The 56166-nt window shown below is 48.7% G+C and carries 44 protein-coding genes (1 of these 44 running past the window's edge); 21 read left to right on the top strand and 23 right to left on the bottom strand.

The window, feature by feature from the left end; genetic code table 11:
* The first annotated feature begins 31 nt into the window (after positions 1-31).
* The 4 genes from C8E01_RS14990 to purL all read left to right on the top strand — a co-directional run bounded on the left by C8E01_RS14990 (position 32) and on the right by purL (position 7120).
* Positions 32-613: a hypothetical protein gene (locus C8E01_RS14990; protein WP_116544265.1), complete on the top strand. Its 582-nt coding sequence runs from the start codon at positions 32-34 to the stop codon at positions 611-613.
* 164 nt (positions 614-777) lie between these two features.
* Entirely contained in the window at positions 778-2508 is a 1731-nt protein-coding gene (locus tag C8E01_RS14985; RefSeq protein ID WP_116544264.1) for an alpha/beta fold hydrolase, read from the top strand.
* Positions 2509-2675: 167 nt separating this feature from the next.
* Positions 2676-3146 carry a YehS family protein gene (locus tag C8E01_RS14980; protein ID WP_116544263.1) on the top strand — a complete coding sequence of 157 codons (471 nt, stop codon included), beginning with the start codon at positions 2676-2678 and terminating at the stop codon, positions 3144-3146.
* A gap of 293 nt (positions 3147-3439) precedes the next feature.
* A complete protein-coding gene (gene purL / locus C8E01_RS14975) occupies positions 3440-7120 on the top strand; it encodes a phosphoribosylformylglycinamidine synthase (RefSeq protein WP_116544262.1) in 3681 nt (1226 codons plus the stop codon).
* Positions 7121-7523: 403 nt separating this feature from the next.
* Here the strand turns inward: purL and C8E01_RS14970 are convergent, their stop codons facing one another.
* The 9 genes from C8E01_RS14970 to C8E01_RS21710 form a co-directional block, all read right to left on the bottom strand.
* A complete protein-coding gene (locus tag C8E01_RS14970; protein WP_116544261.1) occupies positions 7524-8198 on the bottom strand; it encodes a LytR/AlgR family response regulator transcription factor in 675 nt (224 codons plus the stop codon).
* A 197-nt stretch (positions 8199-8395) separates the two neighbouring features.
* On the bottom strand, positions 8396-9457 hold the full coding sequence (locus C8E01_RS14965; protein ID WP_116544260.1) for a serine hydrolase domain-containing protein: 1062 nt from the start codon (positions 9455-9457) through the stop codon (positions 8396-8398).
* Between the two features lie 298 nt (positions 9458-9755).
* Positions 9756-11273, bottom strand: a complete 1518-nt coding sequence (locus tag C8E01_RS14960; protein ID WP_116544259.1) for a sensor histidine kinase — start codon at positions 11271-11273, stop codon at positions 9756-9758.
* A gap of 75 nt (positions 11274-11348) precedes the next feature.
* Positions 11349-11597, bottom strand: coding sequence for a hypothetical protein (locus C8E01_RS14955; protein ID WP_116544258.1), 249 nt, complete (start codon positions 11595-11597; stop codon positions 11349-11351).
* A 290-nt stretch (positions 11598-11887) separates the two neighbouring features.
* Positions 11888-12754, bottom strand: coding sequence for an EF-hand domain-containing protein (locus C8E01_RS14950; RefSeq protein WP_116544257.1), 867 nt, complete (start codon positions 12752-12754; stop codon positions 11888-11890).
* Between the two features lie 421 nt (positions 12755-13175).
* A complete protein-coding gene (locus C8E01_RS14945) occupies positions 13176-14090 on the bottom strand; it encodes a pirin family protein (RefSeq protein WP_116544256.1) in 915 nt (304 codons plus the stop codon).
* Between the two features lie 79 nt (positions 14091-14169).
* Positions 14170-16116 carry a PAS domain-containing sensor histidine kinase gene (locus C8E01_RS14940; RefSeq protein ID WP_116544255.1) on the bottom strand — a complete coding sequence of 649 codons (1947 nt, stop codon included), beginning with the start codon at positions 16114-16116 and terminating at the stop codon, positions 14170-14172.
* A gap of 129 nt (positions 16117-16245) precedes the next feature.
* Positions 16246-16800 carry a serine acetyltransferase gene (locus C8E01_RS14935; protein WP_116544254.1) on the bottom strand — a complete coding sequence of 185 codons (555 nt, stop codon included), beginning with the start codon at positions 16798-16800 and terminating at the stop codon, positions 16246-16248.
* A gap of 76 nt (positions 16801-16876) precedes the next feature.
* Positions 16877-17053 carry a hypothetical protein gene (locus C8E01_RS21710; RefSeq protein WP_165820662.1) on the bottom strand — a complete coding sequence of 59 codons (177 nt, stop codon included), beginning with the start codon at positions 17051-17053 and terminating at the stop codon, positions 16877-16879.
* Between the two features lie 163 nt (positions 17054-17216).
* Here C8E01_RS21710 and C8E01_RS14930 point away from each other — a divergent pair, with 163 nt between their 5' ends.
* From C8E01_RS14930 to C8E01_RS14910, 5 genes are all read left to right on the top strand, one after another.
* Positions 17217-18329: an SDR family oxidoreductase gene (locus C8E01_RS14930; protein WP_116544253.1), complete on the top strand. Its 1113-nt coding sequence runs from the start codon at positions 17217-17219 to the stop codon at positions 18327-18329.
* Between the two features lie 486 nt (positions 18330-18815).
* Positions 18816-19289, top strand: coding sequence for a COG2426 family protein (locus tag C8E01_RS14925; RefSeq protein WP_116544252.1), 474 nt, complete (start codon positions 18816-18818; stop codon positions 19287-19289).
* A 118-nt stretch (positions 19290-19407) separates the two neighbouring features.
* Positions 19408-20532 carry an MBL fold metallo-hydrolase gene (locus C8E01_RS14920; protein WP_116544251.1) on the top strand — a complete coding sequence of 375 codons (1125 nt, stop codon included), beginning with the start codon at positions 19408-19410 and terminating at the stop codon, positions 20530-20532.
* 83 nt (positions 20533-20615) lie between these two features.
* A complete protein-coding gene (locus C8E01_RS14915; RefSeq protein ID WP_116544250.1) occupies positions 20616-22427 on the top strand; it encodes an AMP-dependent synthetase/ligase in 1812 nt (603 codons plus the stop codon).
* Positions 22428-22712: 285 nt separating this feature from the next.
* Positions 22713-23135 (top strand): hypothetical protein, encoded by a 423-nt coding sequence (locus C8E01_RS14910; RefSeq protein WP_116544249.1) that lies wholly within the window; start codon positions 22713-22715, stop codon positions 23133-23135.
* Positions 23136-23166: 31 nt separating this feature from the next.
* Here C8E01_RS14910 and C8E01_RS14905 read toward each other — a convergent pair whose 3' ends face one another.
* Positions 23167-23457: an isoamylase early set domain-containing protein gene (locus C8E01_RS14905; protein ID WP_116544248.1), complete on the bottom strand. Its 291-nt coding sequence runs from the start codon at positions 23455-23457 to the stop codon at positions 23167-23169.
* Between the two features lie 462 nt (positions 23458-23919).
* Here C8E01_RS14905 and C8E01_RS14900 point away from each other — a divergent pair, with 462 nt between their 5' ends.
* From C8E01_RS14900 to C8E01_RS14890, 3 genes are all read left to right on the top strand, one after another.
* The gene (locus C8E01_RS14900) at positions 23920-25395 is read left to right on the top strand and encodes an alanine/glycine:cation symporter family protein (RefSeq protein WP_116544247.1); all 1476 of its coding nucleotides are present in this window, start codon (positions 23920-23922) and stop codon (positions 25393-25395) included.
* A 1009-nt stretch (positions 25396-26404) separates the two neighbouring features.
* The gene (locus C8E01_RS14895) at positions 26405-28486 is read left to right on the top strand and encodes a sensor histidine kinase (protein ID WP_243409597.1); all 2082 of its coding nucleotides are present in this window, start codon (positions 26405-26407) and stop codon (positions 28484-28486) included.
* Between the two features lie 48 nt (positions 28487-28534).
* Positions 28535-29182 (top strand): Pycsar system effector family protein, encoded by a 648-nt coding sequence (locus C8E01_RS14890; RefSeq protein ID WP_116544246.1) that lies wholly within the window; start codon positions 28535-28537, stop codon positions 29180-29182.
* Positions 29183-29214: 32 nt separating this feature from the next.
* Here the strand turns inward: C8E01_RS14890 and C8E01_RS14885 are convergent, their stop codons facing one another.
* The 7 genes from C8E01_RS14885 to C8E01_RS14855 form a co-directional block, all read right to left on the bottom strand.
* A complete protein-coding gene (locus tag C8E01_RS14885; RefSeq protein ID WP_116544245.1) occupies positions 29215-30261 on the bottom strand; it encodes an adenylate/guanylate cyclase domain-containing response regulator in 1047 nt (348 codons plus the stop codon).
* 127 nt (positions 30262-30388) lie between these two features.
* Positions 30389-30850 carry a Crp/Fnr family transcriptional regulator gene (locus C8E01_RS14880; protein ID WP_116544244.1) on the bottom strand — a complete coding sequence of 154 codons (462 nt, stop codon included), beginning with the start codon at positions 30848-30850 and terminating at the stop codon, positions 30389-30391.
* Between the two features lie 5 nt (positions 30851-30855).
* Complete coding sequence (locus C8E01_RS14875) at positions 30856-33585, bottom strand: NTP/NDP exchange transporter (RefSeq protein ID WP_133242776.1); 2730 nt, start codon at positions 33583-33585, stop codon at positions 30856-30858.
* 144 nt (positions 33586-33729) lie between these two features.
* Entirely contained in the window at positions 33730-36168 is a 2439-nt protein-coding gene (hrpB, locus tag C8E01_RS14870; RefSeq protein ID WP_116544242.1) for an ATP-dependent helicase HrpB, read from the bottom strand.
* Between the two features lie 112 nt (positions 36169-36280).
* On the bottom strand, positions 36281-36907 hold the full coding sequence (locus tag C8E01_RS14865; RefSeq protein WP_165820661.1) for a hypothetical protein: 627 nt from the start codon (positions 36905-36907) through the stop codon (positions 36281-36283).
* 140 nt (positions 36908-37047) lie between these two features.
* Positions 37048-38040: a MarR family transcriptional regulator gene (locus C8E01_RS14860; protein ID WP_116544240.1), complete on the bottom strand. Its 993-nt coding sequence runs from the start codon at positions 38038-38040 to the stop codon at positions 37048-37050.
* A gap of 162 nt (positions 38041-38202) precedes the next feature.
* Positions 38203-40488 (bottom strand): PKD domain-containing protein, encoded by a 2286-nt coding sequence (locus C8E01_RS14855; RefSeq protein ID WP_116544239.1) that lies wholly within the window; start codon positions 40486-40488, stop codon positions 38203-38205.
* A 215-nt stretch (positions 40489-40703) separates the two neighbouring features.
* Between C8E01_RS14855 and C8E01_RS14850 the strand changes: the two genes are divergently transcribed.
* From C8E01_RS14850 to C8E01_RS14830, 5 genes are all read left to right on the top strand, one after another.
* Positions 40704-41753 carry a helix-turn-helix domain-containing protein gene (locus tag C8E01_RS14850; protein WP_116544238.1) on the top strand — a complete coding sequence of 350 codons (1050 nt, stop codon included), beginning with the start codon at positions 40704-40706 and terminating at the stop codon, positions 41751-41753.
* Between the two features lie 108 nt (positions 41754-41861).
* On the top strand, positions 41862-42740 hold the full coding sequence (locus C8E01_RS14845; protein WP_116544237.1) for an extracellular catalytic domain type 1 short-chain-length polyhydroxyalkanoate depolymerase: 879 nt from the start codon (positions 41862-41864) through the stop codon (positions 42738-42740).
* A gap of 662 nt (positions 42741-43402) precedes the next feature.
* Positions 43403-46852 carry an RNA-binding domain-containing protein gene (locus tag C8E01_RS14840; RefSeq protein WP_165820660.1) on the top strand — a complete coding sequence of 1150 codons (3450 nt, stop codon included), beginning with the start codon at positions 43403-43405 and terminating at the stop codon, positions 46850-46852.
* 137 nt (positions 46853-46989) lie between these two features.
* Positions 46990-47331, top strand: a complete 342-nt coding sequence (locus C8E01_RS14835; protein ID WP_116544235.1) for an ASCH domain-containing protein — start codon at positions 46990-46992, stop codon at positions 47329-47331.
* A 300-nt stretch (positions 47332-47631) separates the two neighbouring features.
* Complete coding sequence (locus C8E01_RS14830; protein ID WP_116544234.1) at positions 47632-48429, top strand: tRNA pseudouridine synthase A; 798 nt, start codon at positions 47632-47634, stop codon at positions 48427-48429.
* A 2-nt stretch (positions 48430-48431) separates the two neighbouring features.
* On the opposite strand, the gene C8E01_RS14825 is transcribed toward C8E01_RS14830, so the two are convergent.
* From C8E01_RS14825 to C8E01_RS14815, 3 genes are all read right to left on the bottom strand, one after another.
* Positions 48432-49520, bottom strand: coding sequence for a DUF3616 domain-containing protein (locus C8E01_RS14825; protein WP_116544233.1), 1089 nt, complete (start codon positions 49518-49520; stop codon positions 48432-48434).
* Between the two features lie 211 nt (positions 49521-49731).
* Positions 49732-50241, bottom strand: coding sequence for an SRPBCC family protein (locus tag C8E01_RS14820; RefSeq protein ID WP_116544232.1), 510 nt, complete (start codon positions 50239-50241; stop codon positions 49732-49734).
* Entirely contained in the window at positions 50238-50558 is a 321-nt protein-coding gene (locus C8E01_RS14815; protein WP_116544231.1) for an ArsR/SmtB family transcription factor, read from the bottom strand. Before C8E01_RS14815 ends, C8E01_RS14820 begins: the two co-directional genes overlap by 4 nt.
* Positions 50559-51066: 508 nt before the next feature.
* Between C8E01_RS14815 and C8E01_RS14810 the strand changes: the two genes are divergently transcribed.
* Positions 51067-51393: a hypothetical protein gene (locus tag C8E01_RS14810; RefSeq protein ID WP_116544230.1), complete on the top strand. Its 327-nt coding sequence runs from the start codon at positions 51067-51069 to the stop codon at positions 51391-51393.
* Between the two features lie 137 nt (positions 51394-51530).
* On the opposite strand, the gene C8E01_RS14805 is transcribed toward C8E01_RS14810, so the two are convergent.
* On the bottom strand, positions 51531-52064 hold the full coding sequence (locus tag C8E01_RS14805) for a hypothetical protein (RefSeq protein WP_116544229.1): 534 nt from the start codon (positions 52062-52064) through the stop codon (positions 51531-51533).
* 429 nt (positions 52065-52493) lie between these two features.
* On the opposite strand from C8E01_RS14805, the gene C8E01_RS14800 reads away from it, so the two are divergent.
* A complete protein-coding gene (locus tag C8E01_RS14800; protein WP_116544228.1) occupies positions 52494-53516 on the top strand; it encodes a proline iminopeptidase-family hydrolase in 1023 nt (340 codons plus the stop codon).
* Positions 53517-53603: 87 nt separating this feature from the next.
* Complete coding sequence (locus tag C8E01_RS14795) at positions 53604-54737, top strand: sensor histidine kinase (protein WP_116544227.1); 1134 nt, start codon at positions 53604-53606, stop codon at positions 54735-54737.
* Between the two features lie 85 nt (positions 54738-54822).
* Here the strand turns inward: C8E01_RS14795 and C8E01_RS14790 are convergent, their stop codons facing one another.
* On the bottom strand, positions 54823-55308 hold the full coding sequence (locus C8E01_RS14790) for a DUF6644 family protein (protein WP_116544226.1): 486 nt from the start codon (positions 55306-55308) through the stop codon (positions 54823-54825).
* A gap of 2 nt (positions 55309-55310) precedes the next feature.
* On the bottom strand, positions 55311-55664 hold the full coding sequence (locus tag C8E01_RS14785) for a DUF6152 family protein (protein WP_116544225.1): 354 nt from the start codon (positions 55662-55664) through the stop codon (positions 55311-55313).
* Positions 55665-55897: 233 nt separating this feature from the next.
* Here C8E01_RS14785 and C8E01_RS14780 point away from each other — a divergent pair, with 233 nt between their 5' ends.
* Positions 55898-56166, top strand: the beginning of a protein-coding gene (locus C8E01_RS14780; protein ID WP_243409596.1) for a bestrophin-like domain. 523 nt of this gene lie beyond the right edge of the window; only the first 269 of its 792 coding nucleotides appear in the window; its start codon is at positions 55898-55900; the stop codon falls past the right edge of the window.

The raw sequence follows: 56166 nt of genomic DNA, 5'->3' as shown, positions 1-56166 counted from the left end.
CAGGCGCAAATAAGAAAAGACCTCGCTTCTGGTGAAGTATATCTTCAAATCGCTATCTTTAGCTAAGAAACGTGCAGAGGTTTTTAGACAAACTGCCGTTAGTGCCAAGAGTATGAAAGAAAAAAGTTTTGACCAAGTACACTTTCTGTGCAGCATTATAGAGCAATTTCCAGACAATTGTGTTGCGGAGTTACAGTGCAACTGGACATCAATCACCTATAGTGACAAAGAAATAGCAGAAATAAAAAAGTATACTATTAACTCAATCCAAGACTGCAAAACGGACAGGCAGGCAGAAGTTTTCAAATCTTCCCTATTTGACAGTTATAAGTATCAAAAACCACAGTTTGGGAAATTTACTGTTTGGAACGGCGGACTTAATTTGCTGATTACGGATAGGAATAAAAATGCAATCATTGGAAATCTGAAAGAATTCTTTGACAACAGAGACATATGTCATTGTCAAATTTATACGCTGGAGAATCAAATTGCAGAATGCTATGACACGTTTAATCACAGCAAACTTGACAGTGAAATATTCTCGTTCACGGAAGAAGAAAAACAAAAGTTCGGTGATAACGACATCGACATTTATTTTGACAAATTTGACTAAAAACACCAAGCACTAACAAGTTTCATAATTTAGGTTCGGCTATGCCTCCCCACATTATGCACGAGCCGTTGTGCCTCATGCTAACTCATATTCAGAAGCTGCTTGTATAAAATTCAGTACCTCTTAAAGTTCATAGGCTTTTTATCACACTCTTGACCCAATTAATGAAAACATTCAAACTGTTCCTGCATTTTATTTTATTTCTAGCTTATACTTCGGCAGCTTCTCAAAACCTGACCTTAAAAGGAGAGGTTGTTTACAGGTTTCAGAATGAGCCTGTGCCGTACGCCACTGTAGGAATAAAGGGAAAAAGCCTGGGTACTGTTGCCGATGAAAATGGGAGGTTTAGCTTTACTATTCCAGCTACTGCTGTTTCTGATGAGGAGGAGGTAATTGTCTCCTGCGTTGGCTACAAAAGTGTTGGAACTACCGTTGCAGCTTTTAGGCAAGGGCATCAGCTAATTAGCCTGCCACCAGCTCAGATAAAGTTAAACGAAGTAACGGTGAAGGCACGAAAGGTCAAGACGAAGACCTTTGGCAGGACGGGAAACTCCACGATGATGGTGTCCAACATGTATACAGAAAACAACCTCGTGTCCGATGAGCTTGCCAAAGAGCAAGGCACAATTCTAAACCTGGATGAGGAGGTTCTCCTTAGGGATTTCAACATGTACGTTGTGTTCAACAGGTTCAAATACGTCAGGTTCCGCTTAAATTTATACAGCGTAAAAGACGGTTTACCTGACCAGTCGTTATTGAAGGAAGATATACGGTTTGATGTCACGGAGAAGAAGGGTTGGGTGAAGGTGGACCTCAGTAAGTACCACATTTTTCTGGAAGGGCAGGACAAAGTGGCGGTCACCATTCAATGGCTGAAAAGTGAGGCCATTGAGGGCAACAGAAAATCTTTTGCCATTTCTGCTGTTCCCATTCCTACTCATTCCATACTCTTCCGCGACAAAAGCCAGGACCAGTGGAAAGAGGTGAGCCCTGGCTACCTGAGCTTTTACCTCAAAGCTGACTCTTATAAAGGAAAGAATAAAAACACCCAATCAGAAAATCCCCCAGCAGAGGACTATTTGCTGCCTGACAGCTTAAAATACCTTAGGTACATCGCCATGCAGACGCCTAATAATCTGCAAAGCAAATATAGTTATGGAGATAGCTTAGAGGTCGGGAACTATGTAAACGCGAACAGTGCGAAACTATACTATGAGAGTTATGGCCAAGGAGAGCCGCTCCTGCTGCTCCACGGGAATGGGCAATCTATTTCCGCTTTTTCTCAGCAGATAGCATCTCTGTCAAAGTACTTTAAAGTAATTGCCGTGGACACCCGCGTCCACGGAAGAAGCAGTGATAAAGACTTGGAAGAGCTTACCTATGACCTATTTGCGTCAGACATGAAGCAGTTGCTGGACTCCTTGAGTCTGAAGCAAGTAAACGTGCTAGGGTGGAGCGACGGCGGAAACACGGCTCTAAAGATGGCTTTAAACCACCCTGAATACGTGAAGAAGATCGCCATCATGGGAGCAAATCTTTTTCCAGATAAAACAGCTATAGAAAGCGGGCTTTTAGACTTGTTCAACAAGCAGCTTGAGGAATTGGAGGGGAAGGTGGACGAGCAATCACTAAACCGGTCAAGACTTCTGAGACTGCTGCTATATGAACCGCAGATGAGCTTTGAAGATATGAGCGCTGTCCGTGTTCCAGTGTTGGTGATGGCAGGGGAGCATGACGTAATTCTGGAGTCACACACCAAGGCAATAGCTGAAAGTATCAAAGGGGCAAAATTGATTATCTTTAAAGACGCCTCCCATTATGCTCCGCAGGAAATATCGATTGAGTTTAATAAAGCTGCCATAGAGTTTTTTGCCCCTCAAGATAGCAACTTGTAAAGTTGTACCTTGAATCAGAGTAGCTGAATCAAAAAGTGTTAATTCGCATTCAAAATAAAGCACGAAAGCACAACAAAGTGCAGCCTTTACCCTTTCTCCGCTACGGTCATCTGCTGCACGAGTAAAGCTAAGGCGGTATTTATAAAGAAATCATTCAAAGTATAAACATGAACAACAACGATATTTTACGCCGGCTCCGCTATACATTTGATTTTAATGACTCTAAACTGATGGAGCTTTTTAAGTCTGGGGGAGAAGAGGTAACCCGCGCACAAATCATCGAGTTGATGAGAAAGGAAGATGAGCCCGGGTTTAAGGAAATGAGCGACCTGCACCTGGCAGCTTTTCTCAATGGTTTTATAACCGAGAAACGCGGCAAAAAGGAAGGCGAGCAACCTAAGCCCGAAAATAAACTGAATAACAACATCATACTTCGTAAGCTCAAAATTGCCCTGAACCTGATAGACGAAGACATCCTCGATATTCTGGAACTGGTAAATTTCCGGTTAAGCAGGCACGAACTCAGCGCCTTTTTTCGCAAACCCGACCACCAGCATTACCGCCCGCTTCAAGACCAGATTCTGCGCAACTTCCTACACGGCTTGCAACTAAAGCACCAACCCGAATCAGGTAAATAAGATAGTTTTAAACTCGCAAAATGCACAAAACTTAGTAGAAGCCAAACCCTGTTCTCCCCTACTCTTCTCAAAAAATTATCCTTAATTTGGCCGAAAATTGGCTTACAGAGAAAATTACATCTAATTGAGCGGCATTCAGGATGCTCTTCTCACCATACAATTTACCCGGTTAGTGCATACCCACAATCAGCACCAGCCAGACAATTACAATAGAAATGCCGCTAATCTTGGCCCTTTCCTTCCCAATTATCTAAATTTGAACCGTATCTTTGCGTATAGAAAAATAACTAAGCATGCTTCACTTCTTTTTTAGTCAGCCCGATACAGTTTACGCCGTGCAATCCGAGCGGGAACTAAGCGCTACAGACATTCAAAAACTGGAATGGTTATTCGGCAACGCCACTCTAAAGCAGGAAACTGTGCTGAGTGGCTTTTTTGTTGGCCCCCGTGCCGCCATGATCACCCCATGGAGTACCAATGCGGTAGAGATCACGCAGAACATGGGCATCGAAGGCATTATCCGCATCGAAGAGTTTAAAACAGTGGCGGAAGATTTCACGGATTTCGACCCGATGCTTTCCCAAAGGTATAAGAGCCTGAATCAGGAGATCTACACCATCAACATCCAGCCTGAACCTGTGCAGCCTGTGGAGGATATTGCTGCCTATAACAAGCAGGAAGGTCTGTCGCTGAGCGAAGAAGAAGTAGAGTACCTGAATAAGCTCTCTGAAAGAGTAGGCAGGCCGCTGACTGATTCTGAAGTGTTCGGTTTCTCGCAGGTTAACTCCGAGCACTGCCGCCATAAGATCTTCAATGGCAAGTTTGTAATCGATGGCGAAGAGAAAGAGAGTTCGCTCTTCAAACTTATCCGCAAAACATCTGAGACACACCCGAACGATATTGTTTCGGCTTATAAAGACAATGTGGCCTTTGTTAAAGGGCCGGTAGTGCAGCAGTTTGCCCCAAAACGTGCCGATATACCTGACTATTACCAGATAAGCGACTTCGAATCGGTTATTTCCATTAAAGCTGAAACGCATAACTTCCCGACTACGGTAGAGCCCTTTAACGGTGCTGCAACCGGCTCGGGCGGTGAGATTCGCGACCGATTGGCTGGTGGCCAGGGATCCCTTCCCCTTGCCGGCACCGCGGTATACATGACAGCCTTGTCACGTCTCGAAAAAGACCGCCCCTGGGAGCAGGCCACGCAGGAACGCCAGTGGTTGTACCAAACGCCGATGGATATCCTGATCAAAGCCTCGAACGGTGCCACGGATTTTGGCAATAAGTTTGGACAGCCCTTGATCACAGGTTCGGTGCTGACCTTTGAGCACGACGAGAAAGCGGATCAGATCGAAGCGCCACGTAAACTGGGCTACGACAAAGTGATCATGCTGGCTGGTGGCGTGGGCTACGGCAAAGCCAGCCAGGCACAGAAAGGGCATCCGAAAACTGGCGACAAGATCGTGATTTTGGGTGGTGAGAACTACCGCATCGGTATGGGCGGTGCTGCCGTTTCCTCTGCCGACACCGGCGAGCACGGCACAGGTATAGAACTCAACGCGATCCAGCGCTCTAACCCCGAAATGCAGAAACGCGCTGCCAACGCCATCCGTGGCTTGGTAGAGAGCGAGCACAACCCGATCGTTTCGATTCACGACCACGGCGCAGGCGGCCACTTAAACTGTCTTTCAGAGTTGGTAGAAGAAACTGGCGGTAAAATAGACCTGGACAAACTGCCTGTAGGCGACCCCACCCTATCGGCCAAAGAAATCATCGGCAACGAATCGCAGGAACGCATGGGCCTGGTGATCGGTGAAGCAGACATCGCTACCCTGCAAAAGATAGCCGACCGCGAACGCGCTCCCATGTATACCGTGGGTGACGTGACCGGCGACCAACGCTTCACGTTCCAGTCGTCGTCTACCGGCGAAAAACCGATGGACCTGGAGCTGAGCGACATGTTCGGCAGCTCGCCGAAAGTGGTGATGAACGACAAGACTGTTGACAGAGCTTACCAGCCGGTAACGTATGACCAAAGCCAACTGCATACCTACCTCGAGCAGGTATTGCAACTGGAAGCTGTTGCCTGCAAAGACTGGCTCACCAACAAAGTAGACCGCTGCGTGGGCGGCCGTGTGGCCAAACAGCAGTGTGCTGGTCCGCTGCAATTGCCGCTCAACAACTGCGGTGTGATGGCGCTGGACTTCCAGGGCAAAGAGGGAGTTGCCACTTCGGTAGGCCACGCCCCTATCTCCGCCCTGATCGACCCGGCTGCAGGCAGCCGCAATGCCATTGGCGAATCCCTCTCCAACATCGTGTGGGCTCCCATGAAAGATGGCCTGCAAAGCGTATCGCTTTCTGCCAACTGGATGTGGGCGTCGAAAAACGAAGGAGAAGACGCCCGCCTGTATAAAGCCGTAGAGGCCTGCTCAGAGTTTGCGATTGCCCTGGGCATCAACATCCCGACGGGTAAGGATTCGCTTTCGATGAAGCAGAAGTACAAGGATGAAGATGTGATTGCACCGGGCACGGTGATCATCTCGGCAGCCGGAAATTGCAGCAATGTACGCCAGGTAGTAGAGCCTGTTTTGCAACGCGAGGGCGGCAATATCTATTACATCAACCTGTCAAACGACGCCTTTAAGCTGGGCGGTTCTTCTTTCGCACAGGTCCTGAATAAGATCGGCAACGAAACGCCGGATATTACCGATGCAACGCTATTTAAGAACGCGTTCAACACACTGCAGCAGTTGATCAAAAACGGTAAGATAGCCGCAGGCCATGATATTGGCAGTGGCGGCCTGATCACAACCCTACTGGAGATGTGCTTTGCCGACAACAACCTGGGTGCTTCTATTGACCTTACGTCTTTGGGTGAAGCCGACAGCATCAAAGTGCTGTTTGCTGAAAACATCGGCGTAGTGTTCCAGGCATCAGAAGAAGTAGAAGCAACCCTGAAAGCCAGCAATGTTCCGTTCCATAAAATAGGCACTGGCACAAGCGGCGCAACGCTTGAGTTAAAGAATGGAGCCGATGCCTATACCTTCGACATCGCCCAGTTGCGGGATACCTGGTTCAAGACCTCTTACCTGCTGGACATCAGGCAAAGCGGTGCGAAAAGCGCTCAAGAGCGTTTCGACAACTACAAGAAGCACGAGCTGACCTATACCTTCCCGGCAAACTTCGACGGCAAAAAACCGGCGATTGACAGCGCCAAGCCACGAATCAAGGCGGCGATTATCCGGGAGAAAGGCAGTAATTCGGAGCGTGAAATGGCCAACGCCATGTACCTGGCCGGCTTCGACGTGAAAGACGTGCACATGACCGATCTGATCTCGGGAAGAGAGACACTCGAAGATATCCGCTTTATCGGTGCTGTTGGTGGCTTCTCCAACTCCGACGTACTGGGTTCGGCCAAAGGATGGGCCGGAGCTTTTATGTACAACGAGAAAGCGAAGAATGCCATCGAGAACTTCTTCAAGCGCGAAGACACCCTTTCGGTAGGTATATGCAACGGCTGTCAGCTATTCGTGGAGCTTGGCTTCATCACGATGGGTCATGACCAGAAAGCGCGCATGCTGCACAACGTGAGCCAGAAACACGAAAGTATCTTTACGTCCCTGACCATCCAGGAAAACAAATCGGTGATGTTATCAAGCCTGGCCGGTTCCACGCTGGGAGTTTGGGTATCGCATGGCGAAGGGCGCTTTAGTTTGCCGCACACCGAGGACAAGTACCAGATCGTTTCGAAGTACGCCTACGAAACCTACCCGGCCTGTCCGAACGGCTCAGACTACAACACCGCCATGATCTGCGATGAAACAGGTCGCCATTTGGTGATGATGCCGCACATCGAGCGTTCGCTTCTGCAGTGGCAGTGGGCGCATTACCCGAAAGGCCGTCACGACGAGGTATCGCCTTGGATGGAAGCCTTCGTGAATGCCAGAAAATGGCTGGAAGCGAACCAGTAGGTATACGCTTTAGATAAATTGAAAAAGGCGCTCCGGTTAATTCCTGAGCGCCTTTTTTATGTCGTTAGCTTGTCATCGGCTTTGCTGATACTATTATACCTCCCAGTTGTTCTGTGAAAAAGAGGGACTCTCAAATATTGGCAGAGTTTACTATCGAAAAACTATCCCCTTGAGGGGATTAGAGGGGTGTTTCACTCAAGGGGAGGGCCATTTCATTATACTTTTTGTCATCCTGTAAGGATCTTGGTAACAGATAGCATCAGCTTAATCTCCCTCCCACCAAGTTTCTTAACAGAATGACAGAGGGATTAGGCATATTTCCCTGAAACTGTAAACACCCCTCTGCGCTCCCCTCAAGGGGAGAATCTCCTGGAATAAAACTGCACCGCCTTAGGTATAGAAATCAAATCCCCTGCAGCTGCTGCATGTAAGAAGCTCCCACCGGCACTTCATTTCCTTTGATGCATACCTGGTGGCGCTCTATTTTGTCGATCTGCTTTTTGGCCACGATGTAGGAACGGTGTACCCGCACAAAGCTGTCTGCAGGCAGTTGCTCGCTCAGTTCCTGTATCGTCATGCGCGAGAGCAGCTTCTTGCCTTCCAGCACGAAGGTGACGTAATTGCCCGCCGCCTCCAGGTATAGGATCTCGTCGTAGTGTACCTTTACCTGCTCGTAGCCGGTTTTGAGGAAGAGATAATCCTTCGCCGGAGCCGTTGTGCCGCGCAGTTGCAACAGTTCCTGGGCTTTGTTGCAGGCCTTCACAAACCTGGGCAGCGAAAAGGGTTTCAAAAGGTAGTCCACCGCATCCAGCTCAAAGCTCGTCACGGCATGTTCAGAATAGGCGGTTGTGAAGATCACCATGGGCTTTTTCGGCAGGCTGGTCACAAACTCCAACCCGGAAATATCGGGCATTTTGATGTCCAGGAGCAGCAGGTCGACCGGTTCGTTTTGCAGGAACTCCAGGGCCTTGAAGGCATCCGTAAAGCAGCCCACCAGCTCCAGGTAAGGTACTTTGGCAGCGTGCGCGCGCACCACTTCCAGGGCCATCGGTTCGTCGTCTATTGCTATTGCGCGCATATCTGTTTTTTTAGTGCAGACCTGTTTGAGGGTATTTTATTTTACTTATTCTTTTGATAAAAAGCACTGCGAAAGCCAATAAATAAATCGCCATCCTATGACAAGCTTTTATCCAGATTTGATCAGCAGTACCTTGCAGCTGTGGAGCCAGGAGCAGACCTGTCGTACCACGTTTCTTCTGTTCTACTCTTCAACCCTTAATTTACAGATTCCAATTTTGGCAAAGCGTATTCCTTGTTTAATAAAATATGAAAGATCCCCATCACAATTTCTTTGTAAGCATAATCAACCCCATTAAAGGTGTATGCAAAAGTCAAGTCTTGTTGAGGCATATAAACCAGAAGGGATTTAAATGCGTCCATACCTCCCATGTGGCCAATCATTTTTTCCTCCTGTAAAATAGGAATAGGGTACATTCCAATCCCAGGTTCTTTCTTCATTATCGCAAGGGAATTTTCAGTTACTAACTTTCCATCAAAAAGACCGTTCATAAACTTGTTGAGATCTTCTGGAGTTGAAATTATCCCTGCCGCTCCACGGGGAATGCTTAAGTCAATATGAATGGGTTTTTCCCACACGCCATCTTTCTTTTCGTAGGAAATTGACACGAATTTTTTAGGGTTATTTTCCCCGTAATAAGTATTTTTTAGCTTAAGGGGTTTGAGGATCCGCCTTTCCAGAATTTTACCGAAATCCATATTTTCAATATCTTCAAGAATGAATGATAGTATGATATAATTCGTATTGGAATAGTCTCTTTTATCCCCAGGAGCGAATACACTGCCGTTTTCTTTGATTTTGTTCAACAACTCGTCCTTACTCCTTTTTTCTACCATCCACTCGTTAAAATTTGGAGTTTTTATAATATCAAAAAGACCACTTTTGTGCTGCAGGAGTTGCTGTATGGTTGTTTCATCTGCGTTCGGCAATTCGGGGTAAAAGGCAGCCAGCTTGGTCTCTAAAGATAATTTGCCTTCTTCAACTAGCTGCATGACAAGCGTAGCAGTGAACATTTTGGAAACAGATCCAGTCCTGTATTTCGTGTGAGCCGTTGCTTTTATTTTTTTATCTACATCGGCATAGCCAATTGATTTTTGATACACACTTTCACCCTTATGATAGACCGATAGACTGCCCATCGCTTTGTCATACTTTTCTAAGAAGAAAAATAAGCTGTCCATTTTTTTTGTCTCGAACACCTGCGCAGATAAGCTTGTGGCGACAAATAGAAAACCGCAAAAGAATACTAGTATTTTCATGATGCTGATGTTTTGATGGCTGATTGCTAAAGAACCTGTTTAGAGTTTCTTATTTTTACTAATTTCTCTGTTAAACAAGACAGAGAAAGCATACACGTGCAGATTGAGCCAATGCCTGTCCCTGTTTCAAACCTGATGAGCTATGCTTTAAATCTATCCTCCCATGTATTTGCATGTACACAAGCTTTACTTATAACCACCAGAGAACTAGAGACCTGGCAAAATATCTTTGCAAACAGTTTTGCTACACTAATTCTTTGCACTAAACAGCATCTGTAGCAAAAAACAACCTCAGTGCCTACAATTGCAGTGTGAGGTGCACGAAAAACTCTTCCGGCGTATCGCGGATGATCAGTTCGTGCCGCTCCGGGTACAGGAGATTGAGTCGCTGTCTCACGTTGATCAGACCTATACCTGAGGCGTCTTTCTCCGGGTCCTGCTCTGACTTCTTCTGCTTGCTGTTATACACGTCAAAAAAGATCTTATTCTGCTCGCTGTGCAGACTTATCCGGATCCAGGACCTATGCTTGAGACTGATGCCGTGCTTGAAGGCATTTTCAATGAAAGGGATCAGCAGCATGGGCGCAATGTAAAGGTCTCCTACTACATCGTCAATCTTGGTCTCGATCGAGATGTTGGGTGAGGCCGAGGTGCGCAGCAGCTGCAGGTCAATGTAGTTGCGCATGTACTCGATCTCACGCGAGAGCAGGATTTTCTGCTGGTGGTTTTCGTGGAGCATAAAGCGCATCATGTCGCCCAGCATCTGTATACCTTGCGCAGTACGTTCGCTGTTTTCCTGCAGGGCTGTGCCATATAACGTATTCAAAGCATTGAACAGGAAATGCGGGTTGATCTGGGAGCGCAGAAAATCGAGATTGGCAGTGGAGCTGCCCAGTTCTTTCTTGAGCACAAACATTTCTTCCTTACCGGCCAGTTGGCGTTTGAAGATCAGCCAGGTTATAGGGCCGGTTACCAGAAATTGGAACAGGGAGTTTACAAAGCTGATTTCGAGCGCGCTTTCTTCACTGTGCAGGGCAACCATCAGTAGCAGGAAAACAGGCACATACGCCAATGCCTGTATCAGCAGCACCCGGGCCTGGTAAGCCAGGAATTTTCGCTTCGACTTGCGGGCTGCTGGTATCAGGTAATGCAGCGATACAAAATACAGGACTATCGCATTGAGAGAAATTATCGCCCACAAGGCGGTCTCATTATCGCCGATGTTGAACACCACCATCATGAACACACTTACCAGCCAGACTATCGCCACCGTTATCAGCTCCTGGGTTACAAGGCGGTACCGGGACTGAATGGCTGCGGCATTGTCGAGGAGATAGTGCGCCACATACTTGATGAAGGTATAGAAGCTGAACACCAGCAACAACCACAGGGTGTTTTGAAAACTGCCCTGGAAAATATCTTCCCAAAACGCCTCTGCCGAGTAGTACATGAAAAGCTGGTGGCCTTTGTAATAGGTATCGGTGATACCCGTCAGGAGACCAACCGCTACAAAGGTGAGCACCAGCAACAACACGTTCCACCACAAGGCCTCTTTGCGCATTAGGCGCGGCACTACTTTAAAGTTGAGCAGCAGAAACGCCAGGTAGATACAGGTATAGCGCACGAGCTGGGGCCAGAAAAAATGCTCGTAGTAGTTGTACACTACACCGGCCTGCATAAACTCATACTCATTCGGACTGTATTCGATGAAAAGCGAAAACAGTGAGGAAACAAAGATGGCCGTAGCCGCCCAGAACTCTATTTTAGCTGTCTGGATGGGCTTTACAACATGGTGATTGAGTGTTATATCATTCATAAAACAATGATAAATGAAAGGGTTGAGTATAAACAATAAATGTGATGAATGCGGCTGATTTTGTGACGGGTATCGTTAAAACAGGGTATCGAGCATAAAATGCAGCAGTTGCACTGACTCCCGCGACAAATCAATGTCTTCGAATAGGGTCTGACTCTCGCTCTTTTCCTGCAACGCGGCCAGTGGCTGCAACAAGGCATGCCCCATTCGCCCGTTTGCAACCAGCAAGCCAATCAGAAAGAGTAGTATCATCAGGCAGGCTTCTTTCAAGGCCTGTACCCAACCCGTATAGGTTTTGGGAATGTTCCGGATCGATAGTTCCATTGGTTCAGCTTCTCTTATCCCGTTTATACCTGCCCAATTGCTTGTCAGGCCTTTAATAGGTATAAGATTAAGAAACTGAAAACAGGGCTTCAACTAAATGTGATGAAACACCGGAAAGATGTGCTAAACAAAAAAAGCCACTCCAACTGTACAGGAGTGGTTTGATTCAGACAAGTAATTTGAACTTATACCTTTTACTATATTCTAATCTGAGGAAGACAAACGATAAGGACTGCGTTGACTGCCCTATTTAGGTATAGATTTTAGGTATAACTTAGTTGAAAAACATATCAAAGTGTCAGATAGGTATAAAACATATCGTCGTATTCTTCTCTACTCAGCCAGCTATTCCTGTTTCTGTCCCATCTGTCAAAAATGCCAATAATAAACTCATCCTCTCTTACCAGATTGTCATTGTTTAAGTCCCACTTTTTAAACAGCTCCAGTCTGACTAATCCTTTATGGAACTCATCATAATCTAACTCACCATTAGTATTCTCATCCCATCCAGCCCAGGCCTGCTTCTCAAACCTAAAGTCCTGCATAAACTTATCCCACTCATTTTCATTAATATAGCTACTCATATTGACCATCATATAGATGCCCATACTAAACTGTCTTTCATCAAACTCAACTCCGTTTGTAAAATCAAGCCCAAACCAACCCCAGTCGATATGATGGTAGAAGCTACCCTCTTCAAAAGCTTTGGCAAACTCTGATATGTTTATATCACGTGTCTGTACCCTAAGGGTGACAGAGTCTTTTGCGATATTATTTTGTCTGTCCTTCACCTCCAGTACCAGTGTGTACGTACCCGGCTCTGTGCCTTTTAGATAAAAATCTGATCCGTATTCCATAAATTTAACCGGATCGTATAGCAGAATTGGAGTCAGGACTTCACGTCGATTTCCATCAGCGTCGACTAAAAAACCACGTGCGCTCTGCAAGCCTACATTATCCCACAACCTGGCACTCACGTTAACCAGACTTATGACTACATACATGTTATTCACACCTGGAGATAAAAGCTGCACTTTCGGGCTTTCAGTATCAGGCAAGTTATTATTCAACTTGGGCGTTGGTGTATCATCGCTGTTGCCACAGGATACCAATGCGAATAGAATAAAGCAGAAAGTGAGTTTAAAGATAATATCCATAGTAGTGATATATAATAGGAACAGAATAACAGGAATGACAGTACAAAATCCGCCCAGTTAGATGGCTGTATTGATTTTATGCAGAGGGCAGAACGACAGGAGATCCAATTATTCTGTGAGTAAGAAGGGAACTGCGGTCAGGTCAGGTATCCGGTGAGGATATGAATGTTGAGATTCTCAAAATTGAGTAGCCGTACTAGTTAAAACAGACCTGTACTGATGGCAAACGGGTTAGCCTGTTGTAGACTGGTTGGCGTTTATCTTATGCAGTTGCACAAAGGTCTGCTGCACACTTGGTTATATACGTATTTGGCTAATTTACAGTGTATTATATACTAACTAGGCAAACCTAAATTTAAGCGAATGCGCTGATATAAACCTTGAATCAGGCTTGAGAAGAGGTAAATTCGGGAAATAATTTTTACGACAATGCCTGCGGAGCCGGGCCACCTGCGGGTTTGGAGCGGTCTGCCGGAAGTGGCACGAACTCCAGGTTGTCGGTTGGAGGCAGCAGAATGCGCCCTTCTTTCCAGTCGGCTTTCGCCTGCTCTATTCTGTCCTTGCGCGACGACACAAAATTCCACCAGATGTAGCGCTCACCAAGCGGCTCACCGCCCAGCAGCATCAGCGTAGCAGGTTCTTTTGCCAGAATAAGCGGATCCGCGCCTTTGCTAAACACCAGCATCTGCCCAACGGTATAGGTCTTGTGTGCGACCTCGATGCTGCCTTTCGCCACATAGATTCCGCGCTCTGCATGCTCTTTGGGCAAACCAAAGCGGGCACCCTTTTCCAGCACTACATGCAAATAAAACAGGGGTGAGTGGGTTTTCACGTCGTTCCGCAAGCCATAGGCATCCCCAGCGATCAGGCGCATCCATACACCGGTCTCTGTAAAAATGGGGAGTTGTGCGGGCTTGTAGTTCTCAAAAGCTGGGGCTGCCTCTTCGTCCTTCTCGGGAAGTGCTACCCAGGTCTGTATCATTTCCAGTTCGCCGCCGGCCAGGGTGGCGGGGTCTTCGAAGCGCTCGGAATGTGCAATACCGCTGCCGGCCGTCATCCAGTTTACCTCGCCCGGCCGGATGATTTGCTCCACGCCCAGGCTGTCGCGGTGGGTCACCTGCCCGCCAAACAGATAGCTGACGGTGGACAGGCCGATGTGTGGGTGCGGCAGTACGTCCATGTTGTGGGAAAGCGGTGGCTGCACGTCTACAGGACCGGCGTGGTCCATGAAGATAAAGGGGCCTACCATGCGGCGGAGCCGAAAGGGCAGAATGCGCCGCACATCCATTCCGGGAGCGAGCGAGGCTTTACGGGCTTCAATGACAATATCCAGCATATCAGAAAGATAAATATTTTTATACCTAAACGTTTATTCCCTGAAAAGAGGCAATGCTATACCTGATTCTCCCGCTGTGCTAGACTTTGTTCTGATGGAAGCGCACCATGAACCTGGAGCCAGCACCTTCCTCACTTTCAACTGCAATGCTGTCACCGGAGTTGTCGAGTATACGCTTCACCAGGTATAGCCCTATACCTGACCCTTCTACATGATCGTGCGCCCGCTTAAACAAAGTGAAGATTTTACCAGTCTGACCGGGCGAAAGCCCCAGGCCATTGTCCTGCACAGCGAGCTCGTATACCCCACCTTCGAGGATAGTCGTGCTGATTCTGACCACCGGTTTACGATTGGGGTCCGCGTACTTGATGGCATTGGATACCAGATTGAACAGAATGCTCCGAAGGTTTTTGCGGGAATAGCGCAGCGTGCTAAACGCCATACTGGTGCACTCCACCACCGCGCCGGTGTGTTCTATGTAAGGCTGCAAGCTGATCTTGATGTCCTCCAGCATGTCCTGAATCTGCACGTCCTCAGGGGACTCCTGCTCGTGCTTCAGTTTGGTGACATCCGATAAATCAGCGATCACGTTTTTGAGTTTCCCGAGAGCGCCCCCCATATAGCTTAAAAGTACTTCATGCTGGGGCAGGCTGTCTCCCAAGTCTTCCTTCAGCGCCTCCAGCAAACCTTCGAGGTTCGTGATCGGTGCCTTCAGGTCGTGGGAGGCGGCGTATACAAAATTGTCAAGCTCATTGTTGATCTTGATCAGCTCCCTGTTCTTGTGCATCAGCTCCTCGTTCCGCCTGCGCTCTGTCAGGTCGCGGGTCACTTTGGAATAGCCCAGCAGGCGTTTTTTGCTGTTGTAGATCGGCGTGATCACTACGTTGGCCCAAAAGGCGGTGCCGTCTTTGCGAATGCGCCAGCCTTCGTCTTCGAAGCGGCCCATCTCCTGCGCTTTTCTGAGTTCGTACTGCGGAAAACCTTTTGCGATGGACTCCCGGTTGTAGAACGTAGAGAAGTGGCGCCCGATGATATCTTTGGGCTTATAGCCTTTAATGCGCTCGGCGCCCTCGTTCCAGCTCATCACGATTCCCTCCGGATTCAACATCAGGATGGCGTAGTCCTTCACGCTGTCAATCATGAGGCGGCTTTTCTCTTCGCTTTCCCGCAGTTCCTCATTCATCAGAAAAAGCTGCTGCTCCATTTTCAGTTTATCCGTGAGGTCGCGCGTGATCTTCGAAAAGCCGATCAGCTCCTCCTTGGTGTTGTAAATGGCGGTGATCACCGTGTTGGCCCAGAAGGCGGACCCGTCTTTCCGATAGCGCCAGCCATTGTCCTCAAACCGGCCATGTTCTTTGGCCTGCCTGAGTTCATAATCCGGGAAGCCCTCTGCGATCAGCTCCTGGCTGTAGAACCTGGAAAAGTACTTTCCGATGATCTCGTGCGCCTCGTAGCCATTCATGCGGTGGGCACCGTTATTCCAGGTGGCCACGTTGCCTGCCGGGTCCAGCATAAAGATAGCGTAGTCGGTTACGCCTTCTATGAGCAGCCTGAAGCGCTCTTCGCTCTCCTTCAGCTCCTCAAAAGCACGGTACAGGTCATCTTCGGCCTTTTTGCGCTCTGACAGGTCGCGGGTTATTTTAGAGAAAGCGATCAGCTGCTGGTCTTTGTCATACACGGGCGCGATGACCACATTGGCCCAGAACACAGAGCCGTCCTTTTTTACGCGCCAGCCCTCCTCCTCGTACTTACCCTCAGCAATTGCTTTGGTCAGTTCTTGTGACGGGTGGTTATCAGCAAGATCCTGTTGGGTATAGAAGATCGAAAAATGCTTCCCGATGATCTCATCAGCCGCATAGCCTTTGATCTGTTCGGCACCGGTGTTCCAGGTGATAATGTACCCCTCGGTGTTGAGCAGGAAAATTGCATAATCTGTGATACTGTCAATCAGAATCCGGTACTGCTCTTCGCCGCTGGTATCTATACCTGCTGCGGCGGCAGTAACTGGTTTTAAGTTTATGTCCATTCAAAAAAGCTGCTTAGGTAAGGTGAGTAAGGAGAGTGTTCAGCCTTTGATGTATAAAAATTGAGGGTATCGGGCCAATATAGGCAAAAATATTAAGTAAAGTCAATTGATCGGACCGAAGCGGTTAGTCTATACCTCCTGCGGCTCCAGGCTATTACGCACTTCACTTGGCATCGTAGGTTGGTCAAGCCGCCTGATGACACGGGCCGGATTGCCAACTGCCACGCAGTTGTCGGGTATGTCTTTTACCACGACAGAACCCGCCCCGATGCGCACGTTGTTCCCGACGCGCACCTCCCCAATGATGCACACATTGGAACCCAACTCCACGTTGTTACCGATGATGGGGGAACCGGTGTAACTGCCGTCCTCACGGCGAATGTTACCCAAGGTGGTGGAATGGCGGAAGAAACAATTTTCTCCGATCACGGAACAGCCGTTAATGACCAGCGCCTGGCCGTGGCCCAGAAAGAAATTCTTACCCACCGTGGTCCAGTGTGGCAACTCGATCCCCATAAACCACTCTACCAGTATTTTGTAGAACATCAGGTAAGGCAGCCAGATAATGCGGAAAATAGTGTTAAGGCGGGCAGGGTAGGCGATTCGGAACATCAGCATGACAAGGCGACCTTTCAGGTTACCTTTATTGGCGTTCCAATCCTGAAAAATGTATGAGAGAAACATAGGCTAGTATATATGGATGTTTTCGCATACGCTGTGTTGCGGCCTGGCGTTGCAGGTTTATCCCTGTAGCTGCGCCTTAGTCCTTTTTCTGCTGCATAACGCCGTAAAGCACAGGACTAAAGAACCGCAGATTTTCCAAAATGCAGGCCATGTTGTAAAACTTCTCCGGGTCAATCTCAGGCTCCTCCGCCATGGTGGCCAGCAGCACATCCAGGGTATAGGTAAAGGTGGCGTCAAACTCTTCTTCGGTCATTTTAAGGGCTATCTTGTGGTACGCTATACCTGTAACAAACTCAGCGGCAATTCATTTCAAAAGGCAGCGATTTTTGTGCTAACCGGAGCGCGCGCCAACAAGCGCCGCCTGAGGCCGTACCTTATGAAGGTAGCATTTATTACTGATATAACAATTTACAACTATGACGATCAAACTTAAACCATTGAAAGACCAGGTAATCGTGATTACCGGGGCATCGAGCGGTATCGGACTGGCCACGGCCTTTGCAGCCGCCGAAAAAGGCGCACGCCTCGTGCTGGCTGCCCGCAACGAGCAGGCCCTGCGGGAAATAGCCCAGGAAATAAACGATAAGGGTGGACAGGCCATCGCCGTCGGCGCTGATGTGGGCCGACAGCAGGACGTACAGCGCATCGCTGACGCAGCCCTCTCCCATTTCGGCGGCTTCGACACCTGGGTGAACGATGCCGGCGTATCTATTTACGGCCGCCTGCTGGAGGTGAGCGACGAAGACAACCGCCGCCTCTTCGACACCAACTTCTGGGGTCTGGTGTACGGCTCTCAGATGGCGGCCATGCACCTGCGCAACCGGGGTGGTGCCATCATCAACCTGGGCAGTGTGCTCTCCGACACTGCCATACCCATGCAGGGAATGTACAGCGCCACCAAGCATGCCGTGAAGGGTTTTACAGACGCCCTGCGCATAGAACTGGAAGAAGAAGGGGCGCCTGTATCGGTCACCCTGATCAAGCCGGCCGCGATCAACACGCCCTACCCTGACCATGCTAAAAACTACACCAACCGCAAGCTGACACTTCCGCCTCCGGTATACGAGCCGGAAGAAGTTGCCAATGCCATTCTGTACGCCGCCACACACCAGAAACGCGACATCATGGTAGGCGGTGGAGGCAAGCTCATGAGCCTGACCAACAAACTGGCACCGGGGCTGATGGACCTTTCCAGCGAAAAACTAATGACTGACCAGCAGTTGCTGGACGAACCGGCGCAGCACCGGGAAGGCACCCTGCACCAGCCAGGAGAGGGTGGCCGCATACACGGTCGCATCAAAGACACGATGCCGACCAGCATGTACACCCGCGCTGTTACAAATCCGCTGGTGGCAGGTGCTGTTGTTGCTGCCGCAGGTGCCGCCGCCCTGGCGCTGATGGGCAAAAAGCGGACAAGCACCAATGGCGATCGGTACAAGCCAACGAATACCAAGCCGGAGATGGTGGAAGTCGTGGAGATCGTGGAGGAAGTACACGTAACCCCACTCCCTCCACAACGCCCCCTCTAAGGCACAATCCCCCGAACTTACACATACTGTGTAGAATTCCGAGCAAATGAATTAAAACAGGTGCAAAGGCTAGAACTTTTGCACCTGTTCTTGTTTTATAGGTAGGAGGTTAATTTTAACAAATTCATAAAATTAAAAAAGTACAATTCAAACAAATATTAAGGCTGAACCTACCCACTTGTCGGCTACCCGTGACCTGTACTATAATACTGTTTTAATGATCATAAAGCTAAATCTCACCCACTAACGGGCCACATCCACCCAATATCATAGTTATAATTAGCAAATCACTATATCAAAAAACTACTAAATCACGTTGAATTATATTGAAAGCCACACTGTTAGCAGTACGGTGAATGGACAGCCCGGCAAAGTGCCTGCTGAATTAATTTCAGTTGCAGTGTTCTGTAATGATGTATAACCACCGATTTTGCCGTTATATTTGCAGACTTTTGAGTAGTAGCTTAGCTTATTTTTAATACCTATATGTTTGAAACGCTTCTTTATACCTTTCTTTTGAGCATCTCCCCTTTCGGTGAAGCGCGGGCAGGCATACCATACGCCATTTTAAATAATGTGCACTTTATTCTGGCCTTTCTGGTCGGCACTGTGGCCAATACGCTAGTGTTCCCACTTTTCATGTGGATGATCGATACCTTCAGCCAGAAGTTCTGGCCGTTCAGAGCCTACAAAAGAGGGGTAGTGTTTTTATCGAAGCGCGCCAAGAAACTAGCCGGTGACAATGTGCAAAAACACGGTTTCTGGGGACTGATGGTGTTCGTAATGATCCCGCTGCCCGGAACAGGCGCTTACATGGGTACCATTGCCGCTAACATCTTTAAGATCGAGCGAAGAAAGGCTTTCCTGGCCATCAGCATTGGCGTTGTGATTTCTTCTGTCTTTATGGCGCTGGCAACGCACTTCGGTCACATGGGCGTTACGCAGCTTTCTTCTAATTAATACATTCTTGTGTCTATACGCACAAGCCCTGTTTGCAAGGCCTCTCTGGCCAAAAGCAAACAGGGCTTTTTGCTTTCGCCTGATCCTCACTGAAGAAAAGAATGCGTAATTTTGGTCTATGACGCTCAAAAAATTTACGTCCTACTTTTTACTTTCTCTTCTGTTGCTACTGGGTGTCGCCGGTTGCAGCTTCATGCACCTCTCGCCCCAGTTTGGCGGGGAGGCCAAAGGCGAACGGTTAAAACTTATACAGGCTTCACCCAACTACGAAGATGGCATCTTCCACAACCCGGTGCCTACTAACATGGAAATCAGCTTTGGTGGCTATGTCAAGATGATCAACTCCCGCCTTTTCGACAAAACAGAAAACCAGTCACCGGACTGGCCTATACCTGTTGAGAAAATAGATCCGACCCAGCTCGCTTCGGCGCAGGACACGGCCACAGTGCTCACCTGGTTCGGCCACTCCACCTTTCTGATCGAGCTGGACGGCATGCGCCTGCTCGTAGACCCCATGCTGGGCGACAGGGCCTCTCCGCTTAGCTTCCTGGGTCCGAAACGCTTTACCGACGAACTGCCCATCACCGTTGAAGACCTGCCTTTTATTGATGCGGTGCTCATCTCGCACGACCACTACGACCACCTCGATTATGGGTCCATCAAAAAGCTGGCTGCAAAGACCGGTCACTTTTACGTGTCCCTCGGCGTGGGCGCGCACCTGGAGCGCTGGGACATTCCGGCCGAAAAGATCACGGAGCTGGACTGGTGGGACGAGGCGGAGCTGGCAGGTATAAAGTTTGTCGCCACACCAGCCCGGCACTTCTCCGGTCGCGGCATCTCCGACCGCATGAAGACCCTCTGGACTTCCTGGGTGATACAGGGCAAAACCGAGAAGATCTTTTTCAGCGGCGACACGGGCTATTTCGACGGCTTCAAGGAAATAGGCAACCGCTATGGCCCCTTCGACATTACCCTGCTGGAATGCGGGCAGTACAACGAACTCTGGCAGAGCATCCACATGATGCCGGAGGAAACCGTGCAGGCGCACCTCGACCTGAAAGGAAAATTGATGATGCCGATCCACTGGGGCGCCTTTGCCCTGGCCCTGCACTCCTGGACCGACCCGATCGAGCGTGTCACCAAAAAAGCAAAGGAAATGAACGTACCCATGACTACACCCCGCATCGGCGAACCTGTCATCCTGAAGCGGCAGTTTCCACAGTCCAATTGGTGGGAGCAGTAGCAGGTATAGCCCTTTCGGCAACACGGGAGGCCCCGACACAGTAAGGGTGTATAGGTATAGATTTAAGGCAATAATTCGTGAACATGAACGAAGAAACAGCACAGGCGGCGAAGCCCAAACGCCTGTTTGATTGCATCGACTGGCAGCTGAAGAACTTTCCGCTGGAAGACATGCTGGCCGCCAAGGAAGACGGTACGTGGATCAGGTATAGCACCCGCGATGTGCAGGACAAGGTGAACCGCATCAGCGCCTCCCTGCTCGGCCTCGGTATCACAAAAGGCAATGGCTCCGCCGAGGGCCGGGACAAGATAGCGATCATCAGTCCCAACTGCCCCGAGTGGATGCTGGTGGACATGGCCATTCAGCAGATCGGCGCTATCTCGGTGCCCATCTACCCAACGATCAGCAACAGCGAACTGGAGTTTGTGCTGCAGGACGCCGCTGTGAAACTGGCCTTTGTGGGCAACGAAGTACTCTACCGTAAAATACTGGGTATGCAGGATGCGCTTCCAGCCCTGGAGACCGTCTATACCTTCAAACAGGTCGAGGATGCCCCTCACTGGAAGGAACTGTTGGCGGAGCCTTCTCCTTATACCCTGCAACAGATCGAGCTGCTGCGCGATGCCGTGGGCGAGCACGAACTGGCCACCATCCTCTATACCTCCGGCACCACCGGCACGCCCAAAGGCGTGATGCTCTCGCACTATAACATGCTGAGCAATACCTTCGACAGTGCGCTCATCATACAGGAAGTGGGAGTCTTTCGCAAAAAGGCCATTAGTTTTCTGCCGCTTAACCATGCCTTCGAGCGCATGGCCACTTATTGCTACTTCTACTGCGGCGTTTCTATTTACTATGCCGAAGGGATGGAAACCATTGCCGCCAACCTGCGTGAGGTGAAGCCTACTATCTTTACGACTGTGCCGCGCCTGCTCGAGAAAGTGTACGAAGGCATTGTGGCCAAGGGCTCCGAGCTGACAGGCAACAAAAAGAAAATCTTTTTCTGGGCGCTGGAACTGGCTGAGCGCTTTGAGATCAACAAACCCATGCCGCTGGCTTACCGGCTGCAACTTGCCCTGGCAGACCGGCTGGTGTTCAGCAAGTGGCGCCAGGCGCTGGGTGGCGAAGTAAAGTCGATCATAACGGGGGCGGCCGCTTGCCAGGTACGGCTGCTGCGCATTTTCACGGCAGCCGGCATCGTCATACAGGAAGGCTACGGCCTGACCGAGGCCTCCCCGATCATCAGTGGCAACCGCTACTCCGAAGAGAACCGCATGTTCGGCACCGTGGGTCCACTGCTCAAAAGCGTGGAGGTGAAGATCGCTGAAGACGGCGAGATCCTTTGCAAAGGCCCGAACGTGATGATGGGCTATTACCGCCGACCGGACCTGACCGCAGAGGTGATCGATGCAGACGGCTGGCTGCATACCGGCGACATCGGCACCCTGATCGACGGCAAATTCCTGAAGATAACCGACCGCAAGAAGGAGCTCTTCAAAACCAGTGGTGGCAAGTACGTAGCCCCACAGCCGATCGAAAACAAGATGGTGGAAAGCAGCTGGATCGAACAGATCATGGTGGTGGGCGAAACGCAGAAGTTCGTGGGTGCCCTTATTGTGCCCGCCTTCAACAAGCTGCGCGAGTGGTACGACACACAAGGCAAATCCTACCCGGGTAACCTGGCTGTGCTGGAAGACCAGGAGGTCTGGACGCTGATCAAACAGGCGGTGAACCAGTACAACAAGGAGTTCAACCCGGTAGAACAGGTGAAGAAATTCGCGCTTTTACCGGGCGAGTGGTCCATCGAAAACGGGGAACTCACCCCTACCCTCAAACTCAAGCGCCGCGTCATCCTCGAAAGGTATAAGGACCTGGTAAGCTCGCTGTATGTCTAGCCCCGCTTCGAGCTACATAAAAGAAGGCCCGCTTTGTCTCCAGGCAAAAGAATTTTAGCAGAGGATAATGGGCCTCATGAACATAAGGGACTTAAATGAATCCAGTCTCTTTTACCAGAAAGAAAGCCCGATCTATCGTCTGCTGACGGCAATTTCGCTGACGTCCCGTGTATTGTGTGCAGGTTCACCCGGCACTGGCGCCAGGGCTGTTGTACCCACCCATGTATAGGTAGTATCGGGGCGCTGCTGGAAAACCATCTGCATTTTTGACTAGTATGTATAGGTATGAATGATGCTGAAGAAACGCTGGAAGAAACCGGCACCGTGTTGCCTGATCCTAAAACCCTCGTACCGACTACGCTGAACAAAGCGAACGTTTTGTTTATCGGCCCTGTGGAGGATGGCTATTTTAAGCCGGCGCCTGATCACAAGGAGAGCCCGCCCCGCTGGGAGCCGGGTCAGTACAGCCTAGCAGCAGGCAAGTGGCCCTCGCCCAACCTCACCGCCGACCTGCTGGACCTGACGCCCTACAACGGACAGGCCATCCTGGTCATCGCTTCTGACTGGAACCAGGAAGTGATCAGCGAAGCGCGCATATTCGGCGTGCTGGACAAAGTTGCCTGCGATGTGTTACAGAAGTTTGCCTACGGGCACATGCAGGACAAAGAGGAGGAAATAGCCTCTTACATCTCAGGTATAAGCAATTAAGAATTTAACTGCAGTGGCAGGAGATTACGGACTATAGTACCAGTAAGGTGTTGGTGCCACCGTACTCGTTTGGAGCCTCTCCATCGGCATCCGGATCGTTGCGCCATTCAGTGCCGTTTACCAGGTACTTGAACTCGTGCTGGGTATGGCGCGGGAGCGTCTGCACACACTCAAACACCCCGTCCTTTTTCTTTTTCATCTGCACCGGGGTTTCCCAATCGCCATGCAGCCCCCGTATCTCCACCCGTTCTGCATCCGTCAGGCTCATCGTAAATTTCACTTTGCACTGGTCTTTGGTTTTCATGTAGGTCTTCTGAATCATCTCTTTGTGTTTTAATTTCTGTCGCTTGTAGGTAGGTATTTTTTAAGAAGCACTAGCAGTATCCTTTACTCTTATACCAGTATTTTTGTTAGTTTTTCCAAGCACTAATACGACAAAAGCAAGAGCGGATGTTTTACCATCACTTCTGATTTTCTAATCCTCGCAGGCGTAATTTTAACCTGATTGAAAGTTTTAGCATCCGGTATAGCGGAGGCTTTGAGGGTAACAATCCGCTTTGCTTTTATGGGTTTAATCAGGTGAGGGGTGCTCAGTGTAAGGAATTCATTCCACACTCACATTCAGCTATTTCTGTTCAAACCCTCCTACGCCACAGAGAATAACGCGGGATAAATCCATGATTTATTAAATTTTCTGTTTAATTTAAACTGCTCAAAACCTCTGGTTCTGTAAAAACAGGTTATTAAACTTTACTTTTCAAGATTTTCCCCCTCTCCTCTGCCCATGGAAAACATTATCAGTTCGGTGAACGACATCGTCTGGAGCAACGCACTTATCGCACTTTGCCTTGGGGCAGGTGTATACTTCTCCTTCGCTACCAAATTTCTACAAGTACGTTATCTCCGCGAAATGCTGCGCCTGCTCTTCAAGGGGCAGTCCTCCCACCAGGGCATCAGTTCCTTTCAGGCTTTTACAGTAGCCATTGCCGGACGCGTAGGCACCGGTAACATCGCCGGTGTAGCCACCGCCATTGCGATGGGCGGACCAGGTGCCGTCTTCTGGATGTGGGTGATCGCCTTCCTGGGCAGTTCTTCTGCCTTTATAGAGGCAACGCTGGGCCAGATATACAAGCAGGTAAAAGATGGCCAGTACCGAGGCGGCCCGGCCTACTACATCGAAAAAGGACTTGGCGTGAAATGGTATGCTGTGCTGTTTGCTGTCGCTACCATTATCAGTATGGCCCTGTTTCTGCCGGGGGTGCAGAGCAACAGCATCGCATCCGGGGTAAGCAATGCCTTTCAGATACCGGTGGCTTATACGGGCGGTGCCGTTACCCTGCTGCTTGCTCTTATCATTATTGGTGGTGTCAAGCGCATCGGCAACGTGGCGCAGATTGTCGTACCGTTTATGGCGGGTGCTTATATCCTGATGGCAATGGTGATCATTTTGATGAACATTACGGAGGTTCCGGCCATATTCGGCCTCATCTTCAGTTCCGCCTTTAACCTGGAGCCTGCTTTTGCCGGGGTGTTTGGCATGGCCATCGCGTGGGGCGTAAAGCGCGGCATCTACTCGAACGAAGCAGGCCAGGGCACGGCACCACATGCCGCCGCCGCTGCCGAAGTGAGCCATCCTGCCAAGCAAGGCCTGGTGCAGGCCTTCTCTGTCTACGTCGATACACTTTTCGTTTGTTCTGCCACAGCCTTTATGATCCTGTTTACGGGGCAGTACAATGTGGCAAACCCGGAAGGGGGCTTTCTGGTGGAGAACCTGCCGGGTGTGCCCTACGGGCCGGAGTATACGCAGCTGGCTGTTAGCACGCACTTCCCTGCCCTGGGTAGCGGCTTTGTTGCTATTTCGCTGTTCTTCTTCGCCTTTACTACCATCATGGCGTACTACTACATTGCCGAAACTAACCTAAGCTACCTAAATACTAAAAACAGGAAATGGATGCTTTGGGCGCTGCGCTTCCTGATCCTCGCCGCCACTTTCTACGGCTCCGTCAAGACGGCAGAATCGGCCTGGACGCTGGGCGATATCGGTGTGGGCATCATGGCATGGCTGAACGTCATTGCTATTTTCCTGCTACGCAAGCCTGCCTTACGTACCCTGCAAGATTACCTGGCGCAGCGCAAAGCCGGCCTCGACCCAACCTTTGATCCTGAAAAACTAGGTATAAAGAATGCCGGAGACTGGAACAAAGCGATAGGTGCTGACCAGAAGGAGGAGTTAGATCAAAGAGAACTGGAAACAGTTTAGTTACACATATAGGAGTTATAAAAACAAAAGAGACGCAGCAATAGCGTCTCTTTTGTTTTTATAGGGTAAGTTGTTTTAAGGGCTTTCGGATTCAGGATAGTATCATTCCTGATTACACCCCTGAGAATTTCGTTTCTAGCCCACTAAGACAGGAGCGTTTAATTCCAGGGAAATAGGCTCAAACCCACTGTTATCCTGGAAGGCTCTTGGTAGAAACAGAGGGCCCTACCCCCGGAGGTTAAGCAGTTGCTATAACACACCCCTGCACCCCTCTCTTTATAGAGGACCCTGCCCCCAGAGGGGTATTCCCCCTAACCCTCTATGTCGGGAACTATCCCCTTGAGGACAAGTGAGGACGAGAGTTCGAAACTTGCGAACGAAGCTCTCTAGGGGTTTAAATACAGAGCTGAAAAGCCAGTGTATGATCAACTCTCAGTTTCCTCGCAGATGTAAACACCCCTCTACGCTCCCCTCAAGGGGAGAATTTTCTAGAACTTAAGGACCCTACCTTGGGGCTAGTGGTTCTCCCTACCAAGATTTTTTCAGGATGACAAAAAAGAGAATACCTCTCTGCCGACCTTCTGGACCTTACCTTCCTAACCATCTAATCTTTCTGAAACTTTGGTTTACTTTTATCCTCCTATTATGACGCCTAATTTTGAACTTTATAAATATCCAATTAACTCTTGTCAAGATAAATCGTTAAACAGTGTTGGACCCGACCCTAAGATTGGAAGCAAATAACAAACATACCCCACCGGTTCATCCTGTTTGTACTTGCCTGCTCTAAATTACTCTGGCAAGTGAAGGTCTTATCAGTTGTTCGATAGAGAAATGGCAGTAGTAACAATGCACAGCCTATACAAAATTCAGCCTCAGATTTTCGATTAAAGCAAAACTTAAACGATAAGTAGCGATGAAAATCCTCTTCTGTTTTCTGCTGATTACTTATTGTATACCATACACATGCTTTTCTCAAGCCACAGATCACACGATTCATGTAAAGGTATTGCCTCACAAGGAAGATCTTCTGCTAAATAAAGGCTGGAAGTTTCAGGTCGGCGATAATCCGGAGTGGGCCAATCCTGCCTTCAATGACCAGCATTGGCAAACCATTGACCCCACCCTTGATATTGTAAACTCATTGCCTCAACTCCCGAAGTCAGGTATAGCCTGGTTTCGTCTGCACCTGTCTCTGGATCCGGCTGTACGGGAACAGCAACTGGCCCTGCTGATTCAGCAATCGGGAGCCTCAGAAGTCTACCTGAACGGTCACCTGATTCATCGCTTTGGCACTGTGAGCGCAAATCCGGATGAGGTAGAAGCGTACGACCCGATGTGGCAACCCGTTTTGGCCCCATTTACAGACGAAGCCCGCCAGGTTTTAGCCATTCGCTACGCACTGGAGCCCAACTTGTCCTATACCACGATGTTCGAATCCACTAATCCTGCGCTCAGAATTGGCATTAATAACCTGAACACAGCTATTGAAAAACATGAGCGCTACTTTGGCCGCCTTTTAATTTTCTGGACATTTATGGTTGGGGCAAGTACACTGCTCATCTTTCTACATACCGCCTTCTATGTATTCTATCCACAGCAAAAGGCAAACCTCTCATTTGCCTTGTTTTCCTTTTTCTTTTTAGCCCAGAATATAATCAGAATCTGGACTTTTATAAACGGACATGACATTGCTTCCCGATTTTCGCTCTACAATACCTGCTTCTCCTTGCTGCTGGTAGCCGACCTCTTTTTGCTCATAGCCATTTATCAGTTATCCAACCAAAAGCGAGACATCCTCTTCTATGTCCTGCTGGTTATGGTAGGGGTAAGCATATTCTTTATTATTCCGCAATATGGTTGGGGCTGGATTGCAGGAGGAGCCTTAATGGAGGTACTGATCAAGCTAAACATACTCCGTGTTGCGCTCCGGTCTGCTAAAAGAGGTAAAAGAGTCGCCCGGATTATTGCCTGGGGAGCCGTGGTATGCCTGGTGTTTTTTGTGTTCTTCCTGTCCTTAGGGGTGTTCACGCATGAGTTCCTGATCGGAGTTACTCCTTTCAGGTCTGTACTCTATGTCATATCTGTTTTAAGTATACCCATTGCCACCTCCATTTATCTTGGGCTTGATTTTGCCTTCATTAACAGCACCCTCAACCGGAAACTGTTGGAAGTGGAGGAACTATCGGAGAAGACGGTGGCCCAGGAAAAAGAAAAACAACAGATCCTGGCCTCTCAAAACGAAACCCTGGAGCGGCAGGTAGAGGAAAGAACCGCTGCCCTGAAAGAGTCGCTGGAGGAACTGAGTACTACGCAGAACCAACTCATCCAGAAAGAGAAGATGGCCTCGCTGGGTGAGCTTACGGCCGGCATTGCACATGAAATTCAGAACCCGCTGAACTTCGTCAACAACTTTTCGGGCGTTTCAGAAGAGTTGTGCGCTGAATTGAAAGAGGAGTTAAAAGCTGGCAATACCACAGAGGCGCTTCCCCTGCTGGACGACTTACAGCAGAACCTTCACAAAATACACCACCATGGCCATCGCGCTGAATCCGTTGTAAAAGGTATGCTGCAGCACTCCCGCTCCGCCACCGGCGAAAAACAGCTGACCGACATCAACGCCCTGGCCGATGAATTCCTGCGCCTTTCCTACCACGGACTCCGGGCCAAAGACAAGAGTTTCAATGCCAGCCTGGTGACAGATTTTGACGCACAGCTGGAAAAGATCGAGGTGGTTCCGCAGGAACTGGGCCGGGTGCTCCTTAACTTGTTCAACAACGCCTTTTATGCAACGCAACAGAAGAAAATCCGCTTAAAAGGTCAGTTCAAACCAGAAGTAAAGCTTAGTACACGACAGCAGGACGGGAAAGTCGAAATAAAGGTAAGGGATAACGGAAGCGGCATACCGGCAGGTATCCGAAGCAAAATATTCCAGCCCTTCTTCACGACTAAACCGGCCGGGCAAGGCACAGGCTTAGGCCTGTCCCTAAGCTATGATATCATCACCAAAGGCCATGGAGGCGATTTGCTGGTAGACACAAAGGAAGATGACTTTACAGAATTCACTATTTGCTTGCCTGTTAAGCACTAAACGGCTGTCACAGCTCTTGTGCAGGTATGGCTTAAAATTTTGTAGCATATGATAGAGACTGACCAGGAGCTTTTGAAGAGAAGAATGGAGGAGCTGACGCATGAAAACGAGTCGCTCAAAGCGCTTTTAGCTGCAGGAAACAGCAAGCCTAAAAAAGGCCTTCCTGAAAAAAAGGATAAGAAATTCATCAAAGGAGTCGAGACGATGTTCAGGACCACCTTAGCAGGTCACCTGCAGCTAAGCGCCATCGCTGACAACAAGGCCCACCTGATGATTTCAATCAATGCCATTATCGCTTCAATCATGATCTCGTCTTTTGTCAGAAACTTCACGGACATACCGCATCTGCTGATCCCTTCTATCCTGCTGACAATCGTATGCCTGGTCACCACTATTTTTGCCGTGCTCTCTACACGGCCTAACATTACTTCATCAGCGCCACAGACAGGCAAAACAGACTTACTTTTCTTCGGAGACTATACCTACTTATCACCAGAGACATACCGTGAAAGTATGCGGGAAACCATGCAAGATCCTGAAAAATTGTACAACAGCATGATTGACAATATCTACTTGCAGGGGAAGGTACTATCTAAAAAATACCGCCTGCTGAAGCTGTCTTATACCGTTTTTGTGGTTGGCCTGGGACTTGTACTACTTAGCTATGCGCTTGCCTGGATCTTTTTCAAACCCTGAAGCAAACCTTGTATCATACCTGAACCAGTACCTTATTCAATCACTTCATACGTCATCACCGGGTTGGCCTTGTTCTTCAGCCGGACCTCCCCTATCGGTTTACAGGAGAACGACTCTTTTATCTTCTCATAAGCCTTATCGGTAATAACGATCTGCCCGGGCTGGGCCACAGATTGCAGTCGTTGGGCCACGTTAACGGCATCACCGATGACGGTATAGTCCAGCCTGCGAAGCGAGGCAGAGCCAATGTTACCCGAAATCATCTCGCCTGTATTGATGCCGATGGATATTTCGGGTTTAAATACAACATCCCCGGATAGTTTTGCCTCAAATGAACTGAGCTTGCTGCGAACAGCCAGGGCGGCTTCCACGCATCTGTCCAGGTGGTAATTCCCCTGAAAAACCGCAATCACGGCATCTCCCAGAAACTTGTCTACATGGCCGTCCTGTTCTATGATCTCGGCTACCATCAGGTCGAAGAGGCGGTTGAGCAGGTTCACCACCTCGTTGGCAGAGACATGCTCTGCAAAGGCTGTAAACCCGCAGATATCGATGAACATGGCGGTGGCTTCTACCGTCTCGTTTTTGAGCAGGCTGTGCTCAAACTCTGCATGGGTCATAAAGCTCAGCACCGACTCATCCACGTACATTTTCAGGATGTTGTTTTCCTTGATGGCCTGCAGTGTGTTGCGCATTTGCCTGACGTGGTCTATCGTTTTGTTCACGGTCAATTCCAGGTCCTCAAAGTCTACGGGCTTGCAGACAAAGTCATAGGCTCCCCGGTTCATGGCGGTGCGTATGTTTTCCATGTCCCCGTAAGCCGACACGATAACGGCCTTAATGATCGGGTTGGCTTCCGGTAGTTTGGTGAGCAAGGTGAGCCCGTCCATCTCGGGCATGTTGATGTCGGTCAGGACAATGTCCAGGTCAGGATTCTCCGCTAATTTCAGCAGCGCCTCTTTTCCATTCTGGGCAAAAACGAACTCGTAGGTGCTGTCCCGTATTTCTTTCCTGAACTTCTGCTTGATCAGAAGCTCCATGTCCGTCTCATCATCCACCACCAGTATTTTTGCCATCAGATTCAGCTTTTAAGTTTGTCCTTGCAGCTTAGGCGTCACCCATATACCTTACCTCATTCTTTGTACGTTCCTGTCACATCATGGCCTCCGGTTTGCTCAAAAACTTCCCTGCTTTGCCAAATTAAACTTAGCGTAGCGTTGGCTGGCTCTCGGAAGCGGGTATCTGAAATCCGACGCTTTTGTCGTCCATGATGCGCAGTCGCCGGCAAATCGTGTTCAGAATTCCCCTCAAAACTTCTGTGCTGTTCATCATGATCTCATAAAACGGTTCCTGGTCCAGTTTGAGCAGGATGGCCTCGTCGACAGTAGTGGCGCTGGCCGATCGTTTCTCAGCGTCCAGAACAGAAAGCTCGCCAACGATATCGTACTCCTCCAACAGGGCCAGCTCCGTATGGCCGTCGTGTATACGCACCCTTCCCTTGAAAATAAAGTACATGCATTTCCCGATATCCCCCTTTGAGAATATCCGGAAATCGGGTTCCAGGTAAATTTCTTCCAGTATTCCTGCCAGTTCCACCAGTTCCTGCTCCGGTATGTTCCGGAATATTTCGGAAGACTTCAACATCAGCACCTTCTCTATCAGCAGCATATCTTTCAGGCCTGGGGTAAGATGGACAAAACATAGCTTCTGGTTTCGCGGAAAAGGTAGTCCTCGTTTCCGTTTCGTTTGTCCAGAATCTGAATCGGAAAGCCCCCCTTCTGCAGCCGCGGAATCAGGTAGCAGGCGACGGAGCGGGTCCATGAATTGCAGCGGGCCACGTTATCAAGCAGTATCTCCTGTATGATGTCGCTTGTCGTGAGCTGCCCGGCCTTTTCCCTGTATACCTGGGGGTGGTCTGCTTCCTGCGCAAATTCAATAAGGGTATCGAGGCTGGAAAAGTACTTTTGAGGTATAAGCAATTCCAGCATTTCTACCGCATTTGAAAACATATGATCATAGCCCAGTTTATAGAGCTCAATCACTCTTTCTATACGCTTTCGGTGGTAAACGAGCGAAAGGCCTTTGAGTATACTTTGCAGATCCTGGTTAATTTCTGAGCAAAGCGCCTGCTGCAGGAGCCGGGCAGACGGATCAGGTATAAGCTGCAGGTAATAGCTTCTTTTCAGCAGGTTCTGGTCTATTTTTCTGGCAAACCAGGCTTCCAGTAGCTGTTTGGTTTGGCTGCCAGGTATAGCTTTTTTCTCCCAGAGTGCTTCCACAATCAGATCTGTTTTGTCGGGGTAGCGCTTCAGTGCCGCTTCCAGAAATAAAGTAGCATACTTCTCCTGTGTTTTCCCGGCTGCTTTGATTAACACGTTTACCAAGGATTCCGAAAGGTCACCTGGCTGAACAAATTCCTCTCGGTAAGCATCATCCCCAAAAAAAGTAAGCGCCTTTTGTAAGGTGCGGTAGGCTTTTCGCTTCTCAGCCACTTCAACAGCCGCCTTGAAAAGCGCAAAGTACTTCAGCTTGCCAGCCACCAAAATGGCTCTGTTGTATACTTCCGGTGACTCGTCCTGCAGCAACAACTCTACCAGGTGCTCATACCCCCTTTTCTGTACTTCTGATATGATGTCCAGCGCCAGGAGTTTCTCCTCAACTGAGCCCACAGCCATATCCTCCAACTCCCGTTCAATGGCAGGATTGACTTCTCCGAACCGGCTCAGAAAGCCCACCATCGCCTCTTTGCGGCACTCCGGTCCCAGGTGCTGCATATCATGCAAAGTACCATTGCTGTTCTCGAGATAACACAGTGCTTTGATGAGTATAGGCCTCAGTGCAGGATTGGTCAGGGGACCCAGTTGCTCCCGAAGCAAGGGCAGGGCTCCAGACATTCTGTTAGCCATTATCCTGGAGATCACATATTCCTTTACTTCCAAAAAATCACTTTTCAGCTGCCTGAGGAGCAATTGATAAATGCCGGGATAGCCCGAGCGCTCCAGCAGATTCAGGGAGTGGATCACCTCCAACGGTTTCAGGCTTTTGGTTTTCTGAACCAGCAGTTTTCTGACCAGCGCATCATTCAGAAACAGCTCTGTTCCTGTAAAATAACCCTTCTGCAGCGCTTTGGTCAATGCCCGCAAGTAGGCCTTTCGGATCAGGTACGTACTGCCAGCCCAGAAGATGAGCAGGACAACGAGTATTTCAGCCACAGTGGTGATGGTAAGTGTACCATACCGTTGCAGGTATAGGCTCAGGCCTGCGCCTACCACCAGCAAGCCAACCGGAAGCATGTACCACTTCACTGCATGGCCTTTCAGGCGGCTGTGGGGAGCCAAGGGCTGGAAAAGTATAAAGGCGACCGGGTCCTGCAGGGTGGAACGCAACACCTCTGTCAGAAGTACCATCGTTCCAAAAACATACAGGTAGCTTGGCAAGCCTTCCCCTGTCGTCAGGATAAACGCATTGACCAGAAACAGCAAGGCGGGCGCTACCAGCAGGGCATTGGCCAGCCCCAATCTGGCAATGACCTTACTGCTGAAAACCAGTTTGAACAGGATAGCCAGCAGGCGGCCGGCAGCAAAAAAGACAGAGATGAAGGTGGCCAGCTGCGTACTGCTGGTCATTTCCAGTTTTATCTCAGCCAGGAAGGTGTAGTCGATGATAAAAAAGATGGCATAACCGATCAGCGCCCAGATACCGATACTCAGGATGAGTGTATTGTGAAAGTACTGCCTGACAAAGGATTTGCTGCCCTTGTGGTGCACGACGGCTGCCTGATCGGGAGCGGCCTCTTCTATCCCTGCCCCTGCCCTTCGCCTATAGGTATGGAACAGGAAATAAGCGGCCATGAAACAGCCCACCGAAACCCAAAGCAGGTTGACAACACCAATAAACGGAACCAGGGCCGTAACGGAGAGGTAGCCCAGCATTTTGGCCGGCAGATCGCCCGCGCCGATGACAGCCGCCAGCCGCTTGCCTTCCCGCACGTTAAACATCAAGGCCACCATCCCCCAGAAGGATTCACTGACCAGCATGTAGATGACCAGGCTCCAGATGACCAGCACAAGAACAAGCCAGCTAAAAGAGAGCAATGCCATGACCAGCCAACAGGCCAGCACAGAAAGCATCGAAAATAAGATGACACGTTGCAGCAGCCTCCCCGGGGTATGGCGTGCTTCCAGGCGGGTATAGGTATAGTTGATCAGTAACAGACAGGCCCCGGCCAGCACATACACCACGGGCAGCATTTGGATGGCATAGCCCGTCAGGAAGAGCGCCAGGCTGGCTGTAGACAAAAAAGCCACAGCCGCTCCCAGCAAGAACTGGATCAGGAACAGGGACCGCACCAGCTTCACCTCCCCATACCTGATATTAAGATGCTGTGCTACCTGTCTGTACATAGCCCTACCCATTGTGATACACCAGAGCCAAAATGCTTTTCAGGTTTATCGGCTCAGCTATATCTATTAAGATTTCTGTAAGATATGTTCATTTTTTACGAAATAAAGCAAGAAAGGTGGGGATTGGGGAGGGCTGGGGTGGGGTTACCACTTCACCTCCGGAAACACCACCTCCAGCTGCCTTTTGATCACGCGGTAATTTCCTTTCCAGAAACTCGCCAGATCCGACACCGTGGTGATCGGTTTGAGTTCCGGCGTAAGCAAAGCCAGCTCCACCGTCATTTCGCCATCGTCTACTTTCGGGCTTTCTTCCCAGCTTAGCACGTCCTGCAGGCGGATCTCCAGTTTAGGCTGACTGCCGTTGGGTTGGTAGGTTAAGTCCATAGCAGAACCATCCGGCAAGGCTATACTTGTTGGGGCCAATACCTCCAGCCTGGTACGCTGCTCGTCATTTAAAAACTTCTCTATGATCGGCAGCAGCTCCAGCTCCATCAACTCATCCGGGTGCTCGATGTCGAAGAGGTAGGATTTCAGCCAGTCCCAGTTGGTCATGAGTAAAGTCGCCGTACTCACGTCGGGCCAGAACTCGGAGGGGCGCCACTTTCTTAAACTCAGCACGCGGTTTTGCCATTGCCTTACTTCGTAATTGAAGTCCAGCAGGTGCTCGCCTTCCTGCTTGATGGCTTCGGACATGGCCGGTACGCGGTGCTTCTCGTCGGGGGCAGGCAGCGGCTTGCTTTGCAGCACGATGCTGCCGATGCGGGTGTCCAGGGAGGCGGTGAGTTCACCGTCGTTCAGGTCCCAGTGGTAACTTTCCTGTTGCTTCACAAGGGGGGCTAAATCTCTCGGGTTGAGCGGGGAGGCCAGGAAGATGCGGCCCGGATTGTCGCCGGTACCCGCGTGCAGGTGCGCGATGGCCAGCCAGGGCTCGTGCGCCAGGTCGTCGCGATGACCGGCGGACGCGTACTGACCGCTGGCCAGCTGGAACTGCGCATTGTTGCCTGGACGGGCGTAGGCGATGCGCTCCGGGTAGCAATGCGTGAGCAGCACACCGGTCTCGTAATCGTCGAAGGGGCCGTTTTCCGGCTCTATGCTGAACAGCGAACGGTACGAGCGGGCGACTTTCTCGATCTTACCGAATTTCTTGCCCTGCCCCTGCTCTTTCCTATACCTGCGGAGCGCTTCTATTCTTAAATTAATGTCGATGCCGGCGTTGCGGTCCAGCGGGTCGCGCTCTTCCAGGATGGCGGCAATATCGCTTGCCAGCGCCACCTGGTCGGTTTCCTCCGCTTTGAGCAGCATGTGCGCGATACGCGGGTGGCAGGGCAGCGCGTGCATTTTCCTGCCGTGCTCCGTGATGCGGCCATGCTCCAGTGCCTGCAGCTGGTGCAGCATCTCAGTGGCATATTGAAGGGCAGCGCGTGGCGGCGGGTTCAGCCAGGTCAGGCCCCGGATATCCGTGATGCCCCACTGCGCCATGTCAAGCACGAGCGAGGACAAGTCGGCCTCCATAATCTCGGGGGTACGGTGCGGAGTCATGCGCTCCTGCGTGGTTTTGCTCCACATGCGGTAGGCCGTTCCGGGACCCAGGCGACCGGCGCGACCGGCACGCTGGTCGGCCGCATCTTTGGAGATACGCACCGTTTCAAGGCGCGACAAACCGGACTTCGGATCGAAGCGGGAGGTCTTGCCGAAGCCCGTATCCACCACCACCGAAATGCCTTCTATGGTTAAGCTGGTCTCGGCGATGCTGGTGGCCAGCACCACTTTGCGCCTGCCTTCGCGGTCGGGCATGATGGCGGCGTACTGCTTGCCGAAAGGCAGCATACCGAATAGCGGGTGTATCCTGAAATCGCGCAACTGGCGGCGCAGGAGCTCTTCTACTTTCCGGATGTCGTTTTCGCCGGGCAGGAACACAAGGATATCCCCTTCCTGCTCTCTGGCCGCCTGCACTACTACCTTGGCCGTCATTTCGGGCAGCATGCGGTCATCGGCGTCGCCGGTGTAAAATGTTTCGATGGGGTATTGCCGCCCCATGCTTTGTGCCACCGGGGCCTGCAGCAGTTTCGTAAGCTGGGGCATGTCCAGCGTGGCCGACATCACCATGATGCGCAGATCCGGACGAAGTGCCTGCTGCGCCTCCCGGCTCAGGGCCATGGCCACATCAGCATGGATGCTGCGCTCGTGAAACTCATCAAATATCACGATCCCTATACCTGTCAGTGAGCGGTCGCTGTGGATCATGCGGGTGAGGATGCCTTCGGTTACGACCTCGATGCGGGTCTTCTCCGAAATGCGCGTCTCGAAGCGGATGCGGTAGCCGACGGTCTGGCCCACCTCCTCGCCCAGCAGCTGCGCCAGTCGTTCGGCAATGGTCTTGGCCGCCAGGCGCCGGGGCTCCAGCATGATGATCTTCTGGTCTTTCAGCCAGGGCTCGTCGAGTATGGCCAGTGGCAGCAAAGTGCTTTTACCGGCTCCCGGAGGGGCGTTTACGATCAGTGTGTTCTGCGCCGCAAGGTGCTCCCTAACAGCAGGTATGATTTCCCGAACGGGCAGGTCTATGGTGAATGGATTGAAATTCAAGTTAAGAGTTGACAGTTAAAAGTTAAAACGAGAATACGTATAGCATACTTATGGTACAAGTGTCCTCGCTCGTGTCTATTACATGTACGGTTATAAACATATCCCCTGTTATTTATTCATCTAATTGAAATACCAATTTTAACTGCTTCAAGAGCTCCTGTGCTTCAACAGGGAAGATACCCATCGCCTTGAACATGGCTTTAAGGTCATGCTTTTCGACTTCCAAAACTGCTACAAATTGCTGCAAATCTTCCTTTATAACTTCGGGAAGTGCTATGGTCAGATCTCCGCGTAATGTTGCCGCCAAACGGAACACATCATTTTTATGTTTGGCAATGTTCTTCGTGTCTACTTGCTCTCCTGCTTCCTTCCGGCTCCAAAGATCCAGATAGGCTTTCGCTTTTAAGCAGATCAGCGCTTCGCTGGCTGCCATACTGGCTCCCTCCATATTTACTGCCGAAGCAACTGTAAATTGGTAGTAAGCATCGTCCATCAGAATGGCCGACAGGCTGGAAAGATCTTCGTCAGCCGGGTTGGGCGTGATGGTCATTCCCGGAAATTCAGGCATAAGGTCAGGCTTACGGGAAAACAACTCCAACTGCATCGGATAATCTTCCTGCTCCGGCTTGATAAAGCGGTAATAGCGCCGCTCTCCCTCACTTACCTGCCTGCGTTCATAGGCACCCTCTCTCACAAATTCCCAGAAAGCGCTGATGAAACCTGCATTGATTGCTTCCACAACTAGTATAACGTCCACATCCTTTGTTGCCCGAAAGACCAGCCCTTGCTCTTCAAAATGCCGTTCGCACGCTACTCCTCCTATGACCACATAGCAGTTTCGGTGGTTCTGAAAGTGCCTGCTAAATGTCTCAAGCCCTCTTACCATATCATTCCCTCCAATAGCTGTTCCAGCGCCATTAATACACGCTCGTCTTCAGCCTCTTCGGCCATAGACAGGTATAGCGACAGCGGATCAACACGGTCTTTTTCAGCCAGTAGCCCCGGATCATAGGTCCATACCTCCAGTGCATACTCCCCATCGGTATGATTCATATCCTGTAGCTGCGCTGCTTCTTTCAGTTGCCTGTAGGTTTCTTCGCCAATGGCAAAGGCCTGAACCTTACCCGGAGCCAGATCAGAGTAGGTGGCAAGGGCTGTTACATTTGTCTTATAGAGGGTAACCGCACGAGGCAACTGACTAACGAAAAAACGCTCTTTTACAGGCGATTGCATCAGGAGTCTGCTCTCCTGCCAGAGTGTCATCCGGTCGTCTTGCAGGTTTAAATACTTTTCGCGGGCACCCTTCACTTCGGCCAGCCCCGCAGTTGCCAACTCTTTGGCTATCCTCGAGATGGTCATGTTGGTATACTGTAGTGCCTGTGCTATTTCTTTGAAAGGTATACCTGCTAATGGCGCTACCTCCAAATGATACAAGAGCAGACATTGGGTGCTGGGACGCAACTTACTTACTGTCTGCGCAGGTTTGTCGAAGCGCTCCTGCAGGTCTATAAAAAGGAAGGGCATGTACAATTGCTTGCCAGGCACCAGAAAAGGAATTTGCTTCCGGACAAGCCGCTTTCGTTGATAAGCCTCCAGTTGTTCAAAGACAAAAACCACGTAAGTACCAAACTCGCGCTGTAGCTGGTTCTCCTGTTTATTAAGCTGGTCCGGTGTTGGAAGGTCTGTACCGTTTAGGATAGCAAAGACAATTTCCTTATCAAGCAAGCTTACCAGCGCATAGGTATAACCGCTCCGGAGAAATAGAGGCAACTTCTTTAGCTCCTCTTTCCTGATAGGTATAGCTGCTGCCTCTATACCTATAGTTTGCTGCAGATAATCCGCTACTAATTTAAGCCGGGAGTTTTGTAACATGCTTTTTGCTCAATAACACACACAAAGTTAACAAGCATTTTTCATGTTATCAAGCCTTTAAAACATGAAATTTAGGTATGGGCTGTAAAAAACAGGTATTGCTGGACCAGATTTAGATAAAACAGGTATACCGGCCTCTTTAGTGCTGCAGCCAGAACATTCTTACTTCACTAAGGTTACGGAGCCTTTGTAGGTACCGGTTTCGGTTTTTATCAGGTAAAAGTATACTCCTGCCGGAAAGCCCTCTCCGGACCAGGCGAAGTCTTTTGTTGAGGCCTGGTATACCTGCTTTCCCCACCTGTTATACAGCTGCACTTCAAAAGCTCCTCTCCCGTTGTATTCTACCCGAAAGACATCGTTCTTGCCGTCATTGTTTGGGGTAAAAATATTCGGGATGAACAGATGTGGCTTCACAACGATCTCCTTTTCAGATGTGGCCGGACAACCATTTTTGTTGGTCGAATGAAGCGTGACATTGTAGGTGCCTGCATAGGCGTACTGATGAATTGGATTGGCCGTTCTGGAAGTAGTCCCGTCGCCCAGATCCCAGCTCCAGGAAACAAGATCGGTACCCACTGCTTCCAGGTATAGCGGCTCCTGGTAAGACAAGGTATCGTTTGCAGCAGCTATCGACAGGTCTTTCAACCCGATATAGTTGATCGTGATTTCATCCCTGACAAGACACACCCCATTTGTGACCTCCACCCAGTACAAGCCGGGTTTGGTCACTGTTATGTCAGGAGTCGATTGGCCAGTAGACCATAAAACGCTATAGCCCTGATTCGCCCCTCCTGCTGATAGCAGTACAGGTGTGTTTTCACAAAGCGTACGATCCGGCCCCAGTTCTAAACCCGGCTTTGCAGTGATTGTTACCTCGATTTCGTCCCGCGCCGTGCAGTAGCCATTGCTCACTTCCACCCAATAGCTGCCAGCGGAAGTGGGCGCTATCTTTTGAGTTGTTTCGCCTGTAGACCACAGGTATGTGAAATCGGTTCCAGCGCCTGCATCCATCGTTATATCGGTGCCTTCACACACGCTTATGTCTGACCCCAGGTCAACTGCAGGTTTAGCGTGAATGGTTACCTGCACCTGGTGTGTTTTCACCTGGTCTCCCAAAGTCACTTGCAGCGATACGGTATAGGTGCCGGGCGAACTGAAGGTATGGGTGGCGGCTAGATCTGTAGAGGTATTGGCACCTCCCGAAGCCGGGTCACCAAAATTCCAGAGCAGGGCATCCCTGCTGCCAATGCCGGCAGCACGAAAGACAGTAGTTTCACCAAGGCAATGATTGGCGTAACTAATGGCTGCGGGATTGGCCAGATAGGACGTAACAAACATGGGGAGCCTTTGATCGACAGGCGATACGAGCGGGAAGCCTTTCTCATCGAAGCTAGCCTGATTCCGTAAGCCGTTTGGATTGCTGATAACACCCAGATAAGTAGCTCCCCAGCCTTGTCCGCCTCCTTTGGCCGCATAAATTCTTCCGTCCGGAGCCAGTTGCAAATCATGAATGATGTTGGTGAACCCCCATCCTCCTACCTGGTACCCGGAGGCTTCCACTTCAGCCCATGTATTCTTGTTCAAATCGTACTGGTAGATGGCTTGATTGGCGTTGGCAACATAGAGCAAAGTTGAATTTGGTGAAAACTCCAACCCGGATACCCAGGCGTAAGGATTGCGCTGCAGCACATAGGGGTTAGACAGCTTCCCTGTACGTGTATTGAAATCAGATATTTCCGCGCCTGCATCGGCGGGCACCACAATCCTGCTTCCGTCAGGTGCAGCCTTCATCTGGCCAGGGTACTCCCGCTGTATGGAAGGTAATTCGCTGATGACCGGACTTGCCTGCACACCGGATGCTGTTACCAGGTAAGCCAGGTATTTGCCGCTGTCATATTCATGCGCGATCACCCAATAATCTTTTCCGTTGGCATGCTGTACGGCTGTTAAACTTCCCGTTACAGGGTTATGGAGCGGCACATGCTTCTGGATCACATCGCCCAATCCACTTCGGCGCGACATGTCCACTACGGCATAGAACAGCCCCTGTTCCACTAGCCCATGGCCAGGGTTCGTCGTGAAAATATAAAACAGTGTTTCGGAGCCTGGCCTGGGTACGATCAGGGACGATTGTAAAGAGGTCTGCACTTCCCCTTTCGTTAAGCCTGAGCCATTCGGCATTCGCTGATGGTTTCTGTTCCAGACACGATGCCCGTCGGTATAAAACAGGAGCTGCCCTGTGTTATCGCTGATGATAGCCGTACCTCTATCAATTTCATCTGTCTTCCCATAGTCTGTAGGAACAGGCGGGTTCTGCGTGAAATCAACACCGGAGAGATAAGGGAAATACCAGTGACTGGCTTTGTTGCGCTGCGCCTTAGCGTCTGTTATAATAAGTAAAAGCAGGAGGAGAATAATAAACCCGCCAGAAAGTAGATGTCTACCCATAATCGAAGAATGCCAGCATAAAGATATAGCAATTTACTAAACTTAATGGCAGAGCAGGAATAGATCACCTCCCGGAGCAAGTTCGAACAGAAAGATAGTCCGTTGTATGTATTGTTCACAAAAGTCCCAATCAGGAGAAATGTAAACCAGCCAGCCAGAAAATTTAAAGCACAGGCGAAATACTTCCGAGCGTATTAATTTGTTTATTTGCTCCCATGTCTACAGGTCATTTTATTCTTGTTCTGCTCAGTGGCCTAGGTGTTTTTCATGGGCTGGTATTGGCGGCTTTTCTTTGGTTCTACCCCAAAGGACTTGCTACCTCCAATAAGATACTGAGCGTCCTGTTGCTCATTCTCTCCTTCCGTATCGGGAAGTCCTTGTTTCTGGAATTTGTGGAAGACGTATACCTGCAGCTCATCTTTGCAGGCCTCGCCTCCCTCCTGCTCATCGGGCCGCTCTTTTACTTTTATACCCGGTCTGTGCTCGAAAAGTCGATCCGGTTCAGCTACCGCACCCTCCTGCACTTCATCCCCTTCCTGGCCGGTCTTGTCTTCAGCTTTTTCATCAACAAGGAGCATGCGAAAACCATCCCTATACCTGTGTTTGCGCTCCTTTTCTGTGTGTATTACGGCCATTACCTGGTATACCTATACCTGAGCTACCGGCAGACACAGAGGTACCGGGCTGCTACCGGAAGCGCTGATGCCACTGTGCAATGGCTGCGCACGCTCACTTATGCGCTGGCGGCGCTCTGGGTAGTCTATGTGTTGAACCTGCTCGACGACGACGTGCCCTACATCCTGGGGCCGATTCTGTATTCTTTTATCGCGTACGGGGTGACGTTTATGGCCATCAGAAAAGGATACATCGATGCGCTTGATGCAGCCAAGTATAAGACAACGCCACTGTCTGAGGCGGAAGTAAACCAGATCTTTGAGGAGGTGAAGGGGCTACTGGAAGACAAGGCGCTGTATAAAAATCCGGACCTGACGCTGAGCACCTTCAGCAAAGCGCTGAAAGTAAGTCCGCAAAAAATATCGATGGCGATCAACAGCCGGTCCGGCACCAATTTTAACGGCTTTGTGAATCAGTACCGCATTAAGCAGGCGCAGGCACTGCTGGAACACAGCCAGTCCGGTGAAAGCACGATTGCGGCCATCGCCTTTGAGGTAGGATTCAACAGCCTCACCAGCTTCAATACCGCCTTTAAAAAACAACTGCACGAAACGCCTTCTGCCTACCGCAAGCGCATCACCCAAACTTAGGGCTACATCCACTGCAAAAATCGCGATTCGCTATAGGTAAATGATCATTCCGGGAGATTCTGACACACGCTGCTGCTTCATTTGTGTCATCATTAAACCCAAACGATCATGTTAAAGATTCTTTTTACTGCGGCGCTACTGCTTGCCGCTATTACGGTTTCTGCTCAACTGAAACCTTTCGAGTTTGAAGGTACCAAGCGAAAGTACCTGCTCTACCTGCCTGCCTCCTATGCGGCCAACCCGGCGCAAGCCTTTCCGGTGGTGTTCCACTTTCATGGCGGGGGCATGACGGTGGCCGAGCAAATGCTGTACACCCGGATGAATGATGCCGCCGATAAACACAACTTTATCGTGGTGTACCCCTCCGGTATAAAGCAGGACTGGAATGTGGGCTTTGAGATGTCGCACCAACACGGCACCAACGATGTGGGCTTCGTACGCGCCTTGCTCGACAGCCTGAAACAAAGCTACCGGATCGATGACAAAGCGATCTTTGCGACTGGTTTGTCGCGGGGTGGTTTCTTCTGCCACCGCCTGGCGGCTGAGATGCCAAACGATTTTGCTGCCATCGCTTCTATTGGTGGTCCGCTGCCGGACTCGGTTAAGTTTTATCACCGAACGGATAAACGGATCAGTGTGCTACAGGTGCACGGCACTGCCGACGAGGTGGTGAAATACGACGGAAAAGCCAATGCCTATGCTTCGGCCCCGGCCACCTACAGTTATTGGCTGGCCCACAACGGACTGGCTGGCCAGAGAGAAAGCAAAAAGATGCTGAATGCGAATAAGAAGGACAGTACCTCCGTCACGGTTCAGGAAGTAAGCGACAAAGGCATTACCGTCTCGCTTGTCACGGTCGAAAACGGGGGCCATACCTGGCCGGGCAGTGCGCCCTTTAACATTGGCTACCCCTTGGGCCACACGACGGCTGACATCGACATCAATGAAATGATGTGGAGCTTTTTTAGCAAAAACAGGAAGCGTTAAGGTATAGGCAGGTAAAGCTAAATTAAGAAAGCCGCTATACCTAGAAAACAAAGCAGTCCCGGACGCTTAGTGCCGGGACTGCTTTGCCTTTATTGAAATTCGTATTAAGATTGCCACAAAAGTACCGCTCAGCGGCAATGTCAATCAATCAATCTGACAACGTAAGCACCGCTACGTTGTTCAACCTGTTGCGCCACTCCTTCATCAAAGCTTCAATCAAGTATATAAGCAGAAGCTTCTGCAGGGTAGGAAGAGAAATAAGAAGTATTAGGTTTATAAACCGACTAATGGGCCAATTAGCGCGTTCTGTGCCGTCAGGTGATCCTTAACCGTGGATATAATTTCCTGAATAGTTGAGTCTATAGTAAATGAGTTGATAGCAAATAGTTATTTGTGCTTAGGTATAAAAGTTTGGAAAAAGATTCTTCAATGGGTTATTCAAACTTTAATCTGGCAGTTAAATTGAAATACAAATTTAATCAAGAAGCACTCACTCGTTCAATCATGCTTAACAAATCATTAATTCCATTAAAATATTTTAATTAATTAATATAATTTAGATTATTATTATCTTTCTATATTAAAGATTTACAAGAATACGATATAAAGAATCTTTATATTAACATTCCATATCTACTATGAACTCTCTTAAGAAACCATACATGTTAGAGTTTAGCTGCCTAATAGAGGGTGAAAAGAAGATAAAAAATGAATTTTATTTTATCCTGAAATCAACAGTAGATTCTTCAGAACATATCATTCCAGTAAAGCAACTTAGACCTTTAAATATAAAAGTTGGGGAGACTCATACATTTTATAAAGAGTTTAATAAAAAACACAAAAAGCATTTCATCAGATTAAAGCTAGAACCTAAATATTATAAAATAAAAGGTTTTCAAAAAGGTAACGGTGAACAGGATTGTGATAAAGAATTCTTTCTTGTTGAAGATGAAAATAAAAACATTATAAAAGTACCTTGCTTTGAATGGCAAAAAAAAGAAACATGGGAGCACGAATACCTAAGATGCCAAGTTAAAGGATATCATCCTAATGGGAGTGCCATTCTAACAAATAGAGAAAACAGACACCCAATTTACAAGATTGGAAAGGAATATATTTTCGAAGTTATAGCTTCTAAAAAGAAAATACTCAATGATAAAGAATATGATTACTATGAAGTATTAGGTGAAGATGGTTGTGTGCATGAAGTAAACATGCTAAATGGTCAATCTTTAAACTATAATAAAGTAGATAGAATATTATGTAAAGTAGTTGATATTTCACATCGCTTAAGACTTACACAAGTAAAAAGTAAAGATCCATACTTTACTAGGATTGATAATATAGTAATTAATAAAACACTCATTAGCAAGTATTTTAATCCAATTATTACTGCAAAAGTAGAAGATGATAAGGATATTATACAGCTGATACAGCAATATGAGTCAGAAAGTGCTTTTTGGGTTTTTACCTTCACCAATAAAATATTATTGAGAAAACTTCAAGAAGAATTAAAAAAATACAACTACCCAGTTGCAAGAGAGATCAATCAATTAATTATAATATTTGAAAGCTGGATAATTAAGAGAGGTATAATTACATCTATTCCAGACGAGTATAGAAAGGAAAGTACGTTAATCAAGGCTAAATCTCAATTAAACTCAGCAATCATTATTGATAATGTGCTAGAAGAGTTAGCTAAAAACAGATATGATTTTCTTGACAAGCTAGACTTGTTGGAAGACACTGGTAAATCTCTCGCTAAAGTCTATTATCTTATTCTATTTTCTAATATAGAATTAATTAGCGAGAAGAAGTTTATTGTTAACTTAAAAGAATTATTGAACAATCTTGATATAGAAGCGGAGTCTAATTACAATTATCTCAATAAATTGTTAAACCTTATTTCTAAGAAGAAGAAGAGTTTTATAGTGGAAGAGGAAGAGGCATACTTTAACTTAACTTCAGTATATGCTTCGAACTTAACATTAGAAGATAGCCAAAGAAAGTATGTATACTGGTCGTATGCAGAGTTGTTATTAGCAAATAAACTGGGAAATCTTGAGCTATTTAATTTGCTAGTCGGTCAGCTTCTAAGGAGATGGATAAAAACAGAGTCTCTCATTGATAATAAACATACTCTTTTAATAAACTCTTACTATCATTTTGAGAATTTATCGTCACCATTAAAACAACCTCCTTTTGTTTTCAATAATGAAGAACTAGTAGTTGATTTTAACAAATTAATTAATGTGGATGAGTTCGAAAGTCAAAACCTCGACACTTGGTTAAATCTTGAGGAAAACTTTATTGCAAATTCTACCATAATTGTTAAGTTAGTTAAAAGAACTAAAACAGGATTTGAAGTTGAATTTAACGGTTTGAAAGGATTCTTACCTAACCACCTTATAACTGCCAGAATTCTAAAGACATATGTTTTTGAGGATTGCGATTTCATCATAAGCGCTAAGTGCCTAGCCTTTAGTAGCTTTTTTAAATTCTTCCTAGTTAGTCAGTTACCCTCCAGTGATTCAAAGTATTTTATTCAAAACAATAATATATTTCGAAAAGGTGGAATATATGATGGAATAATTAAGCGAGTTGAAAGCTATGGCTGCTTTATTTCAACCGCAAGTGGCGAAGGATTACTACATGTTAGTAACATATTCGATTTTTACTGGAATGAGGAATTCATTTATGATTACTTTCCAGAAGGAAAAAAAATTAGAGTTGTGGTTACAGATATCAGCGAGGATGGAAAAATAGGATTTAGTCTGATTGAGCTGAAATATCTTGAGCCATATAATTATAGGGAGTTTGTTGATGAAATATTCTCAGTAGATTTAGAAAATATTGATTCAGTAAGAACAGATGATAGACTAGACTCTGTATATGTTACAGCTCAAAAAGAGAAGGCCCTTTGCTTTGAACAATTAGCTGTTCTTCAACTAAGCATTCAAGACAAACTAAATAGTTTTAAGCTTGCGAAGCAGTTCTATGCTAACACTAATAATGCAAGAAGCTACTTAGCTGATATTTATACTTCTTATTTCCAAATACTTCTTCAAATAAATGAATGTCTTATCAAACAAACTCTTAAAGGTATTAGACAAATAAAGTTAGAAGCCGAGGCTATCAAAAGTAGTGTTAGTCTTCAAACTCTTAAAACATTTCCAGATTCTGAAAAACTCATTTATTTTTTAGATATCATTTCGCTTTTTAATGAAAAAAATGATGAGTCGACTGAGCTACTTTATAACTACTCACTAAATTACTCAAAGGATACCAGTAAAGGTGCCTTAAAAACTATCGCAAAAATTACTTTAGCCAACAATTTATTAGTATCAGAAACTAAAGACGAGGATGAGTTTTCTCTTAAGAATCTTCGGCTTATATATGACTATATCTCTAATGGAGTACTTTCCTTATCTGAAACAATTGAAGATAAACATGATCGAGAAAGAAAGGAAGAAATACTTTATTGGAAAGAAATGATTAAAGGTGATGAAAATGAAAAACTAGAATTTAAATCATCTTTATTTACACCAATTCTTGACGAGGAAAGGCAACATAAATTAGATTTACTCAAAAAAATTGAAAAGAAAACTGATGTAATTAAGAAAGACATTGATAGAATCAATGGAGATCTTGCTAAAAAAGCTATAATACATAGTTCATTGAAAACATTAGCTGCTTTCGCAAACACTTCTGGAGGGACTCTACTTTTAGGTGTTAGCGATAACAAAAGAGTTCTAGGCTTAGAACAAGAATACTTATCTTTTAATAAAAAGAGCGATCAAGGTCGTGATGGCTTTGGAAAGTATTTTGATAATGTAGTCAAAGACTATTTAGGTGATAGTTTTTCATCACTTATGACCAGGAAGTTTTTAAGATTTCCTGAAGGAGATGTACTCATTATTACTGTCAAACCGAGTTTACAAGAGGTTTTTCTACTTAAGGATGAAGAAGGGAATTATTCTGAACAATTGTATATCAGAAATTTGAGCTCTTCCAAAGCATTGTGGGGTATTGAACTAACAAAGTTTATCAAAAACAAACATATAAATCAGCTTGAATCAAAGCATATTACTATAGAAGATCAGTATAATTAAAGCGCTATTGCACTTAAATAAGTTCGGACCTTTTCTTCCTGCTCAGCTATACCATCAGCATACTTGTTATGGTGTTAATACGCCAAGCTCGCTCCAGCGGGCGTAATAGCCTGCTATATTTTTAAGTAGATTATCACATGACAAAAGCTGAAACAGAGATCATCGACCACCTGCACTTTCATGAAAAATACCTTGAGCTGGTGCAGCAGCGCCGGAAAACGTCTACGGTCCGGTTAGGGTATGTGCTGCCAAACGCCATACAGTTGCCGCTGGTTTTTGGCGATATGCCTTTACCAGAAAAGGCACAGATAGAAAAGCTGGATTTTACCAAATCGTTTTCCGACTTAACCGAGGCTGACGCCCTGACGGATGGGTTTGAGAGTCTGGAAACCCTCCGGGCAGACCTGAAAGTGTTTTATCCGGACATTACAGCCGAAGACCGTTGTACCATCATTTACTTTAAGTTGCTACCCGCGTAAAAATTGAAATGCAGGCGATTCCCCGCACTGCCGCGATCTTGCAGCTCGTGTCTTTTCTTTTCCACACAGCTATACCTTCAGCTAAAGAACAGTACGAGCTACAAGCTCGCACTGCCGAAGGAGTTAAAACATTAGCAGGATAAATAGATGGCAAAGAATATCCATTTTGGTGTACTGGAGAGTCGTCTTCTCGCAGGAGGAATACTTAAAAATCACTACTCCTTGTGCTAACAAACATATAGAACCTCCTTTATCACTATCTTGTAAGGCAATTTCCACCACCTATACCTGAGCAAGACCTTGCGCTACTTCTTTCATATCGGCTATAGCGGCACGCACTACAAAGGGTGGCAGCGACACCCCTATGGCGTAGGGGTGCAGCAGGTGATAGAAGAATGTCTGAGGAAGATTTTGAAGCAGCCGGTAGCGATTGTGGGTTGTGGCAGAACGGATGCCGGGGTACATGCGAGCCAGTTCTTTTTTCACCTGGATGTAGCGCAGCCCTGGGAATTTGACATGCTTTTCCGGCTGAACAAAGTGTTACCACCCGATATCGCTGTGTTCGATATCGTGCCGGTGGAAGGCCTGCCCCACGCCCGCTTCGATGCCAGCAAAAGAAGCTACGACTACTTTATCCATACCTACAAAGATCCGTTTCTGCACGATGTTAGCGCCCTGTACCCCGTTCGGAACCTGAACCTGGACGCCATGCAGGCGGCCACTGCCCTGCTCCCCCTTTACACCGATTACAGGAACCTGTGCCTGACGCCGGCGGAGCATGACAGCACCATCTGCCATGTAACAGAAGCCCGCTGGTTGATGGACCAGCCCGGTGACAGGCTGCGTTTTCAGATAACGGCTAACCGGTTTCTGAGCCGCATGATCCGCATTGTGGTGGGCCAGCTACTGCAGGTAGGAACCGGCGCGCTCAGCCTGCCAGAGTTTGAAAGTTACCTGGCGCTGGAGAAAGCACCCAAGCACCTTTCACCGGCCTATCCGCAGGGGCTATACCTGTCCAAAGTAAGCTACCCTTTTCTGGACATCGCGCCCCGTCCTGCCTTCTCTCCTGCCACAGACGCCGGCTGGCAAACAATCTGAGGCTACTTCACCACCCGCAAAACATCTGCCTGCACATCATTTTTACCAACCGTACGTTCATCCGTCGGGCTGTCGAATACCACCAGCACACGCTGGTCGTCCAGTATGGCAAGTCCTTCCGCTTTATCCTTCCCGGAGTTCTCCCCTGTGCCGTGCGGCACCTCGCACAGCCGCTCCAGCTCGTTGTGATGCAGCAGTTGCTCGGTGTGTTTGTTCACAGCATCGCGCCAGAGGTAGATGGCAATCACGCCGTCCAGATCCATGGTGGGCCCGGCCAGCAGGTACATGTCGTTCCCGAAAATGCGCAGCTCCCGTATACCTTTGCCCCGCAGGTTCAGAAAGTGCTTCCGGTAGGGTTTCTCCTTTGTCAGCTGCTTCAGGTGCAATAGCCCTGCCTTGTCCTCCTCGGGCTCTACTTCCAGCACCATGGCCCAGCCTCTCAGTACCGGGCCGCGCAGCCCAATAAAAATCTTATGCCCGTGTATGGCCAGTCCTTCAATATCGAAGCCGTTGTCTTTGCCGGGGATGTCCATGAAAGGAGCGATGTGAGGGTCCTGCCGCAGCACTTCCGTTAACAGACTACTGGTTTTGTCGCCCTTTAACTGACCCGCACGCAGCATTTTGCCGGGCTTGTCCGGATCTTCCACTTCTTTGTGAAGGACATACTCCCCTGTTGCCGGATCCTGAAGAATAGGAATGCGCGCCAGCAGGTAGCGGTTTGGGTCGCTCTTGATTTTTGCCAGGCGCTCTATCTGTTTTTTGATCGAGTCAGGCCGCTTCGGCTTCTTGCGCTTCAGGCTGTGAGAGCCAATCAGCCAAAGGTAATGATCGGCCATGCCCATTCCCTCGATGTCGATCTCGCTGAAATCCTTTGCCGGGAGGTCCAGGTAATCGTGCACGTCAAACGAATGGTGTTTGCCAAAAGAACCGTCAGGCAGGCGGGTGAGGCGCTCAATGGTGGTGCGCTCGTCACAACTCAGCCACAGATTATCGCCCAGGAGCATGGCGGTAGAAAGGCCGTCGCGCACATGCTTGCCTTCGACATTCAGGCTCAGGTCTGGGGAAAAGGAAAGTTTAATCTTATCGCGCATGCTGTAAGTATCAGTTTATGTTTCACCTGTTCAGGTTAACATACGCATGGGAACCGGCATCGGCACAAGAAAACTCCAAGTTGCCCACCCGCACCAGCAAACGATGCATGGCTACTGTAAACGACAAAAGCGGAGCCCGAAGGTTCTTGTCCCGGCCCCGCTTTTATATATGTTATTGATTATGATTTCTTTTCTGCAGCTAGCAGAGACCTTAGGCCTCCTGTTTCTGAGCAGCCAATAGGGCATCCAGGCCTTCCATGGCCATGGTCAGGCCTTCTTTGAAGCCCATCTGGATGATGGTTTCGAGTTGTGCCAGGTCATCGAATGTGATCAGGTTCTCCACCAGGGTCACCTCATCTTTGGGTGTAAAGCTTACATCCCACTTCGACTGCGGCATTTCGGTGTTGACCACGCCTTCGGCATCGGCAAAACCGTCCACTGCGGTAAAGCGCTTTTTAGGTTCAATGGTCTTGTAATTGGCCAGTGCCCAGTGCTCTTCCCCTTCCGGACCCACCATGGCATAGTGCCAGTGGCCGCCTTCTCTGAAGTCCATCGTTTTGGTGCGGGCTTTCCAGGGTTTAGGCGCCCACCACTGGTCCAGGATCTCGCTCTTTGTGTAGGCATCCCACACGAGCGGAAGCTCTGCGGCAAATTCTCTTTTCACGGTGATCATTTTGTTTTCCTTGTTCACAGAAAACTCGAATTCCAGGTTTTTTTTCATGGCTTATTTGTTTTTAGGTTTGATAATACGTTGTCAAGTTCGTTGAAACGGTCTTCCCAGATCTTTCTGAACTGTTCCAGCCATTTGTCAATTTCTTTCATTTTCGCTACTTCCAACTGATAGTAAATCTCCCGCCCCTGCTGTTCCTGTTTTACAAGCTGGCACTCTGTCAGGATCTGCAAGTGCTTTGAAACAGCCTGTCTGCTGGTGTCAAAATGTTCGGCAATAGCATTCGGCGTCATGGCCTGCAAGGCAATCAACCCGATAATGGCTCTTCGGGTGGGGTCTGCTATCGCCTGGAAAACGTCTCTTCTCATGTCAGAATAAAATATGCAACCATTTGATTGCTAATATACGCGCAACTATTCGGTTGCGCAAATTATTTTTGATTTATTTTTTATCTTACATCCTGATAAAGGGCTGTTAAGGGTCGTAGGTCATAGAAAATGATAGATTTACTTATTCCTATAGATAACCCCACTCTCGTGCGTGCAGCTCAGGCCTCTCTTTAAGGCAGTTATACCTCAGCAAAAAGCTTGCACTAGCAGAAAACTTTATTTTATAACAGAATACCAATGATCAGAAAAGGAGTGTATAGTTCAGTGAACAGCAGTACTGTGAGGGAAACCCATGCTGGCGTTCAGCAAATAGATTCATACTATAACCACATCTGTTTTTATCTTCCGGAGCAAATTGTTGGTTTCTATGGCGGCGCTAAAAATTACTGCAAATAGGAAAAGTGATCTGGAAAAAGTTTGGCTTGAAGGCACATTTGAATATGTTGGAACAGGAGAAGAGGAATTAAGCTCTCAGTAACTATAAGCGATGAAAGAAGACCTGTTCGAAAACACTACGGGCATCAGTTCAGAAGAAGCATTAACAGTAATCGAAAGCTTTTTCAAAAAAGAACTTCCTCAGTTTGAGCTAACAGAAAAGGTCGCCAATCATAGCGCCTACTTCACAGTCACTTTTAGAAAAGATGACATTGAAATAATACTTAGCAGCGGCAGATTACGTTTTGAACATTCCTTTAAAATTAATGGCAAGGAATACCCGTTAAGGCAGTTCGATAGCAGGATGGATAATGTGCTTGTGACGAGCGAGAAGAACATTCGCTTTACACTTGATGCCATCAAACGTTTTCTTTCCTAGTACATCTCTGCAACTAACTCCCCGCTGGCGCAAGCTTGCAGCTCATGCCTATACCTTCCGACGAAGCTATACCTCCGGCACGGGTAACAGTACGAGCTACAAGCTCGCACTAGCGGAGGCCTGCCCTACGAGCGGGGTTAGTATGCAATCTCACCTGTAATTGTCAGTATGCCGGGTACCACTCCAGGTATAGCATAGGTGACGGCGGTAAACCCACCGCTTGCATCGCTGAACCGGCCGGTACCGCCTGTTATGGTATGGGTGATCACCACATAGGTACTTCTATCTGGCTGCGGCGTGTGTACGCTTCTGAAGCTGGTAAACACTTGATCTCCGTTAGCGGCCGTTATAACAGATGTTCCGGTAGAAATGAAAGGAGGAGTCGGTGTTATCACCAGTATGCTCTCGTTGATAAAGGATGTTTTACCCAGGTGGGAAAGCTGTCCAAAGCCCTGTATCCGGATTTCCTGAATAGGAGTTCCAAGACCAGACACTACCTGATGATACAACTCAAAATTGCCTTTCAGAGGACGCATTTTGGAGTTAGCCTCAGCACTGTCGGTGGCTGAAAGTGTGATGGCATCCAGTTCGTCTTCTGTGGAGCAGGATGGCAATGCAAAAAACCCTGCGACTATACCTAGCAGCAAAGCAAAATTGATAAATCTCTTCATACATTAAAAAAATAGAACATTCATTTTTGGTAACCTGACATCAAGTGAAACACATGTAGAGGGGTGCTGAAGCAGTATGTCAGGGGAAGAGACAAATGCAAACGATGTAGTTGCTGGGGGTAAAACTAAGCTTGAGGTGGTAGCGGGAGGGCCTGTTGATCATGACTACCACCGGCAAAAAAAGTCAATGGACTTGTAAAGTGCTCCTTATGCTGCAGTCCTTGTATAACCGCTGAAACAGGAACAGGGTGTTTAATTTTATACGCTTCCAGTATAAATAGAGTCAATTTATACATGCATATACTACAAAAACATTCTTCACATGCTCTCTTCAACACATAATTCTCGAGGTCCCCGGAAGTGGAAGAAAGCTATACTTTTCATATATTTATCGTACATATTCCTTCCTCCCACCTTAAACTTTAAACCATGAAATCACGCCTCTCCATTCGCCAGCTCTCTCCTGCCAACACCGAAAACTCCGGTAACTCTACGCCTTCCGTAGCAGACTACCACAACTACGCCGGCACGGAACACGAACTGAGCGGCGGTGCCCGCAGGATCACCATCAGCACCCCAAAAGGTGAGTTTTATGTCTGGACGAAGCGGGTGGGCAACAACCCGACCATCAAGCTGCTGTTGCTGCATGGCGGACCGGGCGGCACGCACGAAGCTTTTGAGTGCTTCCATAGCTTCCTGCCCAAGGCGGGCATTGAGTATTATTACTACGACCAACTGGGCTCCCACTACAGCGACAAACCCGACGACACCAGCCTTTGGGCAATCGACCGCTTTGTAGACGAAGTAGAACAGGTGCGCCAAGCACTGCAGCTGGACAATAGCAATTTTTACCTGCTGGGCCATTCCTGGGGCGGCATCCTGGCCATGGAGTACGCGCTCCAATACCAGCAGCACCTTAAAGGGCTGATCATCTCGAACATGATGTCGAGCGTGCCCGACTACAACCGCTACGCCGACGAGGTGCTGGGTCCGCAGATGCCGGCCGAGGTGCTGGCCGAGATCAAGCAGATAGAAACCGACAACGATTTTGAGAACCCGCGCTACATGGAGCTTCTGCTGCCGCACTTCTATACCCAACACGCCCTGCGCATGCCGCTGGAGCAATGGCCGGACCCGGCCCTGCGCATGCTCGACCACATGAACCAGACCGTCTACGTGCAGATGCAGGGCCCGAGTGAGTTCGGCATCCGGGGCAATGCCTCGCTCCTGAACTGGGACCGCTCCCAAGACCTGCCAGGTATAGCAGTACCCACACTCACCATCGGCGGTCAGCACGACACCATGGATCCGAAACACATGGAATGGATGGCTACGCAGTTCCCGAACGGCCGCTACCTGCATTGCCCCAAAGGCAGCCACATGGCCTTCTACGACGATCAGAAAACCTACTTCGAAGGACTGGTGGATTTTATGAAGGACGTGGACGGGTAGCCTTGTCTTACAGCCAGTTCCACCCAGGTTGCCAAAACCTGCGCCATGCTTAATGAGTAAATAGCTTAAAAAAACTGCTTACTCTGCATGAACCCACAGCATTCACCTGAAGATCTCTACTCTTATTTTATCGAGCAGGTTAAAGACTACGCCATCTTCGCGATGGATACCGACGGCATTATTACCACCTGGAACCAGGGGGTAGAACAGCTGAAAGGATACAAAGAAGAAGAATTTGTCGGCGAATTTTATGGCATGCTGTTTCCGGATGAATACCAGCAGGCGGGCAAACCGGAAACAGAACTGAAGTCTGCCCTGGAAGAAGGTGTGTACGAAGTACAGGACTGGCGCAGGCGTAAAAACGGCTCCCTTTTCTGGGCCAACATCAAACTTACGCCTATTTATGCTGACGGTAAACATATTGGTTTCACGAAAATAACGGGCGACAGAACCGAGCAGAAAGAGCTGCAGGACAAGCTGGCCGAACGCCAGCAAAGCGCGCTCGAACACAAGAATACCGAACTGCAACGGATCAACCTCGACCTGGATACCTTCATTTACACGGCCTCGCATGACCTCCGGTCGCCGATCATGAACATTGAAGGCTTAATGGATATTCTGAAAAAGGAACTCGAAGCCGCTAATGCTCTGAATAATACCACCGAAGAGATTGTGCAGCATGTAGTGGATTCAGTTAGCCGGTTTAAACGGACCATTGCCGACCTCACCGAGATCAGCAGGATGCAGAAAGGTCTCAGCGAAAGCGCTTCAAGTGAGGTGATCAACATCAAAGAAGTGTACGATGAGATCATGGCGGATCTGAACCAGCCCGCCGAGCTAAAGGACTGCTTCATCCATACCGACCTGCAGGTATATCAACTGAAGTTCTCGCGCAAAAACTTCCGGAGTATCCTCTACAACCTGATCAGCAATGCCATCAAGTTTCAGTCCCCGGACCGTGACTGCCTGGTCACGCTAAGCACGCGCCTGGAAGAGCCCCATGTGGTGCTCAGCATCGAAGACAATGGCCTGGGAATAGATGATCGCCAGCAAACACAGCTATTCACTATGTTCAAGCGGTTTCATGACCACGTGGAGGGCACCGGCATCGGGCTCTACATGGTAAAGCGGATTCTGGAAAATGCCGGTGGCAGAATAGAAGTGGAAAGCGAAGAAAATGTCGGCACAACGTTCAAGCTCTACTTTCCGGCAGCCGTTTAAAGTTTACGTGCGGTATAGGGTATTCCAGAGCGTCTCCCTCCGGGTGGCAAAAAAGACGGAATAGGCCTGGATTCCAAGAGCAGCACTAATACGCGAGTAACCTGCCACAGGCGATCACCACCACCCACACCACTATGGAGCAAAGCGCCACTGCTTTCGCGACCCGGGGCGTGTTGCTCTGCCCCCACTCCGGTGCTGAAGATGCGAGAAACCGGTGGAAGAAGCCGGCATTTAGTCCGCCCACTACCAGCATGATCAGTTTGATATGAAATACCGGATCGCCTGCCAGTGCCACTGCATTGGTGCAGAACAGCAGCAAACCCGAAGGAACGATCAGGTATAGGCCCCTTCTGGACCAGGGCAGCAGGTGGCGGGCCAGGTCCGGGACAGGCAGGTTTCTGGAAAAGCCCAGCAGTCGCAGATCGAACAGGAAGGCGGCCCCCACCAGCAACACGATGCCCAGGATGTGCAGGATCTCCAGAAAAGGGTACAGCCAGGCAGACTGCCGGATGGCGCCGGCTAGTGCAGAATCCTCCAGCCCTTGCAGTAGTCCAGCCAGCGCACCAGTCACCGCTAGCGCAGTTCTATCTTCTTATCACCTACATAAATCCGCTCGGCGCGCATCTCTTCCTTCACTTCTTTATGCGGATACCCCACCACCCGCACCGAGTCGCCGGGCTGGATCATGTCCTTTGTCAGGCCACGGCTATTCATTCTGCTGGGCGGTGCCAACACCACTGTCCAGGTCTTGTTCTCGTGCCGGAGCTGCAGCATGCCATGCGGGTTTTCGTATTTGATTTCCTCTACCAGACCGGTATAGTCGAGCGTTTTGGTCTGGTCGTAGTTCGCCCAGCCGTGGTGCAGCGTCGAGAGCGCGACAGACAGGGGCAGGAAAATAAGCAGGAGGAATTTGGCAGGTAAGAGCATAGGCATAAAGGAGTTAGTGTTCCACTTAAGTAAAAACGAAGGAAACTGAAAAAGGTATAGGCACAGGCTTGGTGCTAATTGTCATGATGCCTGACTTATACCATCCCATTTGACGTGAGCCGGCAGGTATAGCACATCATTTCTACTTCTTCCCGACAGAAAATACGTATAGGGCATAGCCGCTATACAAGTGCCTGCGACTGGCTGGTAGAGGTTCAGAGAAGTATAAAGGCATGGCGACAGAAATTATGTACGACCATAACAGTATCCTGATTGTGGCGGTGTTGTTTGTGCTGATACTGGCAGCCCAGGAGGCAGGCTACCGGCTTGGGCACCATTACCAGCGCAAAACCGACAAAGATGTAAAGGCGCAGACCAATACCATACAGGCGGGCACGCTGGGTTTGCTGGCGCTTATACTGGGTTTTACCTTCAACATGGCCCTGCAACGCTACAACAACCGCAGCGAGGCCGTCATCAACGAGGCCAACGCCATCGGCAC

Source organism: Pontibacter virosus (assembly GCF_003096355.1).
Lineage (GTDB): Bacteria > Bacteroidota > Bacteroidia > Cytophagales > Hymenobacteraceae > Pontibacter > Pontibacter virosus.
The sequence above is the reverse complement of the archived record's forward strand: the minus strand, read 5'-3'. Positions and strand labels throughout refer to the sequence as shown.

Coding starts and splice junctions, on each gene's coding strand:
- C8E01_RS14985 (WP_116544264.1), top strand. CDS start 778: ATGAAAACATTCAAACTGTTCCTGCATTTTATTTTATTTCTAGCTTAT.
- C8E01_RS14980 (WP_116544263.1), top strand. CDS start 2,676: ATGAACAACAACGATATTTTACGCCGGCTCCGCTATACATTTGATTTT.
- purL (WP_116544262.1), top strand. CDS start 3,440: ATGCTTCACTTCTTTTTTAGTCAGCCCGATACAGTTTACGCCGTGCAA.
- C8E01_RS14970 (WP_116544261.1), bottom strand. CDS start 8,198: ATGCGCGCAATAGCAATAGACGACGAACCGATGGCCCTGGAAGTGGTG.
- C8E01_RS14965 (WP_116544260.1), bottom strand. CDS start 9,457: ATGAAAATACTAGTATTCTTTTGCGGTTTTCTATTTGTCGCCACAAGC.
- C8E01_RS14960 (WP_116544259.1), bottom strand. CDS start 11,273: ATGAATGATATAACACTCAATCACCATGTTGTAAAGCCCATCCAGACA.
- C8E01_RS14955 (WP_116544258.1), bottom strand. CDS start 11,597: ATGGAACTATCGATCCGGAACATTCCCAAAACCTATACGGGTTGGGTA.
- C8E01_RS14950 (WP_116544257.1), bottom strand. CDS start 12,754: ATGGATATTATCTTTAAACTCACTTTCTGCTTTATTCTATTCGCATTG.
- C8E01_RS14945 (WP_116544256.1), bottom strand. CDS start 14,090: ATGCTGGATATTGTCATTGAAGCCCGTAAAGCCTCGCTCGCTCCCGGA.
- C8E01_RS14940 (WP_116544255.1), bottom strand. CDS start 16,116: ATGGACATAAACTTAAAACCAGTTACTGCCGCCGCAGCAGGTATAGAT.
- C8E01_RS14935 (WP_116544254.1), bottom strand. CDS start 16,800: ATGTTTCTCTCATACATTTTTCAGGATTGGAACGCCAATAAAGGTAAC.
- C8E01_RS21710 (WP_165820662.1), bottom strand. CDS start 17,053: ATGACCGAAGAAGAGTTTGACGCCACCTTTACCTATACCCTGGATGTG.
- C8E01_RS14930 (WP_116544253.1), top strand. CDS start 17,217: ATGACGATCAAACTTAAACCATTGAAAGACCAGGTAATCGTGATTACC.
- C8E01_RS14925 (WP_116544252.1), top strand. CDS start 18,816: ATGTTTGAAACGCTTCTTTATACCTTTCTTTTGAGCATCTCCCCTTTC.
- C8E01_RS14920 (WP_116544251.1), top strand. CDS start 19,408: ATGACGCTCAAAAAATTTACGTCCTACTTTTTACTTTCTCTTCTGTTG.
- C8E01_RS14915 (WP_116544250.1), top strand. CDS start 20,616: ATGAACGAAGAAACAGCACAGGCGGCGAAGCCCAAACGCCTGTTTGAT.
- C8E01_RS14910 (WP_116544249.1), top strand. CDS start 22,713: ATGAATGATGCTGAAGAAACGCTGGAAGAAACCGGCACCGTGTTGCCT.
- C8E01_RS14905 (WP_116544248.1), bottom strand. CDS start 23,457: ATGATTCAGAAGACCTACATGAAAACCAAAGACCAGTGCAAAGTGAAA.
- C8E01_RS14900 (WP_116544247.1), top strand. CDS start 23,920: ATGGAAAACATTATCAGTTCGGTGAACGACATCGTCTGGAGCAACGCA.
- C8E01_RS14890 (WP_116544246.1), top strand. CDS start 28,535: ATGATAGAGACTGACCAGGAGCTTTTGAAGAGAAGAATGGAGGAGCTG.
- C8E01_RS14880 (WP_116544244.1), bottom strand. CDS start 30,850: ATGCTGCTGATAGAGAAGGTGCTGATGTTGAAGTCTTCCGAAATATTC.
- C8E01_RS14875 (WP_133242776.1), bottom strand. CDS start 33,585: ATGTACAGACAGGTAGCACAGCATCTTAATATCAGGTATGGGGAGGTG.
- C8E01_RS14860 (WP_116544240.1), bottom strand. CDS start 38,040: ATGTTACAAAACTCCCGGCTTAAATTAGTAGCGGATTATCTGCAGCAA.
- C8E01_RS14855 (WP_116544239.1), bottom strand. CDS start 40,488: ATGGGTAGACATCTACTTTCTGGCGGGTTTATTATTCTCCTCCTGCTT.
- C8E01_RS14850 (WP_116544238.1), top strand. CDS start 40,704: ATGTCTACAGGTCATTTTATTCTTGTTCTGCTCAGTGGCCTAGGTGTT.
- C8E01_RS14845 (WP_116544237.1), top strand. CDS start 41,862: ATGTTAAAGATTCTTTTTACTGCGGCGCTACTGCTTGCCGCTATTACG.
- C8E01_RS14840 (WP_165820660.1), top strand. CDS start 43,403: ATGTTAGAGTTTAGCTGCCTAATAGAGGGTGAAAAGAAGATAAAAAAT.
- C8E01_RS14835 (WP_116544235.1), top strand. CDS start 46,990: ATGACAAAAGCTGAAACAGAGATCATCGACCACCTGCACTTTCATGAA.
- C8E01_RS14825 (WP_116544233.1), bottom strand. CDS start 49,520: ATGCGCGATAAGATTAAACTTTCCTTTTCCCCAGACCTGAGCCTGAAT.
- C8E01_RS14820 (WP_116544232.1), bottom strand. CDS start 50,241: ATGAAAAAAAACCTGGAATTCGAGTTTTCTGTGAACAAGGAAAACAAA.
- C8E01_RS14815 (WP_116544231.1), bottom strand. CDS start 50,558: ATGAGAAGAGACGTTTTCCAGGCGATAGCAGACCCCACCCGAAGAGCC.
- C8E01_RS14810 (WP_116544230.1), top strand. CDS start 51,067: ATGAAAGAAGACCTGTTCGAAAACACTACGGGCATCAGTTCAGAAGAA.
- C8E01_RS14805 (WP_116544229.1), bottom strand. CDS start 52,064: ATGAAGAGATTTATCAATTTTGCTTTGCTGCTAGGTATAGTCGCAGGG.
- C8E01_RS14800 (WP_116544228.1), top strand. CDS start 52,494: ATGAAATCACGCCTCTCCATTCGCCAGCTCTCTCCTGCCAACACCGAA.
- C8E01_RS14795 (WP_116544227.1), top strand. CDS start 53,604: ATGAACCCACAGCATTCACCTGAAGATCTCTACTCTTATTTTATCGAG.
- C8E01_RS14785 (WP_116544225.1), bottom strand. CDS start 55,664: ATGCTCTTACCTGCCAAATTCCTCCTGCTTATTTTCCTGCCCCTGTCT.